General features: G+C 43.3%; 38 protein-coding genes (1 of these 38 running past the window's edge). 18 read left to right on the top strand and 20 right to left on the bottom strand.

What is annotated here, in order from left to right; genetic code table 11:
- Positions 1-422: the 3' portion of a low molecular weight protein-tyrosine-phosphatase gene (locus P5674_RS04755; protein ID WP_014276892.1), read on the top strand. Its footprint begins 61 nt before the window's first position; 422 of the gene's 483 nt are visible here — the last part of the coding sequence; the start codon falls outside the window, past its left edge; the stop codon is at positions 420-422.
- Here P5674_RS04755 and P5674_RS04750 read toward each other — a convergent pair.
- The 7 genes from P5674_RS04750 to P5674_RS04715 all read right to left on the bottom strand — a co-directional run bounded on the left by P5674_RS04750 (position 415) and on the right by P5674_RS04715 (position 10,290).
- A complete protein-coding gene (locus P5674_RS04750; protein WP_014276893.1) occupies positions 415-1,083 on the bottom strand; it encodes a response regulator transcription factor in 669 nt (222 codons plus the stop codon). The genes P5674_RS04755 and P5674_RS04750 overlap by 8 nt on opposite strands.
- Positions 1,084-1,329: 246 nt before the next feature.
- Complete coding sequence (locus P5674_RS04745; protein ID WP_014276894.1) at positions 1,330-3,066, bottom strand: hypothetical protein; 1,737 nt, start codon at positions 3,064-3,066, stop codon at positions 1,330-1,332.
- Between the two features lie 62 nt (positions 3,067-3,128).
- Positions 3,129-3,899, bottom strand: a complete 771-nt coding sequence (locus tag P5674_RS04740) for a pentapeptide repeat-containing protein (RefSeq protein WP_014276895.1) — start codon at positions 3,897-3,899, stop codon at positions 3,129-3,131.
- A gap of 510 nt (positions 3,900-4,409) precedes the next feature.
- A complete protein-coding gene (locus tag P5674_RS04730) occupies positions 4,410-5,258 on the bottom strand; it encodes an amino acid ABC transporter substrate-binding protein (protein ID WP_046319820.1) in 849 nt (282 codons plus the stop codon).
- Between the two features lie 100 nt (positions 5,259-5,358).
- The gene (locus tag P5674_RS04725; RefSeq protein ID WP_014276897.1) at positions 5,359-6,924 is read right to left on the bottom strand and encodes a helicase C-terminal domain-containing protein; all 1,566 of its coding nucleotides are present in this window, start codon (positions 6,922-6,924) and stop codon (positions 5,359-5,361) included.
- A gap of 182 nt (positions 6,925-7,106) precedes the next feature.
- The gene (locus P5674_RS04720) at positions 7,107-8,660 is read right to left on the bottom strand and encodes a pentapeptide repeat-containing protein (RefSeq protein ID WP_014276898.1); all 1,554 of its coding nucleotides are present in this window, start codon (positions 8,658-8,660) and stop codon (positions 7,107-7,109) included.
- Positions 8,661-8,835: 175 nt separating this feature from the next.
- The gene (locus tag P5674_RS04715; protein WP_014276899.1) at positions 8,836-10,290 is read right to left on the bottom strand and encodes a pentapeptide repeat-containing protein; all 1,455 of its coding nucleotides are present in this window, start codon (positions 10,288-10,290) and stop codon (positions 8,836-8,838) included.
- Between the two features lie 237 nt (positions 10,291-10,527).
- Here P5674_RS04715 and P5674_RS04710 point away from each other — a divergent pair, with 237 nt between their 5' ends.
- Complete coding sequence (locus tag P5674_RS04710) at positions 10,528-11,415, top strand: prephenate/arogenate dehydrogenase (protein ID WP_043468623.1); 888 nt, start codon at positions 10,528-10,530, stop codon at positions 11,413-11,415.
- Between the two features lie 43 nt (positions 11,416-11,458).
- Here P5674_RS04710 and P5674_RS04705 read toward each other — a convergent pair whose 3' ends face one another.
- Both P5674_RS04705 and P5674_RS04700 read right to left on the bottom strand, forming a co-directional pair.
- Positions 11,459-11,899, bottom strand: a complete 441-nt coding sequence (locus P5674_RS04705; RefSeq protein ID WP_006620273.1) for a T3SS (YopN, CesT) and YbjN peptide-binding chaperone 1 — start codon at positions 11,897-11,899, stop codon at positions 11,459-11,461.
- A gap of 11 nt (positions 11,900-11,910) precedes the next feature.
- Positions 11,911-12,384, bottom strand: a complete 474-nt coding sequence (locus P5674_RS04700) for a CYTH domain-containing protein (RefSeq protein WP_014276901.1) — start codon at positions 12,382-12,384, stop codon at positions 11,911-11,913.
- 200 nt (positions 12,385-12,584) lie between these two features.
- Between P5674_RS04700 and P5674_RS04695 the strand changes: the two genes are divergently transcribed.
- The gene (locus P5674_RS04695) at positions 12,585-13,544 is read left to right on the top strand and encodes an orange carotenoid-binding protein (protein WP_006620271.1); all 960 of its coding nucleotides are present in this window, start codon (positions 12,585-12,587) and stop codon (positions 13,542-13,544) included.
- A gap of 391 nt (positions 13,545-13,935) precedes the next feature.
- Positions 13,936-14,256, top strand: a complete 321-nt coding sequence (locus tag P5674_RS04690) for a hypothetical protein (protein ID WP_006620270.1) — start codon at positions 13,936-13,938, stop codon at positions 14,254-14,256.
- 88 nt (positions 14,257-14,344) lie between these two features.
- Here P5674_RS04690 and P5674_RS04685 read toward each other — a convergent pair whose 3' ends face one another.
- A complete protein-coding gene (locus tag P5674_RS04685; RefSeq protein WP_006620269.1) occupies positions 14,345-15,319 on the bottom strand; it encodes a carbohydrate kinase family protein in 975 nt (324 codons plus the stop codon).
- 129 nt (positions 15,320-15,448) lie between these two features.
- On the opposite strand from P5674_RS04685, the gene P5674_RS04680 reads away from it, so the two are divergent.
- The 3 genes from P5674_RS04680 to hisS all read left to right on the top strand — a co-directional run bounded on the left by P5674_RS04680 (position 15,449) and on the right by hisS (position 17,476).
- The gene (locus tag P5674_RS04680) at positions 15,449-15,766 is read left to right on the top strand and encodes a helix-turn-helix domain-containing protein (RefSeq protein WP_006620268.1); all 318 of its coding nucleotides are present in this window, start codon (positions 15,449-15,451) and stop codon (positions 15,764-15,766) included.
- Positions 15,767-15,785: 19 nt separating this feature from the next.
- Complete coding sequence (locus P5674_RS04675; RefSeq protein WP_006620267.1) at positions 15,786-16,097, top strand: hypothetical protein; 312 nt, start codon at positions 15,786-15,788, stop codon at positions 16,095-16,097.
- Positions 16,098-16,198: 101 nt separating this feature from the next.
- The gene (gene hisS / locus P5674_RS04670) at positions 16,199-17,476 is read left to right on the top strand and encodes a histidine--tRNA ligase (protein WP_006620266.1); all 1,278 of its coding nucleotides are present in this window, start codon (positions 16,199-16,201) and stop codon (positions 17,474-17,476) included.
- Positions 17,477-17,672: 196 nt separating this feature from the next.
- Here hisS and P5674_RS04665 read toward each other — a convergent pair whose 3' ends face one another.
- From P5674_RS04665 to P5674_RS04655, 3 genes are all read right to left on the bottom strand, one after another.
- Positions 17,673-18,479, bottom strand: coding sequence for a TPM domain-containing protein (locus tag P5674_RS04665; RefSeq protein WP_006620265.1), 807 nt, complete (start codon positions 18,477-18,479; stop codon positions 17,673-17,675).
- A 157-nt stretch (positions 18,480-18,636) separates the two neighbouring features.
- The gene (locus P5674_RS04660; protein ID WP_006620264.1) at positions 18,637-23,823 is read right to left on the bottom strand and encodes an nSTAND1 domain-containing NTPase; all 5,187 of its coding nucleotides are present in this window, start codon (positions 23,821-23,823) and stop codon (positions 18,637-18,639) included.
- 560 nt (positions 23,824-24,383) lie between these two features.
- Positions 24,384-25,736, bottom strand: a complete 1,353-nt coding sequence (locus tag P5674_RS04655) for an AAA family ATPase (RefSeq protein ID WP_006620263.1) — start codon at positions 25,734-25,736, stop codon at positions 24,384-24,386.
- A gap of 147 nt (positions 25,737-25,883) precedes the next feature.
- On the opposite strand from P5674_RS04655, the gene P5674_RS04650 reads away from it, so the two are divergent.
- The 4 genes from P5674_RS04650 to P5674_RS04635 all read left to right on the top strand — a co-directional run bounded on the left by P5674_RS04650 (position 25,884) and on the right by P5674_RS04635 (position 31,723).
- Positions 25,884-26,726 carry a cell division protein FtsQ/DivIB gene (locus tag P5674_RS04650; protein WP_014276904.1) on the top strand — a complete coding sequence of 281 codons (843 nt, stop codon included), beginning with the start codon at positions 25,884-25,886 and terminating at the stop codon, positions 26,724-26,726.
- A gap of 272 nt (positions 26,727-26,998) precedes the next feature.
- Positions 26,999-28,282: a cell division protein FtsZ gene (ftsZ, locus tag P5674_RS04645; RefSeq protein ID WP_006620261.1), complete on the top strand. Its 1,284-nt coding sequence runs from the start codon at positions 26,999-27,001 to the stop codon at positions 28,280-28,282.
- Between the two features lie 187 nt (positions 28,283-28,469).
- Positions 28,470-29,516, top strand: coding sequence for a caspase family protein (locus P5674_RS04640; RefSeq protein WP_006620260.1), 1,047 nt, complete (start codon positions 28,470-28,472; stop codon positions 29,514-29,516).
- Positions 29,517-29,536: 20 nt separating this feature from the next.
- Complete coding sequence (locus P5674_RS04635; RefSeq protein ID WP_315669831.1) at positions 29,537-31,723, top strand: nSTAND1 domain-containing NTPase; 2,187 nt, start codon at positions 29,537-29,539, stop codon at positions 31,721-31,723.
- 14 nt (positions 31,724-31,737) lie between these two features.
- Here P5674_RS04635 and P5674_RS04630 read toward each other — a convergent pair whose 3' ends face one another.
- Positions 31,738-34,107: a S8 family serine peptidase gene (locus tag P5674_RS04630; protein ID WP_315669830.1), complete on the bottom strand. Its 2,370-nt coding sequence runs from the start codon at positions 34,105-34,107 to the stop codon at positions 31,738-31,740.
- A gap of 81 nt (positions 34,108-34,188) precedes the next feature.
- Entirely contained in the window at positions 34,189-37,362 is a 3,174-nt protein-coding gene (locus P5674_RS04625; protein WP_014276908.1) for an ATP-binding protein, read from the bottom strand.
- 355 nt (positions 37,363-37,717) lie between these two features.
- On the opposite strand from P5674_RS04625, the gene P5674_RS04620 reads away from it, so the two are divergent.
- Positions 37,718-38,983: a glycosyltransferase gene (locus tag P5674_RS04620; protein WP_014276909.1), complete on the top strand. Its 1,266-nt coding sequence runs from the start codon at positions 37,718-37,720 to the stop codon at positions 38,981-38,983.
- 91 nt (positions 38,984-39,074) lie between these two features.
- On the top strand, positions 39,075-39,290 hold the full coding sequence (locus tag P5674_RS04615) for a hypothetical protein (protein ID WP_014276910.1): 216 nt from the start codon (positions 39,075-39,077) through the stop codon (positions 39,288-39,290).
- A gap of 9 nt (positions 39,291-39,299) precedes the next feature.
- Here the strand turns inward: P5674_RS04615 and P5674_RS04610 are convergent, their stop codons facing one another.
- Complete coding sequence (locus tag P5674_RS04610; protein WP_315669829.1) at positions 39,300-40,931, bottom strand: serine/threonine-protein kinase; 1,632 nt, start codon at positions 40,929-40,931, stop codon at positions 39,300-39,302.
- A gap of 399 nt (positions 40,932-41,330) precedes the next feature.
- Between P5674_RS04610 and pheT the strand changes: the two genes are divergently transcribed.
- The 4 genes from pheT (at position 41,331) to P5674_RS04590 (ending at position 51,094) form a co-directional block, all read left to right on the top strand.
- Complete coding sequence (gene pheT / locus P5674_RS04605) at positions 41,331-43,784, top strand: phenylalanine--tRNA ligase subunit beta (RefSeq protein ID WP_315669827.1); 2,454 nt, start codon at positions 41,331-41,333, stop codon at positions 43,782-43,784.
- Between the two features lie 173 nt (positions 43,785-43,957).
- Positions 43,958-44,227: a YciI family protein gene (locus tag P5674_RS04600; protein ID WP_006620252.1), complete on the top strand. Its 270-nt coding sequence runs from the start codon at positions 43,958-43,960 to the stop codon at positions 44,225-44,227.
- A gap of 110 nt (positions 44,228-44,337) precedes the next feature.
- Positions 44,338-47,412 carry a hypothetical protein gene (locus tag P5674_RS04595; RefSeq protein WP_315669826.1) on the top strand — a complete coding sequence of 1,025 codons (3,075 nt, stop codon included), beginning with the start codon at positions 44,338-44,340 and terminating at the stop codon, positions 47,410-47,412.
- 34 nt (positions 47,413-47,446) lie between these two features.
- A complete protein-coding gene (locus P5674_RS04590) occupies positions 47,447-51,094 on the top strand; it encodes a helicase-related protein (RefSeq protein WP_315669825.1) in 3,648 nt (1,215 codons plus the stop codon).
- Positions 51,095-51,209: 115 nt separating this feature from the next.
- On the opposite strand, the gene P5674_RS04585 is transcribed toward P5674_RS04590, so the two are convergent.
- The gene (locus P5674_RS04585; protein WP_006625912.1) at positions 51,210-52,544 is read right to left on the bottom strand and encodes a GNAT family N-acetyltransferase; all 1,335 of its coding nucleotides are present in this window, start codon (positions 52,542-52,544) and stop codon (positions 51,210-51,212) included.
- 109 nt (positions 52,545-52,653) lie between these two features.
- Between P5674_RS04585 and P5674_RS04580 the strand changes: the two genes are divergently transcribed.
- Positions 52,654-54,384 (top strand): glycosyltransferase family 39 protein, encoded by a 1,731-nt coding sequence (locus P5674_RS04580; protein ID WP_315669824.1) that lies wholly within the window; start codon positions 52,654-52,656, stop codon positions 54,382-54,384.
- Here the strand turns inward: P5674_RS04580 and P5674_RS04575 are convergent.
- From P5674_RS04575 to P5674_RS04565, 3 genes are all read right to left on the bottom strand, one after another.
- Positions 54,381-54,776, bottom strand: coding sequence for a hypothetical protein (locus tag P5674_RS04575; protein WP_006620247.1), 396 nt, complete (start codon positions 54,774-54,776; stop codon positions 54,381-54,383). The genes P5674_RS04580 and P5674_RS04575 overlap by 4 nt on opposite strands.
- Positions 54,777-55,233: 457 nt before the next feature.
- Entirely contained in the window at positions 55,234-56,049 is an 816-nt protein-coding gene (gene surE, locus P5674_RS04570) for a 5'/3'-nucleotidase SurE (protein ID WP_315669823.1), read from the bottom strand.
- Between the two features lie 173 nt (positions 56,050-56,222).
- Positions 56,223-57,578 (bottom strand): IS200/IS605 family accessory protein TnpB-related protein, encoded by a 1,356-nt coding sequence (locus P5674_RS04565; RefSeq protein WP_035736499.1) that lies wholly within the window; start codon positions 57,576-57,578, stop codon positions 56,223-56,225.
- Positions 57,579-57,671 lie beyond the last annotated feature (93 nt).

Genomic DNA, 57,671 nt, shown 5'->3' with positions numbered 1-57,671 from the left:
ATATTATGAATCATCTGATCGAAGAGGCTAATTTGGGCGATCGTATTGTCTGTGATTCGGCGGGGACATCGAGCTATCATATTGGTTCGGTCCCTGATTCTCGTATGACTATGGCGGCGAAAAAACGGGGCATTGTCCTCAAGGGTTCTGCTCGTCAGTTCACCGCCTCCGATTTTGAGAATTTCGATCTAATTTTGGCGATGGATCGGGACAATTATCAGCAAATTCTGTATCTTGATCGAGGGAAAAAATATGGTGATAAGGTTAAGCTAATGTGCGATTTCTGTCGGCATCATAACCTCAAAGAAGTTCCCGATCCTTACTATGGCGGCCCGGAAGGTTTTAATCAGGTGATTGATTTGCTACTAGATGGCTGTGAAGGCTTACTAGAATTTGTGGTTAATCAACCATCGGTTAGTTAATTAGGTCATTTTCTAAGGCAAACCTTACCAGTTCAGCGCGGTTACTGCTGTCAGTTTTGCGGAGTAAACTGCTAACATACTTTTCGACAGTGCGAGAACTCAGATGCAGAGAATCTCCGATTTTGATATTGGATAATCCTTCTGTAAGTAAGTTCAAAACCTGTTGTTCTCGTTCGGTGAGATGAATGTTAGTGGTTGAGAAACTGTGAAAATGATGGCGTTTATGACTGGAACTGGTATGGTTTGATAGGGGTTCATTAATCCGAGACCTCCATTCGGCTTCAATTAGTTGCGATCGCTCTAAAAGCGATCGAATCACCACACCTAGCTCCTCCAATTCAAAAGGCTTAGGGAGATAATTATCACATCCGAGTTGATAGCCCCGTATCCGCTCTTCCGTACTGGTATGAGCGGTTAAAAAAATCACTGGCAACAAGCGGAAAATAGGCTGGGAACGAACTCGCTTGACTAGCTCAAAACCATCCATTTCTGGCATGGCAATATCTGTTACTATCAGGTGCGGTTGATGCTTTTCTACCAATTCGAGTGCTTCCTGACCATTGGTGGCAGAAATGACCATATATCCTGACATTTCCAGATAATCGCTAATCGAAAGGCGAGTTCCCAAATCATCATCAACGACTAGAAGTGTCAAAGGCATAGGAACTGGAGATAAAAGACTAGAGATTTAGATTCTCTATGGGTTTTAGAGATAGGCTGACTCACAAAAAACACCTCACCAACTAGGAAGTTAATACCAAATGCTGTAGCTATCCTCAAATCGCCACTACTTAAATGATTATTTGGGATTGTTTATTTTAACATTATATGTAGTTGACAAGTGGATAGCTTAAGGGATAAGTATTTATCCCTGTACTGAGCAGTGGCATGGCAGGGGGCTGTATGATTAGGCATACATCTGAGTTTCCAAGGCTTTAATGGTTTGCTGACGAGTTTTCTGATATGTAAATAATTGTCTGACGTTGAATTGAGAAGATAACACTCTTTCCGGCAGCCACTCCCCCGGCTGAGTTATGGCTTGTAAGCCTTGGAGTTCTGTGATCATGTCTCTATAGGCAGGTAAGCCAGATAATTTACTAGATCGAGGGTTGGGTGTGTCTCCAAAGGAACCCACGGCTTGCCAATTTTTACCTGTGGCTGTGGTGGTGCGATCGCTATCATGGCCTATACCTAAAGCCATTTTTTCGGTAGCGGGAAGTAAGGCTACTTGGGCGATCGCTACTTGGGCGGCTGTTTCAATTAATCCTGTTATCCCCTCTAGCATTGGTCTTCCGGACAACAGACCTAAACCACCACGGGAGACACTGTTATAGGCTGACTCGGCTAGAGTTCCAGGTAAAACTTCAATGGGGGGTAAATTGACCGAGGGTTGAGGTTGTGTCTCGTTTATATAGGCTTTCGCAGTAGCGATCGCTTTCCAGGACTGTTCCCAATCCTGTGATAGTAATTCACTGTTCAACAGAAAGCTACCTTCTCGCCATAGGTAAAAAATCACCTGACACACTGGGGGAATTTCGGCTTGTGCTATCCAAGCCTCAAAGCGTTTAAATTGGGGCTGATTCCGAATATTTTTCCCCTGACGAAACTTGGTAAATATAGATAAAAAATCTGGTCGTTCTTCCTGTGCAATCGTCTGGCTGGTATTAATACTATTAACAATTATGGCATCTACAGTCATTGCCCAAGCCATCGCACTACATCTCAGATAATATTGTTTGAGCATCTTAGGGAGGGAGGAATGTAAAATTATGGCATCCAGACGAGTGAGGCTGTCTAAATCAGTAATCATCTCCCCCGCACGCAAATATTGATAAGTGCTGCGGATAGATCGTTGTTCTGTTAGTTCTAATTCCCCGGCATTTAAGGCTAATTCCATACATCTTTCAATAGCCATTAATCGCGAGTTATAACTGGCAATAAGATACCGTTGCATTAACTCTGAATAGGGGGAAGATATAAACAGATAATCAAGCAAATTCAGGGCTGGCGGGTCTTTGATAACCGAGCCTGATTGCAGATGATTATAGGCTTGAAAACATCTAATTTTACTGCGGTCATGAATAGGAGATTGGACAATGAGGTTATTAATTTTACGGTCAATATTATCAGATAGCTGGTTCCAGAAAGTATGCAAAATCAAAAAGGCATCCTCCCCCTGCAATCCACATCCTTTCAGACGCAGATTAGCTCCCTCTGAGCTATGGGCTGGGATTTTAACTTCATATCTTTTACCTGTTTTTACCATCACCATTTGAGTCCCCCCATTGGTAGCAATTTGAGCAGGTACAAAAATATGATAAAGCTCATCTGTACTCCAGTCATATTCGGGATTAGTGGGGATTTCGTCCTCGGCTTCTGGATAAATATTTTCCACCCATCCTTGAGCGTGTTTAACCACAGAAGCGCCGGATTTGGTGGCTTGATGCAGTGCCACTTTCCCCACTTCGGAAGCACGATGAGTAATCGAATCCCCCACCTCAGTCGCTGTTTTTCGAGCTGTTTCTGTAGCCTGATCGCTCATGGATTTACCCAACTCTGATGCTTGTCGACTCAAATTTTTAGGCAGACCGGATACTTTCTGGTTTACCGAATCCCAAAAAGATTGATTTTGGCGATCGCCCATAGTCTACAACTCCATCAAAACTCGCATTAAACCAACAGTAGTGCCTTATCAATTTTTTCTGCTTAGAACAGAAATCTTAACAGTAGGGGAGTCGCACTTTCCAGAAGTTCCATAACCCCGCCATTACGCGCTCTCAGTTCCTGGGGATTTTGACGAAATTCGATAATTTCCATCAACTGAGCAGCAATTTCCTGCCCTTCCTGGCTCCCCAATCTATTATATAGTTCTTGAGCCTGTTTAGCATCTGACATAGCTCTATTTAAATCACCCAAATCGGCCCAAGCCATACTGCGAGCAAAATAAGCCGCCGCCAGGTTAGGATTGAGACTCAGTGCGCGGTTGTAGTGGTCTATGGCATTTCTGTAGTTCCCTTCTAAGGCTTCTTTAACTCCCAGGCGATAGAAGTCCTCCGCATTACCAATATTAGTCGGGAGTCCCACCACTCCAATTAATTGAGCCTCAGTAATATTAGCATCAACGGCGATCGCATTAGCTAAATAAGCCCCCCGCAAATCTGACCCCGCCAGGTTCGCCCCGGTCAGGTTCGCCCCGGTCAGGTTCGCCCCAAATAAACTCGCCCCAGTCAGGTTCGCCCCGGTCAGGTTCGCCCCGGTCAGGTTCGCACGACTGAGGTTCGCCCCGGTCAGGTTCGCCCCGGTCAGGTTCGCCCCGCTGAGATCTGCTAACACCAAACCCGCATTAGTCAGGTTGCAGTTTTCACATTCTTTAGTAGACAGGAGTTGTCGGATATCCTGTAAATTACTGGCTCGCACCGGAGTCATTGGTAGGATAGCAAGCGACAGGGTAATCATCGTCAGAATTGGGAATTTCATGGCAGATATCCGGTAGCGCGAGTAAGCGTTCATGAACCTTTATTCTATACCATTTTCGCTAGGACTTGGGTGGTATATCGGGTCATTGTGATATCAATCAGGTTTGATCTTGATCATAATCACAATTGCTGACGCGATCTATCACTTTCATAATGCCCAAAAGGTAAGATAATAGCAACATAGCGTTATCTGAGTTCCCATGCTGGCGCAATTCTCACCCTCATCTAACAATCTCGATGCTCTAATTGAGCGCATCTTTGTTTCTCGCAAGATCACCCGCGAGGATCAAAAGCAACTTATGTACTTGCTTCTATCAAAGGAATGTCTAAGCGATGAAGAACACGACTGCATTAACGAAGTATTCGATCGCCTACGTCGGGGGTTACTCCACGTTGTTGAGTAAATTATAACTCATGCAGGCAGAATATACGATTGATTTCACCTCCCCAAAACACGAGAAACACCCTCAATATTTCCCGGTTTGTTGATCGGCATATTCTCGGTCAATACTTATTCAAATTTACGATAAGGGAACCTACCTTGGTTGGTATCAAACCATTGATTCCAAAGGGTAGTGTTTTCTGGGCTGGCAATAGTTGAATTAACTACTCGGCTCCACTCCCGGCTGTTCATTGGTAGGATACATCCGTAATTCTCGAAGGTCAGGGGTTGGCTGGGAACCAGTTGAAAGTTCTGGCGGGTTCTCCCATCTTTCCACAATTGTCCAAGCAACAGAATACCATCACTAACAATGCCTTGTAATTCCCCCTCCTGTAAGCGGCGGATACCTTCAGCGCGGCTAGGGACGGCTTCCCATTGGGCTTCTGGGTAAACTGGGCGCAACTCGCTATCAGTGGTGGTAGATTCTAAAAATCCAATGGTAACCCGTTCCAAGCTAACGGTTGAAATGTCTGTTTCGGATAGTTGGGTGGGGTCAAGGCGATCGCGATTTTCAGTTTTGACTAACATCTGAATCCCCGTCACAAAAAAGGGAGTAGAAAAATCCACCCCATTTTCCCGTTCAGCGGTGATGCTAGTAGCTTCGCACACTAGGTCTAGGTTTCCCTGTTGCACCTGGTCAAAGCGATCTTGAAGTGTAACAGTAGTCATCTCCAACCGGATAGGCTGGTTTAGCTTCTCTTGGAGGCGACCATGAATCAACCTAATCAAATCGACAGAATATCCCTCGATATCGCCATTATCGTTTAAATAGCTAAAGGGAACCGCATCAGTCCGTACACCCGCCCGCAGGACTCCGGTTCGTCCAATTTGTTCTAAAACCGTTTCCGCCCCAGCTACACCAGTAAAGCCAACACTCAGGACTAAGCTAAGTAGGGAAATTGCTAATTTTTGATTCATTGTCGCAATTTTTTTAAAAAAAGTTGGTTGAAAACTTTGCCCTAAAGGGCTAACGGAATTTAGCCCATAATAGCACTGTTGGCAAGGACAATCAAGCCCATTAAATATTTAACCAAGTGGTGTCGAGATAATCGATTTGAACGTGGGGACTGAGGGCTGTTAGTACCTGTTTTCCATAGGTGCGACGAGTGACCCGACTATCTAATAGGGCTACGATACCTTGTTTGTGGCGAACGGGAGCGACAGCCCCCTGTAACTCTGTTAATGCGGCGGGGAGTAAATATAGCCGAAACCAGTCCTGGCGTTGCTGTTTGTAGTAGGCGACCCTCCCAGCTACTAGGGGATTTTCTAGGGAGGGTAACGGTAAAGTGGCGATCGCTAATAAATGGGGAGAAATGAACTGATGCTGATGGTTTCGCCAAAATTGCCAACCGGTCACTAAAACCCCTGTTTCGCTGATAGCTGTGGTTTCCACCTGAACTAGGGACCCAAACTCTGAAGCTAACACCGCCGCCACTTTTCCTTTGAGGGGAATATCCTCAACTAATAAAACTTTCAAACCACTAATATTGATACTCATACATAGCAAGGTCCGCAATTGCTCAATTAATGCCTTCTCAAACTGGGGTGTATTTGGCATCGGTATCCCAGAAGGTAGATAAAGTTGGATTAATTGGCTTTGGCGATCGGGTGTAAATTTAACACAGGTTAAATCCCCTAATCCCATGATCTGACGATAAATGGGAGCGTTTTTATCCAAGTCTAAAGCGCCGCCAATCAATACTACGGGTTGTTGTTCCCAAATGGGACTCAAAGCTGAAGCCACTTCTAGGGGACTGCAATATAATTTGAATGAACCCTGGGCGCGGTCAACTTCTACCCACTTTAGTTGATTGTCAGATAACCATTGATGGTAAAACTCATGCCACCGAGAGTCTAAGCGTTGACTAGAGGTTTCGGCTGAGGTAGTAGTTGATTCTGTGGGTTGTGTAAGAGTCAAAAACAGATTTTGGAGAATATCCTGTTCTTCCTCATCGAGGAGATGACAACCATAAAGATTAGCTGGGTGGGCGAAAATTGAGCGAATTAGACGCACTTGGGTTAACTCGAGGGTGTCTCGCCATTCTGGTCGCTTCTGGGTTAATAGGGTCCAATCTGACCATTCTAGGGCGGCGGTGAGGCGATCGCGACTCCACTGTTCTAAATTATCGGCATCATCAATAATGGTGGGAATATGTGGGGGAAAGTGCTGGTTATCGCCTAATCTATCTGCTAACCATATTTGAGGGGTGGTCAGTAGCAAACCCTGAAAATCTCTACTTGGCCAGCGATCGCCCTTTTGAATCGGCATCAGGGGTAATTTCTGATCATCTGCATCTGTAATACCCTGAATTTTGGGAATTTCCACCGTCAAAAGTTGCTCAATTACCGCTTCGGAGGCAACGATCACACTAGCTTTTCCCCAAACTAAAACCGGAATTAGATAACTAAACCGATAGGGATGCTCCCGGATTTGTGGCCTCACCCCAGTTTGAATTAATGCACTACGTCCCAAACGCAACGCGCGCGCCACTAATCTTGTCATTGTCAAATAGTGGGGCCAGTCCATGTTACCAACGGACTGCACCAAACGACGAACCAGATTATGTGCTTCTACTTCAATCACAGGGTTATCAAGCCAAATATTTAGTAATGTCCCAGAGGTTAAGATGGTTCTCAACTTCAGCCCATTGACTTCTAGTTTAGCTTGTGGCGAGCAGAACACCGAACCAGTGACTGGATCGAACCTGGCCCAATTAATGATTACAATTAATGATTAATGGTTAACCTGGAGATTTGATGATACTTTTAGGGTAGATCATTAAAACTGTTAATAAAAGCCATCACCTGGTCAAAATTCGGGGCATAACCCACCTCGGCACTACTATGGGGAGAGGGATTTAGTTTGCTGATTTGGGAATTTTCATGAACCATAATCATTTTCTGGCTGCAATTAGTTAATTGGGTGCGGGTGGGTTTACTAAAAAATAGCGGATTGAATTCTGAGCGAATGGTGCGGGCTATTTTTTTCATCTCATTAATTTTGGTAATCACTTGACCCATAGCGCTTAATAATTGCGATCGCCGCTCTTTTTCAAGGGTAGAATCTTGAATCTGACGCAGTAAATTAACGATATTTTTCTGGGTTTGGGAAGCATCATCAAAGGGCAAAATAGCCAGACAGCTAATGGCAAATAATTCTTGTTCTTGGTTAGCAATAAATGTGAGTTTTGTAGTGCGATCGTCTATTTCTATGCTGGGGGGACTTTCCATAATTGGAAACTCTTGAGCAATTTTGTAGTAAATAGTAGCTAAGGCTATATTCCCATCTTGATCTAAGGGAGAATTAACCATAATCTCAACTCTGGGTCGAGTTTGATTAAAAAACTTTCGGAGAGTTTCCCGATCCAAATGATAAACCTGACTATGATCACCATTAGCACTCAAATCTACCCATTCACAGGTAATCTCATCAGCTTTTAGATTAAACCTAGAAACTTGATAAAGTTTAGCGCCAGTTAATGTCGCTCCTGACAAGTCTGCGCCACTCCAATTCGCTCTAATTAAGTTAGCTTGGCTCAAGTCAGCGTGAACTAAACTAGCCTTTACTAACACCGCGCTGCTTAAATTAGCACCGGATAAATTAGCACCACTGAGGTTAGCCTCTGTCAAATTTGCACCACTCAGGTCTGCACCTTGTAGGTCAGTCCAGCGCAGATTTGCACCACTAAAATCAGCATTACTCAAGTTCGCATAGGTCAGATTTGCTTGTCTTAATTCCGCATTAGTAAAATCAGCTTTAGGTAAATTCGCTTTAAGTAAATCCGCTCCTCGTAGGTCGGTTTTCGTAAATTTAGTTAAAGCTCCAGAAACACCTCGCAGGTTCGCACCACTTAAATTAGCACCATTAAAGTTAGTCTGCTGAAGTTTGCTTTCTCGCAGATCAGCCCCATTTAAGTTGGCTTGGGTGAAGTTAGCTTTACTGAGTTTCGCCCTAACTAATTCTGCTCTAATTAATAGGGTGTTAATTAACTGTGCTTCCGTTAAATCTGCTCTCACCAAATTAGCTACATTAATGGTGGCTTGATTTAAAATAGCTTTGGTGAGATTAGCATTACTTAATCGAGCTACATTCAGATTAGCACGAGTCAAATTAACTTCCCTTAAATCCGAGGCGCTTAAATTAGCTACACTCAAGGATGCACCACTTAAATTAGCTCCGGCTAGGTTAATTCGACTCAAATTAATTTCGTTTAAATTTATGTCCTCAAAATCTCGTTCTCCATCTCGATATTTTTTGACAATTTCATAAACTTTAAGAACGTCACTCTCAGAATTTTGATGGTTGTTAGTATCTGTCATTCTGTGGAAAATTCACTGTTGATGTACAAATAATTAAGAGAGCAATTAACGAGGGAGATAGAGTATTTGTGATGACTTTATTTGGCATCAAAGCTGGCTACAAAACTGGTGAAAATATCTGGGGTTGCCATCGCCATTTCCCGATATTTTTCGGGTGTGATTTTGGATAAATCCATCAAGGAATATGACTAAACTTCCTCCCAAATTCGGGATGGCTATGAATAGCTAAATATTCCCCGACTAAGTTACTTAAAATGGTTTGAGTAGGATGGTTAAAAAATGGATGATTCCCGTCAATTTCTTCCTGTAACTTTTCCGATAACAAATGGTCTTCTAAACGGCTGATTTTTTTAATTATATCGATGCCAAACTGAATCACTTGGTTAGATAATCTGACTCCCATTTGAGAACTATTTTCCAAGGTGAGCATCCGCAATGATTCCAGAATACACTCTCTGGTTTTGGCGACATCTGCAAAGGGTAGAATCACTACATAAGCTGTCATAAATAGCTGTTCCTCATCTATTCTAAACGATAAGAGGGTTCGGCGCGAACCTATATCAATGCTAGGGGGAGATTTTATAAAGGGATAGTGTTGGATAATTTGCCGATATATGGAAGCTAAAATGCAGTGGGTATCTGGGTCTAGGGGGGCATTAATACGGATTTGAACTGTGGGAGATTCAACGTTAAAAAATTGATGAGCTTGTTGGGAACTAAAACGCTGTATTTTGCTACCATCACCGTTAGGACTCAGATCAATCCAATCGCAGGTGATCTCATCTGCAATTAAACTAAATCTGGAAACTCCATAAAGTTTAGTTCCTGTCAATGCGGAACTTCGCAGGTTAGCATCTGTCCAGTCACAGTCTATCAAATTAGCTTGGGTTAAATCAGCATGAATGGCGCTACAATTGAGTAAACTTGCGCCACTAAGATTAGCACCGCGTAAACTTGCGCCACTTAATTGGGTGGCTTCTAAGTTGGCGCCACTCAGGTTAGCACCACTTAAATTCGCCCAGCGGAGATTTGCGCCACTCAGGTTAGCACCACGAAGATCTGCGCCATTTAGTTCAGCTTGTCGCAGTTCAGCGTTACGGAGATTAACCCCCCTGAGATCGGCTCGTGTAAGATCAGCACGGGTTAGGTTGGATCTTTCTAGGTTACTGAGAATTAAACAGGCTTCTGATAGGTTAGCGCCGGATAAATTGGTTTGTTGGAGGTCGGCGTGTCTGAGGGTGGCTTCTCTTAAATCTGCTTCGGTTAAATTCGCCCCATTGACTACGGCTTCGCTGAGTTCGGCTCGCATTAGTTCGGCCCGAATTAAGGACGCATCGACGAGGTTGGCTTGACTGAGATCAGCTCTGATCAGGTTGGCGACGTTGAGAACTGCTTCATTGAGGTTGGCTCCCTGGAGAATAGCGCCGCTAAGTTTGGAAACGTTCAGTTTGGCTCGAGTTAGGTTAACGCCTGTTAGGTTGGCTCCGCTAAAGTTGGTAACGCTCAAAACGGCTTCGGTAAAATTAGCCTGACTAAGATTGACCCGGCTCAGATTGGCTTCACATAGCAGAATGGCACTAAAATCACGGTTCCCGGATTGGTATTCTAGCAGCAGTTCTTCGGCATCCATGCCTTTTTGGCTCCCGTTTAATATCGGCAAATTAAACTGTTATTCTATCAAAATTTGGGGGGGATCTGTCAATTCGTTGAGTTGATGTCACAAATCTCTATGGGGTTTTGGGTTGACAATTTTCCCAAAATTTGCTTGATTGGGAATTAATTAAAGTTATTTGGTTGTGCATTTGGGCTGCCAGTTTCACAGGTAAACTCAGGGCAGCGATCGCCGATTAAAGATGAATGGTAAGTGATGAACATTGGTATTGTCGGATTGGGTTTAATTGGCGGTTCCCTAGGCTTGGATTTGCGTTCTTTGTGGGAGGGGAAGGGATTAACTGAACCTCTGGAAGAATCAGTGCTACAGGGGGGGCGGGTGTTGGGGGTTTCTCGCCGCCAGTCTACCTGCAGCCGGGCGATCGCTATGGGGGCGGTTGATGAAGCCTCTTGTAGTTTGTCGTTGATGGCTAGGGCGGATATTGTGTTTATTTGTACCCCCATTGGGGCGATCGCTTCTACGGTTCAACAACTATTGGAACACCTGAATCCTCACGCCATTTTAACAGATGTCGGTTCGGTAAAAACTCCTATTGTTGATATGATATCACCCCTCTGGCGGAACTTTGTGGGAGGACATCCCATGGCGGGAACAGCTTATAGTGGTATTGATGCGGCACAGTTCAAGTTATTTGTAGGGCGACCCTATGTGATTACTCCCACGGAAACAACCCCCCCAGAAGCGACGGAGGTAGTGGTGGCGATCGCTAATTTACTAGGCGCGAGGGTTTATCAATCTTCCCCCATGGACCATGATCGGGCGGTAGCTTGGATCTCTCATCTCCCGGTCATGGTTAGCGCTAGTCTCATTGCTGCGACGGCTACTGAGGACAATCAGGAGATCCTGGCTCTGGCTTATCAACTAGCAAGTTCTGGGTTTCGAGACACCAGCCGCGTGGGTGGTGGGAACCCTGAGTTAGGGGTGATGATGGCTAAGTATAATCGGGAAGCTGTGTTAAAGTCTTTGTCTAATTATCGCGAAAGTTTAGATAAAATTACACTCGCCATTCAACAGGAAGACTGGGAGACTTTAGAACAGTATTTAACGGCAACTCAACAAGGGCGATCGCGGTTTAATTGTTAAGATTCGGGATAATGCCCTAGTTTTATGGTTGGTAGCCAAACGATTATGGTACAATGTCTAAAGCCCTTTTTCCGCCCCACTTCTGGATGATTTGATCATCAAAATCATCGGCTGTTTCTAAGACAGATAAAACTGAGGACTCTAATTCTCCTGGGTCACAGGTTGAACCGACTATGGTATGGCTAAGGTAAATATGATCATGGTCATCGATCGCAAAACCACCAAAGCGCATTTGAGAATTTTTCAATAATAAAAATTGCATCAATTCCGGGGTAATTTCTGCCCCTTGAACTACGAGCGATCGCGTTTCAATGACAGCATCTTCGTGCCAGGGGTAAATTCGCACTTCTACCCAGGCGGAACCCAGAAATAAACCAAAGCCAGGATCGTCTAATTTTTCCCAAGGATACTGAGTGAACATCTCCTCCATCCAGATAGCGACCTGTTCATAACATTCTCGTTGAACTTGGGTCTGAAATTCCATGATTGTTGTCCTCACTTGATAGGCCACTGAGTATAGGGAAACTTGGTTAAATTAGCGTTATAATAGCGGTAATCGTGACTAACTTCTTCCCCGATCCATTCTGGTAACTCGAAAGCCTGATCGGGGCTGTTTAATTCCACTTCCGCTAAAATTAACCCCTGATTATCCCCGAAAAATTCGTCAACTTCCCAGATCAGATCACCGATGGGAATTTTATAGCGTTTCTTTTCAATGAGAGGGCCAACGCATAAACTAGATAACATCTGTTCGGCATCCTCAATGGGAATCAGATATTCAAACTCGGCGCGCTGATAGCCCTCAGAAGCGCCCTTAATGGTCAAATAGCCCTGATTTCCGGCGATGCGGACTCGGACGGTTTTTTCTGGGGTGGTGGTGATATAGCCCTGACGGTAAACCATTCCCACAGAAAGCGATCGCCACTGGTCGCCGCGCACTAAAAATTTACGTTCGATCTCAACTGCCATATTTTAGTCAATTTGCCCAATTTACCAAGCTGTGCGCCTATTGTATCCCTGATCCGGGTGAAAGGGTGAACAGTTAAGCCCTCCCCTGACTAAATCGGTGGTATAAAAAAAAATTCTGCATTCTCAGATACCTAAACTTGTAAATTTTTGTTAAGTATGGTAAAGTTGCTTTAACAGAAATTGAAGTAGAGGTACACATAATGCCATTCACCATTGACTCGGCTCGTAGCATTTTTCCAGAAACCCTAGCGGCTGACGTAGTTCCGGCGACGATCGCTCGGTTCAAGCAGCTTAGTGCCGAAGATCAACTGGCTCTCATTTGGTTTGCGTATCTGGAAATGGGTAAAACCATCACCATTGCTGCTCCTGGGGCTGCGAATATGCAGTTTGCTGAAAACACCCTACAGGAAATTCGGCAGATGACCCCCCTACAGCAAACCCAGGCTATGTGTGACCTGGCGAACCGGACAGATACTCCCATTTGTCGTACCTATGCTAGTTGGTCTCCTAATATCAAGCTGGGTTTCTGGTATGAACTAGGGCGTTTCATGGATCAAGGACTTGTTGCGCCCATTCCCGAAGGCTACAAACTCTCAGCTAACGCCAACGCTATCCTAGTGACTATTCAAGGTATTGATCCAGGTCAACAAATCACGGTGCTGCGTAATTGTGTTGTTGATATGGGGTTCGATACCAGCAAATTAGGCAGCTATCAACGGGTAGCAGAACCTGTTGTACCTCCTCAAGAGATGTCCCAACGGACTAAAGTTCAAATCGAAGGTGTGACCAATTCCACAGTCCTGCAATACATGGACAACTTGAATGCTAACGATTTTGATAACTTAATTAGTCTGTTTGCAGAAGATGGAGCTTTACAACCTCCTTTCCAAAAACCAATTGTTGGTAAAGAGAATGTGCTGCGGTTCTTCCGGGAAGAATGCCAGAACCTGAAGTTAATCCCAGAACGAGGTGTTTCTGAACCGACGGAAGATGGCTATACTCAGATTAAGGTTACTGGTAAAGTGCAAACTCCCTGGTTTGGTGGTAATGTGGGGATGAATATTGCTTGGCGCTTCTTGCTGAACCCAGAAAATAAGGTTTTCTTTGTGGCGATCGATTTGTTAGCATCTCCCAAAGAGTTGTTGAACTTGGTGCGCTAGAATAGAGTTCACCTAGAAATTATATAGGCGAGCGTTTTCTAAGCAAAAGCGCTCCCTTTTCTGCTGGGGATAAAGTCGATTCCCCATCGATTGAATGTGGCGATCATTGTAGTGCTACGGGCAGTAAAAAGTTACTTGAGGGTAAGTTAAGTAGGTAGGTAGGTAAAGACAGTGTTTAATATAGCATTATGAAATGATTTGTGAACAACCAGCGGTTCAGATAAAATTACAACCACAGGATAGAAAGTTCATAATGATTTATCGGATATTTATGATGGCTATATTATGATGATTAATAGCACCTATTTATTGCCTAGATATATTCTACGGTACTCGCGCACTAATATCGAGCAAATATCGGCTGTGGTAATGCTCAATTAGGTAATGATAAGTGAGTGAAATTAATTGGTCTGAACAGGATAAAAACGCGGCTGTAGATGCCTTACATAACGCTTATGAGCGGGAGGTTAAGATTCTGATTGATGAGGTTAAACAAAAAGCGTTTAATCTCACAGAAATTGACGAGGTGTGGAAATTGCATGATTTTTTGAGTGCCAGAAGACACGAGATTGATGGTAAGTATGACTATAGAGATGCTGCCAGTGTGTTTGTGTTAGCCACATTAGTTAAACAGGGATGGTTAAGCCTGGAAGAATTACAGGTTTTGGGTCAAGATAAATTAGCGAAAATCTCGGCTTTGACTAGGCTCTAATTCTCGCACCTATTGAATAAGGGCGGGTTGAGTAGTTGGACTGTTGAGAATCAAAACTGATTACTGAACCCGCCCCCAATTTGAGTGGCTATGGCTGCTGTTTGAGAAAATCGTCAACTTCGGCGGCGGTGGGTTGGGCTGCGATCGCCCCTAATTCAGTAGTAACCAAGGCTCCCACTGCACTAGCATAGGTAACGATCGCCCTAGGGGTTTCTGGGTTCTGGAGGCTAGGGATACCCAACTGCAAAACTTGGTGAATAAAGCCAGCCACAAAGCCATCACCTGCGCCAGTGGTATCTTTCACTGGGACAGAAAATCCGGGAAAATAACCCTCATGATCTCCGATACAGTAAGCACAACCGCGATCGCCTTTAGTAACTAACACCCCTTCCACGGAGTTTAGGCGATAGTTAATGGTACCAGGATCAGTGGTATCAAATAGCCAGATACTTTCAGACTCTGATAATTTGACAAAATCAACCTGTTTGAGCAAATCCATAATTAGGGGTTTGGCTGCTTCCGGGTCTGGCCAAAAATTCGGTCGCCAGTTAATATCTACTAAAATCTTGAGATTATAGCGATCGGCTAACTTCAAAGCATGAGTGATAGCGTGGCGGGTTTCCTGATAGGCGAGTTCCAATGTACCCAACACCAAAAAGTCAGCATTTACAAACAAAGACTCTGGTATGGCTTGGGCTTGCAAATAGGCATCAGCGAAATCAATAGTATTGAGATTGCCAAATCCGGCAAACTCTCGCTCACCAGTGCTTGAACGCAACACATAAACCCGTCGTGTGGGTGCTGATGGATGTCTTTGAATGCCGGTGGTATCAACGCCAACCAATTGAAGAAACCCCAGGAGGCGATCGCCGCCTTCATCGGAACCGACCGCGCCAATAAAGCCGGCAGAGGTTCCCAATTTCACCAAAGCACAAGCGACATTAGCGGGAGCCCCTCCCGGGTGAGCGGTCCAAGATTTAACTTCTCCCCAGGACTGGTTAGGCTCGTCTGCCAAGCAATCAAATAAAATTTCACCGAGGCAAATAACGCGAGAATGATTCATCTTGACTGTCAAAAATAGAGTTCACAGAATCTGCGCTGGGGCAGAAGCATCTGAGGTTAGAAGACGCAAATGGATTGTACAGTTTAAAATGGTGATAGCTAAGTAAATATGCAGAGATAGGATACCCTTATGTCCGACAGTAAATTCAAATCCCCTGTCTCCCTCTCGGAAAGAGAATTACAGGTTGTGGAACTGGTGGCGATCGGTTTGACTAACCAGGAAATCGCGGAAAAGCTGGAAATCAGCAAACGTACAGTAGATAACCACATAAGTAACATCCTGACTAAAACCTCGACAGGTAATCGGGTGGAGTTGGTCCGCTGGTCTTTGCAATGGGGTAAAGTTTGCATTGATAATATCAATTGCTGCACCCTACCAGAACCAGAATCATCAGTAGAATTAACTGATAGTGTTGATGAAACTGTATCCTCTCCTGTAGTTGAGTAAATATAGATCACTGATCATCATGGCAAGTATGGACTCAAGAATCCGTTATCAGTTTTGCTGTCCTCGATTACCTTTAGCGGTTTATCGAGAAGTGGCTGCTCACCTGCGACAGGTGGAGGGTGTACAGACGGGTTTAGTGCCTATGTCTAAAGATGTCGAGGGTTGGGAATCGTCAAAATTTGACCCTAGGTCGAGTCAAGTCGCGGCCCTATCGATTGAATATTCCGAATCGCCTGACGGGGACATTCCCTCGCAAGTTGAACGGATTTTAGCTTATTATGGCGATCGCTATGGTTCTTGGCAATCTTTAGATACGATAAACACCAATTGATCAGCAGGAAATTGGTCAGTACAGAAGGCTCACGGCTTCCCTGAGTGTGGGGATCATGCTCCTGGCGGTGAGTCCTATTTTTGCACGGATTATATATAGAGATGGAATCAATTCAAAGTTTACGAGGAACCCGTGACATCCTTCCGGAGGAAGTCGGTTATTGGCAGTGGGTGGCTTCTGTGGCTGAGGAGACTTTGGCGCGAGGGAATTATCAAGAAATCAGGACACCGATTTTTGAGCCAACTGCCTTGTTTGAAAGGGGTATCGGTGAGGCTACGGATGTGGTGGGAAAGGAGATGTACACTTTCTGCGATCGCGGCGATCGCTCTATTACTCTGCGTCCTGAAGGTACGGCTGGGGTGGTGCGAGCTTATATTGAGCGGAAACTACACGCTAATCCTGGTGTACAACGACTATGGTATATGGGGCCGATGTTTCGCTACGAACGTCCTCAAGCGGGACGACAACGACAATTTCATCAACTTGGGGTGGAGGTTCTCGGTAGTGATGACCCCCGCGCTGATGTGGAGGTGATCGCGGTGGCGGTGGATATCCTCAAGAGTTTGGGAATTACCAATCTGCATTTGAATCTTAATTCAGTAGGCGATCGCACCGATCGCCAAAATTATCGTCAAGCGTTGGTTGATTATCTGACACCATTTAGCGGGGAACTTGATCAAGACTCTCGCGATCGCCTTACCCGTAACCCGATGCGGATTTTGGATAGTAAGGATGAACGCACCCAGGAAATTACCCGCAACGCTCCGAGTATTTTGGACTATCTGGGAGAGCGATCGCAATCTCATTTTGAACGGGTGCAGTATCTGATTAAGGAATTGGGGATTTCTTACACGCTAAATCCTCGACTGGTTCGCGGTTTGGACTATTACACCCACACTGCTTTTGAGATTATTTCTGATGACCTTGGCGCTCAGGCTACGGTTTGCGGCGGTGGTCGCTATGATGGTTTGGTCCAGGAACTTGGGGGCCCGTCAGTTCCGGCGGTGGGTTGGGCGATCGGTTTGGAACGTTTAATTATTCTGCTTCAGCAATTGCACCAACCTCCACAAGTTACCCCACAATTATATTTGGTGTCTCGCGGAGAAAAGGCTGAGGCTAATGGTCTGATTTTGGCTCAAAAACTGCGTCAAGCGGGCTTGAGGGTTGAATTAGACCTGAGTGGTAGTGCTTTTAGTAAACAGTTTAAACGAGCCGATCGCAGTGGTGCTGGGGCTTGTTTGGTGTTGGGAGATGCTGAGGCGATCGCCGGAACTGTGAACCTCAAATGGTTGAAAAGTGGCGAGCAAACTGTGTTAAACCAAGTTGATCTGATTGGTAACGTTGAGGATATCAAACAACAGTTAATTACCAACAGCTAATTATTAGTGAGTTGGGCGGATTTTGCTGACGAAAAATGAGGTGGTTAATTGCTAAAACAACTGGTGGGAGCGATTAAAGTGCCATAATTATTGTTGCTAAAAAGGGTGATTTTTTTTAGATAGGGGCGGGTCGCAAAATGACGGTTAATTGGCAGCTTAACAAGGCTCAACCCGCCCTAATTGATAGGTCAAAGGTTTAAGTTTCCGAGGTGGAAGAGTGGTTAAATGCGGGGGTTAAATAAGCCGCAAAAACAGCGATTAAGAAAGCGGAGACATTGCGAATTACGGGAACCCAATCGGAGGTGCGACTAATTACCGGACCGAGACCGAAGGCTATAAATAAAATGCCCCACAGGGGAGAAAAGATTAAGGCCCATTGCCAAGCCACAATTTGTCCGGGTTTACGGGGAATAGCTGCAATACCACAAATTACGCCACCCAAGGCGGAGGTGATTAAGGTGAGAATCCATTGTTCTCTGGGAAGACCGGGAACTACTCGACAACCACCGTCTTTGAGTAAACAGGTTTGAATGGTTTCGATAGATTGCAATATTGATTGATCTTCGCCATTATCGCGGACAAAGTATTGATTACCGTAGCGGGTCTGAAGTTCGACCCAAAAGGTTCGGGTCAGCAGGTCGTATAGATCCCGACCGACACTAAAGTTAAGGATATTACCGCCACGTTGATCAGCTACCAATAGGACACTGTGTTCATCAAGTCCCCAATATTCCTTGACGGCGCGACCGGGAGTGCGATCGAACTGAGTTAGCACCCTGAGTTTCCAGCCAGTTTGGGATTCAAACTGTTTCAGGTCTTCGGCTAACAGGTCTTCTTGAACGTCTGTCAGCAGTTCGGCTAAATCTATGATCGGGGTTTGGACTTCGGGTAGAAGTTCGGGGTTGTTGTAAGCGCCGGCTACTGGTGCGATCGCCCAGGTGGAAAGCAGGAGACAGAATACAGCAATGAATCGGAAGAGTTTGTGCGACCAGATTTGTTGCATAGATATTTTATACCAAATAATCAAATGTGAACGACGGGAGATGTTTCTTAACCCAGAGATAATGCCAACTCATATTCGTTACAATTGTTAACCTTACCACAGAATCGGAGAAATTTAGGCAGTGGCTGGGGAGTGTCGATATAAGATACGGAGGCTGTTAACTCCTCTGGTAGGTGTTCTCGCACAATTGGCGATCGCTATCCCTAACATTAGGATTATGGTCAAGATAGTTGCGAACCCACTCACAAGCCTTGTCTATGAGACTATCGAGATCCAAATTCCACATAATCACGCTGTGGTCACGACTAGCGGAGGCTAATGTTCGGCCATCTGGACTAAAACCGAGAGACATAACGCTATCACTATGTCCCATTAAAGTTTTCAACAAAGTTCCGTCCTTAGCGCTCCAAATGCGAACATGACTATCATAACTGGCGGAAGCTAGTAAAGACCCATCAGGACTAAACACTACACGAGTGACACTATCGCTAGTCCCCTTTAATAGGGTATTGAGCAAAACTCCGTCCTGAGTCCATAATTTAACTGTATTGTCGTATCCAGCAGAAGCTATAACTTTACCATTGGGACTAAAGTTGACCCCCAAGACATAACTCTCATGAGCCTGGATAGTTTTGAGGCGAGAAAGCATAGTATTGGCTGGGTCCCACTTCCACAGAATTAAAGTCCCATCATCACTGGCGGAAACAACTGTCCGACTATCGGGACTAAAACTCACCTGATTAACCCATTCCTGATGTCCTGTGATGGTGCGTAGGAATTGACCGTCAGCAGTCCAGATTTTAATGGTTCCATCCTTGCTTCCGCTGAGGATATACTGACCATCTGGACTATATGTAACAGTCATGACGCTATCTGTGTGACCGACTAAGGTGGCGACTGGAGAGGGTACAAACAGAGATTTTGGTATGACACCAATACCGTTAAACTTGGAAACTCGCAGTTTCATGGGCCAATTATCGTACCAGTTGGACTGGGAGTTAAGGCGTTTCCAGATTTTGACTGTGTGATCATAGGATGCTGTGGCTAACCATTCTCCGTTAGGACTAAAACTCACGGAAGAAACGCGATCGCTATGACCTGATAGAGTTTGCAGGAGTTTACCCGAACTACTCCATAATTTCACGGTTGTATCTTGGGACGCAGAAGCTAAGATTTGACCATCAGGACTAAAGGTAACATCGAGAACTCGATCATTATGGGCTTTTAAGGTGGCTCTGGGGTTACTGTGAAGGTTCCATAACTTCACGGTTTTGTCATAACTTGATGAGGCTAGGGTGCGACCGTCCGGGGAAAAACGTACCCGTGTTACTTTATCTCCATGACCGCGAAAGGTTTTGAGTAATTCCCCTTCCCAACTCCAGACTTTCACAGTTTTATCATATCCGGCTGTGGCTAAACTTCGACCATCTGCAGAAAATGAAACGCAGAAAACAATATTTTCATCTACTTGTAAAGTCCTGAGTAATTCTCCTTGGCGAGTCCAGAGTTTGACTGTGCCATCTGTACCGCTGGTGGCTATGAATTGACCATTGGGGGAAAAATTAACTGAATAAATTACTGAGTCCCGTTTTTTCGTGTGGCTGATACTCATTAATCTTCTACCCTGTTGGTTGAAAAATTGCACGTCTCCTTGATTGGCTGCGGCGGCTAATATTTCACCGTCAGGACTAAAGTTAATCCAGGTCAGTGCGGTATGGCGGAAACGAATAGTGCGGATGATTTCTCCCTGTAAATTCCACAGGATGATGGTGCGATCGCTCCCCGCAGAGGCTATCATTTGACTATCAGGAGAAAAACGAACCGCTTTGACTTTATCTGTATGTCCGATCAATGTTTGTAATAGTTTACCGTCCCGACTCCAGAGTTTAACTGTATGGTCATCAGAAGCGGAAACTAACATTTGACCACAGTGGCTAAAATCCAGGCTAGTTACATTATGATTATGTCCTGTTAAAGTGGCGATCGCCTTCCCTTCAGGAGTCCATAATCTGATAGTATTATCCGTACTAGCAGAGGCTAATATATCCCCGCTGGGACTATACACAACATCCCACACTATATCCGCGTGTCCCTCTAGGCGGTTCTGTTCATGAATGCCATAAACTCCCTGTCCTAGGGTAGTCGCTACCCGAATTTCCGCATCCTGGAAACTGTTAGCAGTTACAGATAAGGACTTGATTTTTTGGAGTTGTTGGGCGGCTTTTAAACTTTCCAGCAAAGCATCAAAACGATAATTAGAGAAAAATAACGCCTCGGAAGATGCTGTTAATGAGGTGATATAAGCTAGGCGTTTTTGTTGGTAAGCAATTGTGGTTGATACCCCTAATCCTATAGTGGCGACAATCGACACACAAAGCAGTTGTTTTAAGAGTCGATTCCGGTGTATCAGTTGTTGTTCGCTTTGGCTTTGAGCCGCTTCGGCTTGGGTTTTGGCTTTCAGACTTTGTTGCAGTTTCTTTTCAATGGCTGTCTGACGCTTTTGGGCTAAAATTCCATAGCTTTCTCGGATGGGAAATACTAGATAATTATACATTAGTTGATAGCGGTCTTCTGGTTGCTCATGTTGACGCAGCAGCAATCCTGATTCTAAGATAATATCAATGAAAGCATGATGATTATGGCTGGGTTCATTATCGGAAAATTTGCCCTGATTTACCATAGATGGATCGGGTCTAATGGCGGCGATTAATTGCGATCGCGTTTTCAACGGACGAGCTAGTTTTTCATCCGTCAGAGCAAATAAAATATCCCAGGCTGCATTAGCATTTGGGGGGCCGCAGTCTTCAATAATACCATTAATAAAATGCTCGATTAGTTGGTTTTTGGGATGGTCTCCCAGTCTTTCATATTCCGCTAAGGTGGTGATTCCTCGGAGTTGTTCTTCCTGGAGTTGGGAACCAACAAGCTGTAACTCAATTGGTCTGACCAACGAGCGTTCATCGGCTAAATCTTCCACTAATTTATCAATTAAAGCTGGCTCTAAATTAAAGTTAGCACGTTTGCTTAAAGACTGAATCACTCGGTGGGCTTCCGCTTTACTAAAATCTCGTAAATGGTAGCGGATATGTTTATCTAAAATGTTGTTATTTATGGCATCTAATGGAGATAAATATTCCGATTCTAATAACCAGGCTAGACATTCTTCTCGCAGGGAAATGATTACCTTAACAAAAGGGACATTTAGACAGAGATTTAAAAACTCATAAAATGTCTGGCGCTGGGAGCGATCGCGACAGAGAAAAAAGAATTCCTCAAATTGGTCAAAAATGATAACAGTCAGGAGATTTTGGTCGGCATTTTTCTGGAGACGACTGTTAATAAATGAATCGGGATGCAGAATATATGAGGTGCGATCGCGATTATTCAAAGATTCAATACCCGTGCTATTACATATAACATTACCTTGGGAAGCCTTGATAATTTTCCGATACCAAAGTCGTTTTAAATTCTGGCTTTTAATATTCAGATTATCTTGATTAATTAAGGCTTCCGCTAAAGCCGCTTCCAGTTCTCGTACCCAGTCTGTATAACTATTAATTACCACGGGTAGAACATTACGAGCCCCTAAACTAATTTCCGCCATCGCTGGTACTAAACCCGCATTAATTAAGGAACTTTTCCCGACTCCAGAACTACCATGTAGCACAATTAATTTATGATCATCTCGCCCTAACCTGTGAATCAGATTATTAATATCTTGATCCCGACTATTATTAGTCATATCAAAGCCGGGACTAATAGCCGATTTTGAGATATTGTTTTTGTGGTTAATAACAGAATTTAATGCCTGTTTAGAAGGCTGCAATTGATGAACTCCAATAAAAGCCCTAAAACCGTATTGATGCTCAACTTCTCGTTGTCTTTGTTTAATCCGAAATGCTTTTAAATATTGACCTTTTTCGTAGTAAATATGGCGCAATTCAGCCAGAATATCAATATACAACTGTGGATCATAACTGGGGGAGGTTTCTAAGCGGGCGGTTTCTAGTTCCTTAATTGCTTGTTCCCATTCATTCAAATGTTTGTAACTGCGAGCTAATAGCAGCAGATAAGTTCCCCGTTCATTGGGGCGCTTTTCCGAGTCAATAATTGCTAGGGCTAGTTTAGTTAGTTCTAAGGCTTTATGCCATTTTTTCTGCTGAAGGGCTACTTCAGCCAGAAATCCATAATCTTGGGCTAATTGCCGATCGCAACCATACGCTAAATGGATTTTAATGCCGGTTTCCGCTAGGTTCTGTAAATCATCCCATTGGTATAAACCCTTCAGAACATCCCCTAAATAACAGAGGATTCCAGCTACTAAATCTGGTCTTCCTGCTGTTTCAAAAGCCTGACGGGATTCTTCTAGGTGGGTTTTGGCTGAATGCAGAAATTTGACCTTATTACCCGGCGATTTGACCTGGGGAATGTGTCGCGATCGCACCGCTTTTAGGCGATCGTTTAAAGCAATATGAAATAAGATAATCCCCCGGATGACTTGGTAGGAAATGGGATAAATAAATTGATAGGGGTCGCGACTGGTTGCGCTGGTAGATATCCAATTGTCCAGATCGGCTAAACTTTGTTGATAATGAACACGCGCCTTATCTCCTCGGTCTTCAGCATCTTCATCTAAGCCCAAAATAAATTGTTTAGTGGCTTGGAGAAATAGGTTAATTTCCACTTCCCTTTGTTGTAAATCTTTCCAAGCTAATTCTAATTCCCGGCGACGAATGGAACCAATACTTAGGTCATATTTAGGCGCTTTTGACCGGCTATAAAACTGGCGGCTGTGCAATTCTCCTGACCTAATTCGTAATTCGGCTAAGGAAAACAGCGTGTTACCTTGGAGGGTCAGTGATTTAATCAAGTCCGGGGTCGCCATTTCAAATTTAATCGTAGCCGCCGCCCAACTTTTAAAGTCTGGTGCTAGTCGGATTAGTTTTTTGGCTAGGATATCTGTTATCCACAATACTAAAGGACAGGAAAAATTCTTGCGAAATTCATCCCGGACTTGGTTGGTGGAACTTAACAGGGTTTCTAAGGCTTCCACCCTGTCTAAACCCATAACCATGATGGCGCTAGGGGTAGGGGTGGCTATGCGCTCTAATAATGTCGTGTAGAGGGTGGTAACTTCCGGCGCTAGGGTGATGTTTTGAATGGTCTCTGCTTCCGGTAATTTTTGCTGTAATTGCTTGATAACTTTGGTTTGTAGATAGGAGTAGTTACAACTTACTAAAATTAGAGAAAATTGACCTTGTGAAAAGGAAATAGCACGGGCTAATCTCTGTAGCGATCGCTGATTTTGGCTCTCGAATTGCTGAGGCGTTAATTGATTAGTCATGGCTGAATTTAACCCGGTGAGTTGAGGGTGGCTATTTAATCAGTATTCGTTAGGTGAGGATTGATAATTTTGGAGTTTCCCCGGCTCCAATTGTGGCTGATTCCCTGAGATTATAGATGCCTATCCAGTCGGTGGCTTAGACATCATTAAATATTCACAATTAATTGAAAATTACCATCCAGTACAGATAGCAATACTCAATCAATTTTTCATTAGTCAAAATACTATAGCGTGATTTCTGTGGTTGATTAACACTGGTGGCTGTGGCCCCCCAATGCTCAACGCTCTCACTACAATCTGACTTATAGTATGCTGGCATTGTGACTAAACTACACCCTGACTCCTACTTATTATACATGATAATGATAAATTTTAAAAAAAAAATAAAAATTTAACACTTCCCGTAATTTTTGTGCGAGAAAACCTGAAAAACTAGTCGCTATCTTGGCCGAAATTTCCGGTAAAATTGGCAGCAAAAAATAACCGATATGTCTGACCATAATATCGGCTGGTAGATGGTCTTAATTAGGACTTATTGGCAGATATTGAGCAGATACTAATTAATTCATGGCTGCTGGTGGATGAGTGGGAGATTTATTAAGTTGCCAATTTTGATATTTGGGTGTATCTATCAAAGCTGGGTTAATGCCAAACCAACGACCAGAGCGATCGCGATATTCAAAGACAAACATACTCCGCAAGAGGGTTTGACATTCATCTTCCCCGCGCACGCTTTGATTGGCGACTACTTGCAAAAGTAAATCCCACTCGTCATCGGTAATAGCTCCTAATAGGTCATCGCGATACTCCCGAATTACCGTTTCTAAACAATCAGCCGAAAAAGGTGGATCATCCTGCTGTAGACAACTGTACATTAACATTAGTAATCGTCTCATGTGACCGCCACTAACCCGACAGAGGCGATCGAGAACTTGGGGGGTCTCAAACAATTCGGGAATATAAGAAATCCGTTCTTCGGGTGGTAAAGTCGGGAAAGCACGCGCTAAAACCATCTGTTGCAATAAAGCCATACCTTGGGGATTATCTGAACCATCTCGATTGCATACTGGAACCATCGGCAAGACTTTTGGTTTCACCCCAAATCGACTAGAAAGCCGACCATAATCATTAGAAAACATTAAAGTTAAAGGAATTGTATAGACCACATGACAATGTAGCCGTCTGAGTTGCTCACCCCGATCAACAAATAAATATTCTGGCTGAGTACGTCCCCAGGATTTGGGGGAATTATCTACCCGATCTAAATTATCAACAATCACCACTAACCCGTTTTTGCCTCTCTTTTTGAGAGTCTCGTTAGCGGGTTTCAGGAGTTCCTCATTAATGGCTTCTAAAATAGTGCTAACCCTCGGTTCGAGGTATTGTCGCAGTTGAGATCTCAATTTAGGGGAATCTTTGGTGCGAGCCGTAATTCTGGCAATACCAACGGAAATTTCGGCCTCACCAGATAATTCAATGGGGGTTTGCAAAAAATCGCCAATCTCCGTAAACAGGCGGCCGAAGTATCCGGGTTTTAACTGGACTGCGGCAGTTTGAATGCTTTCGCTCACTTGACGGGCGATCGCCAGTACAATATCACTGATGTCAACATCAGCCATATCCAGGTCCTGGGATGACTCAAAGTAAACTACATGGTATCCTTGTTGCTCCAGGCTGTCTTTGAGTCTAAACAGTTCTGTAGATTTCCCGCAGCCAATGTGTCCAGAGAATAACTGACAGGTGGGTTCATCACCGGAAAGCAATGTGATAGTGCGGCTTAACTCGCGAACAATATTGCTGCCGCGAACTGACGAAAAATCGATATAATACTGCTGATCTTCCAGATTCGCCATGTCAATGGTTTTACTGGGATTGCAGGCTTTGTAAAATTGGTTCAGGTTAAGTTCAACCATAATTGACTCAGTTATGTTACGATGCCTCGTTTTGAGTGTAGGATGATGCTGATACGCTAGGGATGTGGTTTGTCCCCCCACTAGGGGAATAGCAGTCAAGGGGGATAGTCTTTTAGATAAGGGAATTAGAAGGGACAAAAATTAGGAATGGCCAATATTGTGTTTACTTCTCGCAATCAATTAGGAACTCGCCGACGACAACTGCGCCGTCAGCGACGTTTGAAATTGGTTCGGGTGATGTGGCAGGTTCTGGCGGTCGGAGGTATTTCTGGGGGAGTATTTTGGGGAATTAGTCAGCCGATTTGGTTAATTAAAGAAGCTGAACAGGTCGAGATTAAGGGTAATCAGTTACTTTCTCAGCACAATATTCGCTCACACCTGCCTTTGTCCTATCCTCAATCAGTGTGGCAAATTCAACCAGCAGCCATTCAACAAGCCTTGCTCGATAATGCTCCTATATCAGAAGCGATCGTGATTCGGCAGGTATTTCCTCCCCGCCTTACTATAGAGGTGACTGAACGAGAACCTGTGGCGATCGCTCAACCAAGCATAGGAAACACTACCCCAGGAACTGAGCCCACCGTCGGCTGGTTGGATGCTGAAGGTAGTTGGATGCCATTATCAAGTTATACTGAGCTAGAACAAACAGGTCAACTGCCAAATCTGAGAGTAATCGGTAACTTTGAACAATATCTACCCCATTGGCAGCAGATGTATAGCGATCTGAGTCGCTCCCCGGTTGACATCTATGAAATTGACTGGCAGAATCCGGCTAATATTATTTTAATGACTGAGGTCGGCGAGGTGCATATTGGCTCATACAGTACACACTTTTGGGAACAATTGCAGGTTATCGATCGCATGAGAAAATTGCCGGAACAACTTGATGTTAGTCAAGTGGACTACATTGATCTCAGAAATCCTAACTCTCCCTTGGTGTTGATGATCTCAGATAAATCATCACTATCCGAGGCTTCCTTCTCCAAGTGAACCCTTGACTATATCTCTGGGTGGTTTAAATCATCATTAAACTAACCAGGACTGGGGAGAGGTTCCCAAGGTCAGTATTCATAGCCAGGAACAGCTTAAACTGGAACCAAGAGAAAAATACTTGACCATCTAGGTGTCACTAACTATCTGAGTCCTACTGTCCTGATCACTGCTATATTAGCGTTCTGGGTTGTTAGTTCAACTTAAACAAACTTAGTTGACTCGGACTTGTTTAAATATTAAAACTGATTCATCTACCCCAAATACTTAAAATGATGCTTGATAAGAGCAATCTGGGTTCTACCCCAAATAACAACCAACCTGAAGGAAAAGCCAGCCTGTGGACGGCAGCAGAATCGGCTAACCCCTTTCGCCAAAATGAAGGATTAAACAATCTTAATAATGATGGTAACGCCGTCCCTAACGAACAGTCCTGGAGTAGTGATATTGTGCCTAGCAACGCTGCCAAAATTAAAGTTATTGGTGTAGGGGGAAGTGGCGGAAATGCCATTAACCGGATGATTGATAGCGAGGTCTCCGGTGTTGAGTTTTGGGCCGTCAATACCGATGCCCAAGCCCTTACTCAGTCTAAAGCATCTAAACGCCTTCAGGTTGGTCAAAAACTGACCAGAGGTTTGGGAGCTGGCGGAAATCCGGCGATCGGTCAAAAAGCCGCTGAAGAGTCCCGCGATGAAATCGCCCAAGCCTTAGACGGTGCCGATTTGGTATTTATTACCGCTGGTCTAGGTGGCGGCACTGGTACCGGTGGCGCTCCTATTGTCGCCGAAATAGCCAAAGAAGTTGGAGCCTTAACTATTGGCGTAGTTACCCGTCCTTTCACCTTTGAGGGACGGCGACGCATTTCTCAGGCTGATGAGGGAATTGCCGCCCTTCAAACTCGCGTTGATACCCTCATTGTGATTCCTAACAATAAGCTCCTGTCCGTTATTAATGAGCAAACCCCTGTACAGGAAGCCTTCCGCTATGCTGATGATGTATTGCGCCAGGGGGTTCAGGGTATTTCTGATATTATTACCATTCCCGGATTGGTGAATGTGGACTTTGCTGATGTCCGCGCCGTTATGGCTGATGCCGGTTCCGCTTTATTGGGTATTGGCATTGGTTCTGGTAAGTCACGAGCGCGCGAAGCTGCCTTAACTGCTATTTCTTCCCCCTTATTAGAGTCCTCCATTGAGGGAGCGCGGGGAGTTGTATTTAATATTACTGGAGGTTGTGACCTGACCTTGCATGAGGTCAATGCTGCCGCCGAGACCATTTATGAGGTCGTCGATCCTAATGCTAATATTATTTTTGGAGCCGTCATTGATGAACGGATGCAGGGTGAAGTCAAAATTACCGTCATTGCCACCGGGTTCACCGGTGAGGCTAAATCTACTGTTCCCCAATCCGGCAGAGAGGTTCCTTTGTCTCGACCCATAACTTCTATTCCTCAGCAGCGTACTATACCCACTCCCGCTCCTGAGCCACCACCTCAACCCCAGGAACTTGATATTCCTGATTTTCTCCGCCGCCGCCGTCCGCCTCCTGGTCGCTAGAGCATCAAAAATTCCCATCCCCCCTCAACCCCTCTGATTATCGGGGGTGGAGGGTTATTTGTGGGAATTTGGCGCTCAGGGTCATCAGTACACCAAAAGTTAAGCAATAATTAAACTCTGAGCCGCTTTCCGGATCTGAGGTTAGCTTGTAGGTATCAGAAGGGAAATTTATAGTTGCCATTTAATTATGTCTAGCACTTATAAAAACGGACACGCTTTGGTAATTGGGGTTGGTCAAGATTTACCCAACACGGTTAATGATGCTAAGGGTTTAGCTGCCATTCTCACCGACCCTTCCAGATGCGCCTATCCACCAGAACAGGTGACATTATTAGTTAATGAAAAAGCCGATCGCCTTCAAGTATTAGAAGCCTTAGATAACCTAGCTAAAACCACCAATTCCGAGTCAACTGTAGTGATCTATTTTTCCGGTCATGGTTATCAAGTCGCCTCACCTACCGGAGAGTTTTATTATCTCATGCCCTATGGTTACAGTATTAATAAACTCTATCAAACCGCCATTAGTGGTCAGGAATTTGCCGAAAAACTTAAAGCTATTACCTCCCAAAAACTGTTAATTTTATTGGACTGTTGCCATGCGGGAGGGGTGGGAGAAGCCAAAGTACCAGGACTAGAAATCGCTGCCTCTCCTTTACCACCAGAAGCCATCAAGTTATTACAAGAAGGCAGAGGAAAAGCCTTGATTGCTTCCTGTCAGGAAGACCAATTATCCTATGTTTATAAACACAAACAATACAGCGAATTTACCCTAGCTTTAATGGAAGCCTTCTGTGGTTCTGGGGTGGCTAAAAAAGATGGTTCCGTGAGAGTCGCCGATTTAGCTTTACATACTCGCCAGGTCGTCCCCACCCGCACCCAAGACCGACAACACCCGGTTTTGCACTATGAAAAGGCTGATAATTTTGTGGTGGCTTATTACGCCGGGGGAAGCATAGAACCCAAAGGGTTGCCATTTCCCCAAGCCACAGAAGAAGCGGAAACGGAAACGGCGGCTAAGTCTCAACCTTCGGTGGTGTTTGACCAAAAAGACCAAACCGTTGACAATCAAACTAATATTGCTGGAAATGTGGGAGAAATTGGTAAACAGGAAACCCATATTTCTGGGGGGTTTAATCAACCCGGTTGGAAGGTTAGCGGTGATGTGATTCAATCACAGCGAGATGTGGTTATCGGTGCGAAAAAACGGCAAACAAATGACTCGGAAGATGAATAGTAATTGGCTGGTAAATAGTCATGGTAGAATCATCAGAGCTTAATCACACTCCCCTTGAAGATGACACTAATATTACTGGAGGTTTTAATCAACGTACCTGGGAGGTTAATGGTAATGTTATTCAAGGAAGTTCGGTAACTGTTTATTTATCTCCTTCTGCTTATACAATACCCACGGAGAAGGAAACTAAGCCGACTCCATTGGGTGATAATCCTTATCGAGGATTAGATGTATTTAGAGAAGAACATTCTATGTACTTTTTTGGGAGAGAAAAGCAAATTGACCGACTGTGGGAAAAATTCCGCGATTTAAATGAAGATGAATCGGCTTGTCGATTTTTGCCAATTTATGGAACTTCTGGTTCCGGGAAATCATCATTGACGCGATCGGGTTTAATTCCTGAATTGGATAAAAAACCTTTATTCGCTTATCAAAAAGCTAAAATTGCCGTATTATTTCCGACTACTCATCCCCTGGAATCTTTGGCGACTGTTTTGGCGCGAATTGTGACTAATGACCCCTCGCCAGTGGAAAAAACGGCAGAATTTGAACGGGTGTTAAAAAATCGCAGCGATAGGGGAGAGTATGAAGGTTTACGACGCATTGCTAATCAAATCCCCAATATTCATGACTCGCTTCTGGTGGTGGTGGTTGATCAATTTGAGGAAATTTTTACTCTCTGTAAAGACCCTGAAGAAAGGGAGGCTTTTATTAATAATTTACTCTGTGCGGCGAAGGATGCAGATCGACAGACTTCGGTTATTGTCACCATGCGGAGTGATTTCTTGCGGGAAACTCAACAATATCCGGGGTTAGATGGGTTATTTTCTACTAATGGCTTTTTGGTGCCGAGTATGCAGCCAGAAGAGCTAGAAATGGCGATCGCCAAACCCGCAGAACTCGCCGGACATAGCCTCGAGCCTGCAATCATTAAACTATTAATTGAACAAACCCAAGGAAGGGAAGGCGCTCTCCCATTGCTTCAGTTTGCATTACAACGCATTTGGGAGGGCTTAGAAGATGGTAGAGAACCCGCAGAAACCTTAGAAAAAATTGGAGGGGTGGGGGGTGCTTTAGCGGGAGAAGTACAACGTTTATATGAGTCCCTAACTCCAGAAGACCAAATATTAGCGCGTCGCATTTTTATAGCTTTAGTCAACCTAGACGAGTCCGAAAAAACCACCCGCCGCCGCGCTCCAGTCTCCGAATTAATTACCAATAAACAGGAAGAACCCGCCATAAAATCAATTATTAGGCGTTTTTCCGCCAGAGGTGTCCGTTTCCTGTCTACCTCCCAAGACCCCCAGCGAGGTGAAACTCTGGAAGTCACCCACGAAGCGTTAATTCACAATTGGGATAAGCTACAAGGTTGGTTAAGTGAACGTCGCGAACAATTGCACCAAAAGCAGAAATTCGAGCGATATGCAGAGGAGTGGCGTTCTCAAAATAAATCCCCAGATTATTTGTTACAAAGTCGCATTCTTAGGGATGCTCAGGAGTTTAGCAAAACGGCTGCTCAGGAAGTGGCATTATCTGAGTTAGCCACGGAATTTATTAAGGCTAGTCAGCGACAAAAATATCTGAGGATATCACTGCTATTTGTGTTTCCATCCATAGCAGTCTTGTTTATCATTCATTTATCTTTGATCTATTTGACAGAAAGACTTTTAGCTGAGGAAAATTGTCAGCCTACTCCCATATTAAAACATTTATTATGGTATCGGCTCAAAACTGGTGAAAATAATTTGGAAAGAATTTCTCTCTGTGGTAAGTATCTCAATGGGATTAATTTTGAAGGAGCCGAACTTTCAGGAGCTAACTTTCAAGAAGCTAGGCTAAATGGTGCTAATTTGCGTGAAGCAGTGTTGCTGGATGCTAATTTACAGGGAGCAAGACTTTACAAAGCAGATTTATATAATGCTTTTCTTATTAGTGCTAACCTAATAGGTGCTAACTTAGAATCAGCTAATTTAGAATCTGCAATAATGCACAATGCTAAATTACAGGGTGCTGATTTACGAAATGCCGATTTACAGAATGCTGATTTACAGAATGTCGATTTACGAGAAGTAGACTTAACACAAACTACAGGTCTTAGCCAACATCAAATAGAGTCAGCTATCCTGTGTAATACAAAATTACCTGATTATTTGTTGTCAGTAGAATCAAAACATCTGGAAAATAGAGATTGTCATAGATTCAATTAACCATAAAAAATTAGTTAATTATGAATATATTTAGCATAGCGTTGAGAACTACCAGAAAATTTTGTGTTTCGTATTTCAATTTTTCTACCATCTCTAAGTTGATATATACCATCAGGCATTTTTTCAAGAAAATCAGAACTTTCTATCTCGATATCTTCAGATGATTGTGTGGTGTGAAACTCTCCTAATGCTTCGGCTGCTAAGGCTGCTACTTTTTCGTCTGCTTCTTGTATAGCCTTGATTAAAATGCGTGTGGCTAACTTTTGATATTTCTGAATCCTAAGCAGGCTTTTGGCGGCGGAAACGTGCTTTTTCAAAATGGGTTGAGGCTCAACACTGGCTAGGTTGTTGATATATGATGATTTGATTTGCTCAATAATCTCCTGATTCCTTAAATTAAAACCAGCTTTTTCTAAGGTGGTTTTGGCGGATTTTACTATGTCATTGACAAGGGATTCCTTAACTGTTTCTGGGTCGTCCCAACTTTTTTCGAGTTCCTGTAAACAAGCCACCAGAGCTAGTATGCCTTCGGTTCTGGGGGAGCGATCGCTAAAATTTTGCCGGCTGATATTTAGCTCAACGGCTTCGATTTCTCCGGCGGCGATTTTGCCCTTTAAAATATTGTCGAAATCATTTAAAATTTCATCGAATTTATTGTTGAGTTTGGGATAATTGTTAGACATAGTGGCTTGACTCCTAGGTGCTGAAATTGTCGGTAAAGTTGATTGATATGTTTCTGGTTCTATGCTGTGACTGTGCCAAGTATTTGATAAGCCATGATCTGAGGCTTTATCCGGTACATAACTGGCTGCTGATGGACTGTCACAATCACAATTGAGAGCGGCTGATAAAGCGGGATTAAAAGTATCATCAGCCTGGGAATAATCGATGATTTGAGAGTGGGATGCTACCTGATTACTAACCTGTCTGAGGGTAGCAATGGCGTTCCCAGCATCAACTAAGCCGTAACCTGTGGCTAGGTCGCGACCGGGACCGGCTGTTGGTTGGCTGAAATGGTAATTAGCAAAACCCTTGACTACATCGATCGCACTTTTCTCTAAAATCCTTTTAGCCAACGCCGGAGATAAACCGGGATCCAACTGTTTTAATAACGCACAAACCCCCGCCACTTGGGGCGCAGCCGCTGATGTACCACTAAAAGCCGCCCAGCCATCATTGGCTTCGGTTCCATCCTCAAATTCAGCACAGGCGATATCAGTCCAAGAGCCAGGCGGCACAGGTAGCATAATATAGGCGGCGTGGGGGCGCTGTCCCACCAACCCACAGACATCGGGAACCTGTCGCCCTCGATAAACTGGACTGTAGAATGCACTGGAATAGTTACTCGCTTCTAACTCTCCCTTTGTGGGTCCGTTAAGATGCTTATAAACTCCCCCAGCAGCGATCGCATCTGGGTGTTGAGCCGGAAAAGACCAGTGACCATTTCCCGCCGAAAAAATCACAGTTATTCCCCGCCGCACCGCATCGGCTACTAAGGTGGCTAAGACCTTATTATAAGGTGAAAGTTCCGAACTTCTCTGATTTGAACCCCAGCTACAGGAGATAATATCAGGTCGTTGAGCGATCGCCGTCCTGAAAGCAGCAATAGAATTAACATTGCGGGATTTACCAGCGATCGCCACATCAGCTTTAACCATGATAAAATCAACTCCCGGAGCCACTGCAAATAAATTAGCAGATTCTCCAGTTCCGTGACCGTTTGCATCAATATCTTTATCCGTCGAACCCGGGGCGAGAATCACCTGACCCTGATAGTTATGGTGAGTAAAAAACGGGTGATTATACCACCCAGAATCCACCATTACTACTTTCACACCCCGACCGTCAATTCCCCCATCATGAGTCTGGTTGGCATTTAGAGCCTTGGCTAAACAATCGGGTACAGATAAATATTGCGAGACTGCTGGCGGCGGAAAAGCAGAGGGAACATTCGACCCCAAATAAGAAACAGGCTCATTAATGGCTACCCCTACCAGTTCTGTATTCCAACTGCTTTGAGAAATATCAATTTCCCCAGAGGGTTTATCATCAACCGAATCAATAAAATGAGCCGTGCTAGGCTGATAAAACTCTTTAATTACCTGATATTCAACATGGGCGAGAGTCGTCTGGAAAGACTGCTCATAAAGCTCAGGAGAGCCGGAAATACTGATAGATGCGCGACCAATGGAGAGGACATTAAATCCGGTACTCTGGAGCCTTTCTGCTGTGTATTCAATCAGCCGCGGATCAGCATCAAATTGGGTGACATTTTCACTGGTAACTAAGGTGGGCGTAGAAAGCAGAGACTCTCCCGATGCCGATCGCACTACAGCTTCAGCATAGACCAGATCTGGGAGTTCCCGCTTAACTTGCCCATCCATATTTTTGGGATGCTAAAATTACTACCCAACACTCCCATTATCCCACATTTAATCAGCCATCAGTAATGATGTTAAAAAACTTTACATTAACTCTCGAATCTGATCCAATAGTTCAGTCATGGAAATCCGACCCGATAGAAATTTGAGGGTGAGATTTTGAGTCAACCCCTGTAAGTCTGTGGGGATATGTTGAATTGGGTAACTGTTGGCGTTGGTGTCACTAGAACTATTAAATAAACCCGAATTATCTAAAACAAGAATCGGCGGAATAGTTAAATCATCGCGCTGAGAATTACCCAGGTTAACTAAAGCCTCTAAAGCGTTTCGGAGAATGGGAAAAGTTTGCTGGCGGACACAAAACAGCAATAAATCCACACTTTCAAACTGTAATTGTTGCATAATTTCTTCCCAGGTTCTCCCCATAGTTCCCCGAAATCCTGCTTTTTGTAGATACTGAATCAACGCTTGCTCAATTTTGCTGGTTCGGTCAGCCGGGGGATAAAAATTAGCAGTTTGATTATTCCCCTGAGAATCGACGTTTACTAAGTCTGGTAATGTCAACAAATCCACCACCAAAATATGAGATTTCCAACTGATCCCCGCCGCCACTTGAATCACCTGTAAAAGACCTGGGTCAGCTTGTCGCCTCCTAGACCCCATAGAAGTCTGGCTAATTTGAGGTAATAGACAGGGGAAAACGGATAATCCTTTAATTTGATTAGCTGCTTGAGTTGTGGGTGTGTCTAGGGTGACTATGGGAAGATTAGCTAGATGTTTTTCATCTTTCAATTCCAGCAAAAATGCCATGGGGTCATCAAGGTGATTAATAGACTCTAAAACCATAACATTAGGATGCCAAATTCTCGCCAGTAGTTCCGCCTGACCTAAATCATCAGCTTCCAAAATACGACAATGGGAAGTTTGAGAAGTGTCGTGAGTTGTTGGAGGGTGGAAATTCTCTGCTAAACCCTGGTTTAATTCGTGGTCAACTGGATTTAACCACAGCACTGTTAATGTCTTGAGTGGGACGGTCGAGGGGGTTTTTTCCAGTTTATTAATGACTAACTGTAAATCGGACTTCTGCACAGGTAAACTCAGAAAACCATCAGAGGCAGTTTTTAGCGATCGCTTTTTGTCTCCTAAAGTGGCTGTAATAAATACAGGAATTTCGCTAGTATCTACATCAGTTTTCAGCAAGGTTAGTACATCCCAACCTGATAAAAGTGGCAGTAAAGGATTGAGAAAAATCATCCGAGGTTGCAGCCTTCTGGCTTTTTCTAAGGCCTCGGTTCCAGTCCTGGCTACAATGGCTCGATACCCTAATTTGGTGAGTTTATCACTCAAATCATCAATATATTTGGGGACGGCTTCGACAATCAAAATTAACCGAGATTGTCCCTGGGTAGTGGGACGAGATAAATTGGTTTTAGGGTATGGAGAGGATGGATAAACGTCGGCTTTTTCCCAGTCTAATTTATCTGATTTCCAGCCGTTTACGGGAGGGACGGGAGGCAAAAGTAAGGTAAACTCAGTACCTTTTCTTTGGTGGGAAATAAAGCTAATATCTCCACCATGAAGCCGGGCTAATCTTTGACAGAGAACTAATCCTAAACCTGTGCCTTCAAATTGACGATTTAGGGGACTTTCTAGCTGTTGGAACTTTTCAAAAATCAGATGTTGTTTTTGCTCGGGAATGCCAATACCTGTATCCCAAACTGTAAACACGACCCAATCCTCCCAACGGTTAACCCGTAAACCCATATAACCACCATCAGGAGTAAATTTAAAGGCATTAGAAATTAGGTTAATTAGCATCTGGCGTAGACGCAATTCGTCGGCTTCAATAGTTTCTAGTCCGGGTTCGATTTCGATGCTAAATTTTTGGCTACCTAAGCTAGATTGACTATCCTTAATATCACCCTGCTGGTGCAGGTGCAGGACGGCTTCTAAAGCGCGATCGCAGACGGTTTTAATGTTTACACCTTCGGGAGTTAGTTCTAACTGTCCAGTCTCAATGCGGGTTAAATCTAAGATATCATTAACCACCATCATCAGATGTCTTCCGCTTTGGTGGATCAGTTTGGCATATTTAGCTTGGCGATCGCTTAATTCTCCCAAGGCTTTATCTTTCAGCAAACTAGACAACCCCAAAACCGCCGTTAAGGGAGTTTTCAGTTCATGGCTAATACAGGCTAAAAACTCATCTTTGAGTCGATTTAGTTGAATTAAATCGGCATTTTTAGCGGTCAATTCTTGAGCCACTCGATATTGTTCGGTGATATCCTGAGCAATAATTAACCACCATTTATCAAAGCATTCCGTTAGACTTGGCTGCACCAAAGTTCGGCGAGTAAATTGCCACACTCGCTGCTGTTTCGATTGTGGACAAATACAGATATATGTTTCCCCATTTGATCCGCTATCGCACCAGTTAGGGATATCGGGGGTACACTCACCAAACTGGGTAGTGTTGAGGTTAACCGCTGTAGTTTGGGAGATGGAGGACTCTGGTGGCGAGGAAGCCATGGTAGAATGATTAGACTGGCTGCTGATACCGACATCGGTTGTAGTGGGGGTAGTAACCCATTGATTGACTGTTTCGGCGGCTTGTTGTAAGACTTCTGGCTCATTTCCGACCTGTTGCACCCAAGCCCTATTTTGACCCAAGATTTCCCCATTTTGGGTTTGAATCATCATGGGTAGTGGCAATTGGTCTAGGAGTTGCAACAGAGAACCCAGAAACGAATCAAACCCCCCTTTCTGCACTGATGACTGATATTTCGGAAATTGGACCGGTTGACTAACTATATATGGCAGCAGTTTGGCTAAATCAATCAGCCCTAAAAATTCCTGATTTTGATTAATGATAGCCAGAGCGGGCAGACCCTCTATTTTATGATCATTACTGGAATGATGGGGATGCCATCCTAAATCATAACCAATTTGCTGCAAAGAAGCCAAAAATTCTGGCCAATCTAAATAAGCCGGGATTAGAAGTAAGGGTTTAATTAGGCGATCGCTTAGATCTGCTAGGATGACTTTTGTTAATGGCTGTTTTTTATTTTTCGGGGAAAATAAATAGGTAGTTAAACTATGCAGATACACTACCCCAATCGGATATTGGTCTTGGTTAACAACCACAACACAATCATGATCGCCTTCTGAGAATACCGACCACAACTCATCAACTGTAATGTCCTGGCAACAAACAGGCACTCTCCTGATGATTGTGGGAAGAGAGATTAGAGAAGACATGAAAAAACTTGAACCCCAAACTGGTTTGGTCGTAGATACCTATGAAATAATTTTCAGAGGAACTACTCCCGCTAATTTATTTTAACCATGAACAATGGCTAACTTAAAATTTAAGTATTTTCTTAATGTTTCCTAGCTGACATCCTCAATCATTGAGTAGTCATAAGTTCATAGAGAAATTCTTAAATTTAATGATAGGCGCGGGAGATTTTTCTATGAATCGTGACAGGGGGCTCAAGCCGTTAGTGACTATGGTTCCGTTGATCCCTTGTTGGTGTCTACTGGGTGCAAGCCGCCTTGACCGTTGTACTGGGGTGGTATACTGACCTCAGTTCAATCAGCTATAACTTAAATTATGGGACAGGGAGATTATAGTCGTCAACAACCATATTTCCATGATCCTCGGGTGCATAAACCCATTGAGGATATCTATGCTGATTTGGATAGCTGGACTTATGAAATTGATAAAAGCCAACCATCAAGATTTAATACTGTCAGCTTTTATGTAGTGTTACCCCCAGTTTTTTATCAAGGCAGATTTATCAAAGGATTTTATTATAGTGAATCTGTGGATTTGCTTAATCATGTATTGCCGAATTTATCCCGTTATTTCTTCTCGTTGGCTTACTCTATGTGGTGTTCCTATCCTTGGTCACAAACTGCTGATGCTTATTCCTGTTTGTATAATAACCCCGATCGCGCCCGGTGGTTTTTCCGAAATAATGCGGTTGATAAAGTCTTGATAACTTGCTACAATTCCGATTTTATTAATGAGTATATTATCGCCCCGAAACCCATAGAAAAAAAAGATATTGATTTGCTCTGTGTATCTCGGATTGCTCCCGAAAAAAATTTGCCGATGATTGCTAAGGCTTTAAAAGTTTATCGCCACAAATATCAACACCAAATTAAACTATCTTTAATTGCTGGAGACCGTAATATAGATTTTGCCAACTTTGATAATAATGATGATATTACCCGGAATATTTTGGCAGAAATTAAATCGATATTAGGGAATCCCTGGGATTATATTAACTTTATTAATTATGGGAATCCTTATCAAGAAATGCCTCAATATTACTCGCGGTCAAAGGCTTATATTTTGGGGTCATTATTGGAGGGAAAAAATCGCAGCCTGAGTGAGGCGATGAGTTGTAATATTCCGGTGATTTGTTTTCAGGAGTTTAATCAATATGCAAGGGGAGGCGATCGCCTTTTTCCAGAAGCAGCGGGTTTATGCGCCCAATTTGACCCGGAATCCCTAGCGGATACCATTTATCAAGTATTAGCCAATCCGGGAAGATTTCAGCCCCGATTAAGCTATTTAAAATATCGAGGGAGAAAGAACTTTTTTAATACCTGTCTGACCGCCTTTCCCTATTATCAACAATCCATTCCCGACTACCACCATAACTCACCCTTTCATAGTCTGTGGTTAGATTTAGCCATTCAGGACAACTATCAAATGAGTCTATATGATTTTCTATATGGACGATCTGAATATTCCCATCTCAGAGGTCTGGTGAATATTTATAAACATCTCAATCAGTGGTTAGGCTGGCTACAGGGTCAAATCAATCGAAAATACCCGGGAATTGTGACGAATAACCAACCCGGTTGATTTGGTCAAATCCCCCATGGGTGGCACTTGCCAAATGTCTCCGATTGTGATATAATATGCTGGCTTGACCCAAAGGATATGATTGGATAAGATGACTAACGAAGCAGCCCAGGTTTGTCCGATTTGTGGGGTAAAAATTGTCAAAGCCCCCGGAGGCGATCGCGTTTTATTTTCAGTAGGAGCCCCCGGAACTAGAGCCAGATTATGGGCGCGGGTGTGTCAATTTGTGAAAAAACCAGGCTGCATCAATTCCGACCCAGCATTAATTGGAGAAACCAAACCCACAGACCCCTATCAACCCAAATAAATCCCCCTTTTACCACCAACAAAATTTACGTTTTCCATTAGGTAAAATAGTCCGCCAGTTAGTGCGTGCTAAAGCCAACTGTTCATCCCCCACCGTACAACCTCTAAGATTCGCACCGCATAAATTAGCACCTCGCAAATTAGCGCGAGTCAGATATGCACCCTGCAAATTAGCACCTCTCAAATCCGCCTTTTCCAGATTAGCGGTACTCAGATAAGCATTTTCCAAATTAGCATTTTTAAAGTTAGCCTCAGTCAATCGTGCGCGGCCAAAATTGGCATCTTTCAAATCAGCATTTTGAAAATTAGCACTACTCAGTCGCGACTGATAAAAATTAGCACCTCTCCATTTTCCCCCCGACAAATTTAAGCCACTCAATTCACAATCGCCAAAATCTCGGTGTCCCTTACTAAAAGCACTCCGAAAATTCTTCTCATTCCAATTGCTAGGAATATAAGTTCCCTGAGTCGATGGGGTATCACTATTGAGCATAGTTATAGGCGCTCCCTGAGTAGCACTCAATCCCCCTCCCATAGGTCGTTTATGTACAGAAATTTCGGTAACTTCCCGTCGTTTTTTGCGTTCTCGGCGTTCCCGAATCAATTTCGCTTCCCTTTGGGGAGCAGTCATCATGATCGAGGTTTGATCATCCTTATAAATAGTTGGTTCTTCGGGTGGGTCTGGTGTAAATTCTGTGGCTATAGGCTGAACGGACATATTACCAGATAAATCATCCTCTACATCATCCTGATGATCAAGAGCATATAAAACATCTTTGGCGGACTGATAACGCTGATAAACCGACACCGCCAACATTTTTTCTAAGACCAAAGCAAAAGCATTACTGACATGGGTATGTTCTCGCCAGTAAACCTCTCCGGTGGTCGGGTTATGTTCCAAAGCATTAGGAGATTTACCCGTCAGTAAATAAATACAAGTCATCCCCACCGCATAAATATCACTAGCATAAACAGGTCTTAAAGACATCTGTTCCATGGGAGCAAATCCCGAAGTTCCAATGGCAAAATTAGTAAAAGCAGTTTCTCCGGTTCCCATCATGGTCGCCTGACTTACCTTATCCTTAACCGCGCCAAAGTCAATCAGCACTAAACGATTATCCTGACGGCGACGAATAATATTAGCTGGCTTAATATCCCGGTGAATCACCTCTTGAGAATGGATATAATCCAGCAGCGGTAAAATATCCCGCAGAAACTCCTGAGTTTGTTGTTCGTTATAAGCTCCATTGGCTCGCACTTCCTGTTTTAGGGTAAAACCATCAACAAATTCTTGGACTAAATAAAACTGTTGTTTCCCGACAAAGTAATCTAAAAGACGGGGAATTTGGGGATGATCACCAATTTTTCCGAGAGTTTTCGCCTCCCGCTGAAAAAGCTGTTGTGCCATTTCCAGAACTTTTTTAGAAGTGGCAGAAGGTCGCAATTGCTTAACTACACAAGCAGGATAACCGGGAAGGGATAAATCTCGGGCTAAAAATGTAGCTCCAAAACCTCCCTTACCAATAGGTTTAACGACTAGGTAGCGATTTCGTAACCGTAGCCGGGAACCACAAGCCTGACACTTGACAGCCTCGTTAGGGTTTTCGGGATTAGGACAACTGGGATTAGTACAGTAACTCATGGCGGTTGGAGATAACTCAATTTAAGATTAACGTCAGACCGCGAATTCGTGTAAGTAGCTATCTATATAGCAAGGCACGGGGAACTCTTAACAGCAGGTCAAAGGATTTGATCTTAGAGATTTCAGGAATAATATTCGATATCCTAACTCTGTAGACCTAACTACCATTCTAGGACAATTAACATGGTGGGTCTGCTCTATCTGCTATCTATACCCAATTATTACCTAACTTTCTCAGGGAACCTCTAACCACGGGAATTAAACACTATTATCAGCGATCGCAACCCCAAAATCCAGTAATTGCTACCATCATCGGCTAACAGGTCCCCAGAAAAAAGTTTCGCCACTAGGCTAGTTGACTCCTTAGAATGGAGAATCGGACAAAAAAATTGAAGTGATATGCGGATCTCATTAAACTGGTTACGAGAACTGGTAGACATCAGTATCAGTCCCGAACAATTAGCGGAAACCCTGACGGTAGCGGGATTTGAAGTAGAAGATATCGAAGATCGCCGCACTTGGGCCGATGGTGTGGTATTAGGGAAAATCGCGGAAATTGCACCCCACCCTAATGCGGATAAACTGCGAGTCTGTCAGGTAGACATAGGACAAAGCGATCGCCTAAATATCGTTTGTGGGGCTCCTAATGCAGCAGCAGATATGATTGTGGCTGTAGCGACTATTGGCACTTATCTCCCCGCCATTGACCTGAAGCTCAAAAAAACTAAGCTGCGGGGTGTTCCCTCCATGGGAATGATTTGTTCCCTATCAGAATTGGGTTTAGAAAAAGAATCACCAGGTATCCATAGCTTTGATTTAGACGAGCCTGTGCTGGGAAGTGATGTCCGACCCCTAATCGGACTCGATGACGTGATCCTGGATGTCACAGCTACCGCTAATCGCGCGGACGGGTTGAGTATGGTAGGAATTGCTAGAGAAGTGGCGGCTTTGACTGGCGGGAGTTTGAAAATTCCTGACGCGGCGGGGGTATTAATTGGCGACCAAGACCCAGCAGGTGGGTTGGAAATTGACATTATGGAATCCCAAGCCTGTCCTACCTATATCGGAGGTGCGATCGCCAATGTAAAAATTGCCCCCTCTCCTGATTGGCTAAAACGACGGCTACAGGCGGCGGGAATTCGTCCCATTAACAATGTCGTCGATGTCACCAACTACATTTTACTAGAATGGGGGCAGCCTCTCCACGCTTTCGATCGCGATCGGCTCACTAACCTGACTGGATCTCAAAACCTGACTATCGGGGTGCGTTTTGCTAAGGCTTCTGAGTCTCTCAAAACTCTTGATGGTCAAACCCGCCAGCTACAAGACCAAAATCTGGTGATTACCGCTAATGATCAACCGGTTGCTTTAGCGGGGGTTATGGGAGGCGAGGATACGGAAGTTCACGAGGGGACGACTAATTTAATCCTAGAGGCGGCGGTGTTTTCTCCGGTGGCTATTAGGCGATCGGCGCGTGTTCAGGGTATCCGCACGGAATCGTCTACCCGTTATGAACGCGGCATAAATCAAGCTGAACTGGCTCTGGCTTGCCGTCGTGCTATATTATTAATCTCGGAACTAGCTGGGGGAACTGCTACGGTTCAGAAATCCGCCAGCGGTGCTACCCAAATGCGGATGACTCAGGAAGTTTCCCTGAGTCTCGATCGCCTTAATGCTATTTTAGGACCCCTCAAGCGGGGAGAAGATACGGAGGTGGAGTCCTATTTACAACCCCCAGAGGTTGAAAGTATTTTAACTGCTTTGGGATGTGGTACTAGCCGCCAAGAGGGGGAATCGGTAGTCTGGACGGTGACAGTTCCCCCCTATCGTCAACGGGACTTAGAAAGGGAAATTGACCTGATTGAAGAGGTGGCGCGATTATATGGATATGACCGCTTTTCTGATACTCTTCCGACTCAGAGTGTCCCCGGTTATTTACCACCAGAAGAAGCGGCTAAAAGAGACTTGCGATCGGCTTTTCGCGCTGCTGGTTTGACTGAGTTGATGCACTATTCCCTAGTTAAACAACAAGGGGATAATCAGGTGGTAATTGCTAATCCTCTGTTCGTGGAGTATTCGGCTTTACGAACTGAGATGTTATCTGGGTTAATTGATGCTTTTGTGTTTAACCTGGAAAATGGTAACGGTCCGTTAAATGGGTTGGAAATTGGCCGGATTTTTCGGCGTGATGGAGAAGTTTACCAGGAAGAAGATGCGATCGCTGGGGTGATTGGTGGCGACCCGTCTCAGGGTCGTTGGGTCAACAGTGGCAAGGATAATCCCATGAGTTGGTTTGAGGCTAAAGGTGTGTTAGAATCCGTGTGGGAGCGGTTGTCTTTGTCTGTGGAATATCGCCAAGAATCTGATGTAAAAATGCTTCATCCTGGACGGACGGCTACGTTATGGTTAAATGGCGATCGGCTGGGAATTTTTGGTCAACTACACCCCCAAATTCAACGGGAAAAAGAACTTCCTGAAGCTGTCTATTTATTCGAGTTTCGTCTCCCGGTACTCACGGCTGCTATTACGGCTAAGGATTACTTAAAGCGACCTTTTCAGTCCTATTCTACTTTCCCCGCTAGTGACCGCGACCTGGCCTTTTTTGTGGCGGATTCGGTGTCGGTGGCTGATTTGCAAAAAACCATGATTAAAAATGGTGGTAAAATCCTGGAATCGGTGGAGTTATTCGACGAATACCGTGGCAAAAATGTTCCCGAAAATCAGCGAAGTTTGGCTTTTCGTTTGGTTTATCGGGTTGGCGATCGCACCCTTACTGATGAGGACATAGAACCCTTACAGCAAAAAATTAGGGATGCTTTGGTTAAGGAGTTTCAGGTCAGTTTGAGAAGTTAGTTAGTCTCCCTTTATCCCCCCTCCTTCCCTTCTTGGGGGGAGGTTGACTCCTCTTGTCGATAACCACCCACTTCTGAGAATTTCCTCAAAATCACATAGACACCTATTACCATGGCTCTGGTATAATGTGATAATATCTATGGTGGTGATTAGTTGACGACATTGAGAAGGTTATGGCAAAATATATCATGTTGGGTAGCTACTGTGAAGACGTTTTGGCGAAACGGGAACCCTACCGACCAGAACATTTACAGGGTTTAAAGGAACAAAAAGAATCGGGGGTTTTAATTACTATTGGACCCACCAAAGATCTAACTCAGGTTTTGGGGATTTATGAGGCTGAATCAGAGGCGATCGTTCGCGGCTTGGTGGAAGCTGACCCCTACTGGAAAAATGGGATCTGGACTGAGTACAACGTGAAAGAGTGGATTCAAGCATTCTAGTCTATTATCACACATCAATATAGGTGAAGGCAAGCCTCAGTCATCACCTATTTAATCACCCCGATAATTACTAAGGCGATCGCTGCTATTATTTATCATCAGGAGTCAACATGAACATTTTAGGAATAGCTGACAGCAACTTAGAACCCGTAGACTACAGCGATATATTAAATAAAATTATCCAGCAAATTACCCAACAACAACCATTCAAAATTTCCCAAAATAAAAATCATCTGATTATCGACCTAGAGACTATTACTGAGCAACTAATTAAACAAAATATTGCTAACCCCATTAGTTCCAAGGGTATCATCAAATCAGCCACAGTTAATTTTAATAGTAATACTCAAAATATATTTAACCAACAAATCAGACAAATTCGGGATTTATTAAAAGACAAGTTACAGGAATTAGCCAGAGATAATAATCACCCAGATATCAACTCTTTAACTCATAGCTTTATCCGAACTTTACAGCAAATCAACAATCAGAAATTCGATTTATATTATAATTTTCCTGCTATCCAAAACGTCAAAACTTCAGAGTTAGAAACACGGGTTAATGAGAATGTGGGTAGTCATTCTATCCTCAAGTTTCATAAACTGACAATTTCCGTAAGAAACATCAATCAATTTACCCAAGATTTAAAACAGGGACTCCGTAACTATATTGAGGAAAAACTGGACCAAGAATCCAGCGAGGATGTAGAAGATACTCTGGAAATCCTAGATAATTTAACTAATGATAAATCTTCTGATTTTTATAAATTACAGAAAGTAGTCGATAGCGAATCCCTAGGGAAACTCAAAAAACACGCTAAAATCTGCTATTTAGAATATTTAGCCGCCAATTTAGCCACTAATAATAATCGCGATTTAGTTTATTTACAGGATTTAATTCGGCGACTAAAAGATATGGTGGCTTATATTTATGACCATGACAAACAGGATGGAGATTATCGAGTTAGTTATGGTGGAGAAACCATTAATTATCGGGATTGGTTTTCCCGGTCAGAGGTGTTTGACTCTCTCCCCATTATTCCGATAATTAGCGAGAGTTTAGGGGAAACCACCAGTCCAGACGGAAGCGAGAGAACCTTTACTTTTGGCTTAAAACTTAAATTTAACAACCCGGTTCAAGCTAGGGGAGGTAAACCAGCATTTGACTATCATCTTGATACGATTAATCCTGATAAAGCCGAAGCAAAAAAACCAGAATTTTATCAGGAATCTCTGTATTATCAAAAGGTCTTGAAATTAGCTTTTGTCTACTATTTTGCATTTGCGACTCACAGTAATCCTGACCAAGAAGATTATGATCCACAATCGGAACTAACTTATAATGTTCGCGAGAGTTTTGAGACCTATTTTTTGCCAATTTTTCAGGGTACAGATGAAGATAAAAAGTCTAATTTTTTGCAGCGTGTCATTAAAGGATTTTACAAATATAAAGTATTAAAAAAAATTAATATACTCAAATCGCTACTTCATCATTGTCTTAAACAATCCACTATTTTAGAACCCCAAAATTTTCCGATTAAAATTGGCATATATAAGGGTATATTAGAATCAGATATTGATAAAATTAGCAATGGTTTGTTTTTTAATCATCTAGTAGAAAGCAATACCAAAGAGTGTCTTCAGTACATTACTATTGGCGATTCTAGTCCCGACACGGGAATATTTTGTCAACTTCCGGGTAATCTGAAAATCGAAGATATCCGCTATTATCAGACATCAGAAAATCAGCAATTTACCATCAATTATCATGGGATTGATAAAATTCAAAAATGTCTTCCGGTTTTCTTCCTTCCTAAAAGTAACCCAAATAGCCAACAAACAGAACAAATTTTTAGCAATATTCCAGGAATTATTTTTCACTACAATAAAGAATCCTTAAATAAGGAGCATGATAATTCTTCGGTACAGAGTTTTATTTATCGGTTTACCATGTCTCTGCTGATTTATATCATTTTGCTGATAATTCTGGAAGGTTGGGGACTGGTATTTTTACCAATTTTTCGACTTCATGAAGGTAGCGAAAATAAACCTTTTGAATCAGAGAAGTTTATGGCTAATTTATCGAAAGTAATTAGTCATTTATTGAATAATAAATATCGCGCCAATTCTCAAGGGTTGCGGATTAAAAATCTGACCCAAAGTTTTACCAAGGGAAATGCTTTGGGTTCGTTATATTCGGTATTACCGCGCAAGTTTATCCTAGATCAATCTGCTAATCGTCCCAGTTTCTCCCTGGATAAATTGGCTTTAATTGTGGTTTCTAGTGTTGAAAGTGATGGTTTATTCAAAGGCGATCGCCAAGACCGGATTTCTACTGTATTCGGTGAAGCGATCGGAATTAGGAAGCAGTCAGAGAATCAAATTGTCGTACAGTTATTAAAAACCTTTTCGGAAAATTATCTCTCTCGCAATTTATATACAGAACCCTCAATTTTAATTGATGTGGTAGATTATCTTTACAAGAAATTAGGATATCGTCACTTTTTGTATATAGCCAAAGCGCCATTTACTGATAATTTAAACCTAACCAAACAAGTGGATAATGAAGATGAGTTTTATTTCATGTCACCCACTTTAATTAAATCTCTCCAATCAGGATTACCAGATATTAAAATATATCCGGTTTTCTTTAATAAGTATTATGTCAAAAAAATGAAAACCTTAGACCAGGTTTCCTATAGTCTCAAGGATACTGCTAAATTATTAAACTTGGTAGAAGACCCTAGTAAAAACGTGGTGGTATTTTTTAATCTCTTTAATGGTTTATCTGTGACAACCACAAACAAGGACGATCGCTTTTATAATGGGGTGATGTCCTACGCAACTTTATTAAATATCTATCAAGGAGTCCTGGACGATCAGCATATTCGGGAGGGATTGATTCATAATAACTCTCTGAAACAAGACATTCTGCAATATTTGACTTTTTTCCACTTTTACAGATTAGAAAAAAAATTAGTTAGAAACAAGATCCAGATTAAACTAGATCCCTACGATCGCGTTATTGGTGATGATTCTTTACGAAAAAAATCTGTTTTTAATCATATTAATGGAAAAGCCAATTTTAATAGTTTGGCTTTTTTGAGTGAGGTTAACTCGATTTTGTATCCCCAGAATCGACGGAGACCCCAATCGGATTCCACCAATAACCTGGTTGATCAATAAGTTGAATAATCACGATAATGATTGAGGTTGACAGATGAAAGTCGCAGAAAATTTCGGAAGATTATTTGAGGTAGGTTTCAATATTGGGATTTTATCAGCGATATCGGAAGCTAAAATTGACAATAATTTCGCTGATTTGTATAGTCGGGATTTGCAAAAATTGCGATTCTCAGAAATGCTACGGAAAATTATCAAAGATGCCAACATAACCGACGAGGAAGCCATTAGGAATAACCTGCAAAAATGGGGATTATTTTTGATTCAGAAAGGTTGGTTATCGGGGTTGAACTTTTTTCGAGAATATCTGAAATCCTTGGGAAAAAATTACCATAAGTATCATATTATTTATAATCAGTGTAGCTTTTCTGATGATAACAGTATCAACCTATTTCCCAAAGATAAACGGCTACAGATTGAGGAGTGGTCGTCGCAGTTAAAAGATGAATTTTCACCTAGACAACCGAATATCAATTGGGAAAAATACAGCCAGAAAGGTGAGTTTTTGAAAGCTGACACTTTGATGTTACTGAGAAACCGAAATGACCTGAGAATATTAGTGGTAGATTTATCCATATTTTCGGTGAAAGCGATTGAAGATTTAATGGATTTAACCGATAAAAACCTAGACAACCAACGTCGGTTACTCAAACGAGAGATTAATTATCTGAAATCGAAAAGTGTTTTCGTAAAATTGCGGCTGGATACGGGAGATCCGCAAAATCTTGATGTGGAATTTTCGGAGGATATCAAACGATACTTTACCGCATTTAAGCGACAAGATAAGGAATGTGTTAAATTAATTCAAGCTGCTAGTTATGCTTATAGCTTTTATGGTTTTTTAAAACAATTCGGAATAGTCAAACCTGAAAACTCTACGATGATTAATGTAGTCGGATATAGCGATCGCAGTCTTAGCAACCTATCCCTAAATCCCCAAAGTCAACACCATTGGGATTTACTCGCTACCTGTGCGAATATTTATCAAAATGAACCCAAAGATGCAGAAATTACCGCAGCGAGAAAACAGGTAATGGATCTAATTCGCCGCAATGTCGCCAAAAGTTTTAAAAATGGTAAATCCTTCCTGAAAAATCTATCTAATATTAGTCGCGATCGCATTAATATCATCCCCCCCCACACAGAAATTATTGATAATTTTAGTTGTACCCTAGACCTGAGACAACCCCACGCGGAAGCCGTCAAAAAATCCCTAAACTCAGTCCATACTTATATCTTTCTGACCGGAAATCCCGGAATTGGAAAAACTACGGCGATCGTGGATTTTTTGAAATCTCATATTGATGAGGGTTTTCTCTTCTTTTATGTCAGTCCTCGCAAACAAGTTAACCTAGATATTATCGAAAAATTCAAAAACTCAGAAACTGATCATCTTAGCGACGATCGCCTATTTTGTGTTACCACTAACTTTATCCTTCTCCAAAATAACGCACCCTCTTCAACGGTTAATTATCTCGCCACCAAACATCAAGATGAGTTTATCCTTCACTCAGTTAAATTTATCCCGATTAACCAAAGAGAAAAACCGCATTCATATCCCGGTTATAAATCAGTTGAACGCATCGCCGATAATCGCCTAAAACCATCTCCACATAAGGTTAATGGGGTATTATCAACCCTGTGTGAAGCCATATCTAATTTAATTAATGATGATTTCTCTAATCATATTGTGGCTACAGCTTGTATACAATCTTTACGCATTACTAATACTGGTAAGAATACTTTAGAAAACTTCGAGAAAATTTTTGAGACAGCATACAGCAAAAGAACTAATAAAGTTGATATTAAAAAAATGCAGTCTCTCTCCCAACGCATCAAAAATATATTTATTATGATTGATGAAATTACCGGAGATAATAGCGGGGTTGAATTTCTCGACGGGATTCGCAAAATTATTAATAAATACCAATTAACTAATCGTGAATATGGATTCAATACTAAGGTAATTGTCGCAGATGCTTCCATTGTTGACCCGGAAGTGATTACACAACACCTATCAGAAACGTCTCCCGAACCTGATAAAATTTTCTTCCGTCGGGTATCTCAACCAGATATTGATTCTATCTCGTCTAAGGAATTTGAATTTAACAAAAAGTCGGCGATCGCTATTAACGCTAACTCCTATCCCGCGAAAGATCTGACTATCACCTATAAACCCTTTATTGAATCTGTCCAATTTAATCAAGACCAACTATCGGAAACCAAAGTCCAACTTCCCAAAACTGTATTATCTAAGATTTTCACCGATATTAATCAACTCATTCAGGAACCAAATACGGGTCAGATTTTAGTTTATATCCAAGACAAAACCAGACTACAACGGCTAATTGAAGAGATCCAAAAACAGCAAACCTTTGTCAAAAATCAAGACTACTTAGAAGTTCACGCTAACCTCAGCGATACGGAAAGACAAGAAATCCATCAATATCAAAACCAGGTCAAAGTGGTATTTATGACTTCCTCCGCTAGTCGGGGTTTATCCTTCCCGAAATCTACTCATATTTTAGTGGAAGTTCCTCGGTTTCAAGTCGAAACTAACTTAATGGAAATTATCCAAGTTATTTATCGCTGTCGCGGACAGTTTTGGGAAGAAGGAAAATTGCAGACTTTTGATGATCACCAGAAATTCTTGACTTTTTACTTATGCGATCGCGCTATTTACTACGGAGATGATAGCGACCCTAATCTCTCCATTCAAGAAAGTCTGATCAGTATGTTAAACTTGCTAGTTATTCTCAAAACTGCGATCATGACCAGAATACAAGGATATGGTCAAGTGGGAAGGGGTAACTTTTTGATGATTCCCATTGGAGGAAAATCTGTTTCTGCTTCTGGTCAAAGTTTCACGGGTCAGTTATCTACCTTAATTAAGCAATTAGACAAAGAATACAAAAGAAATCCTAAAAACACTACCTTAAACACTGTCTCTACACATATCCAAGAATTGCTGAATCGGTGTGAGTTTTTGCTCAATGGTAGTGATGAATCTAAATATAGCCGCGATAATTCCAGCATCTCCTATTTAACACTTATCCGAGAATTTAATGCTGAGTTTGCTAAATATTGTGACCCCTTGACAGGTTTGCTAGAACTGAAAAAACCAGAACTTGGTCATATATGTGGTAGCTTAATCTTGGTTAATATTAACTCTGGTTTAAAAGAGTCTTACCAAATGAGATTAAGGGAAATTGCGGAATATGCGAATACGGAACTTTTAAAAAAAATGATTGCGATTCGTGAGAGTTCCCAATATCCTCCTAGTCTCACCGCTAGTATTAAAGGTGCGATCGATTTAATTGATCAACTCCAAGAACACCACTATCGGACTCAAATACTTGAACAACACAACTCCTGGGATTGTCAATATTACGCGATTCCTTTATTTACCTTTATTGTCGGAGAACAAATCCGCCATTATTTTCAGTCCCAAATACATGAAACGGACAATAACAGTTTCCGTCATATCCTCAGTCAATATATTAATCTACTCTACCCATGTGAACAAGTCCTACCTATTGGCGATCGCTATCAAGAATTCCCTTTTGTCATCTTTAGAAGTTATAGTCTTGAACAAATGCGATCTAAGGTTTTTAGCGATCGCTATCTGCTTACCTCCACAGAATTAAATATCCTCAATCTCATTCTCTCTCAAAATCACCATTGATCAGAAATTCTCTGAATTGGGGGTTGACAACTGAAAATTTCTTGGTTATAATTGGACTGGAAGGCGGAGTATGTCTATACACTTGACTATAAAATCAATGCCGATAAAGTTCCCCTTAAAAATAGTCAGAGAAAAACGGTTCATTACGAGGGATAATCATTTCCAGCAAATCCACCACTTGAGGGTCAGCGCGCAACCTTTCCACCTTATAGAAATAGCTAGGACGGCGATAATTCATCAACAAAGAAACCAGAGTTTGAATACTCATTCTCGCCTCATGACAGCTTTTTTTACGGGTAATGTTAGTGGTCCCATCATCCAGCCATTCCACCGTAAACACACCATTATTATCATTCAACAAATCATCGCGCACAATGAAAGAGAGAGAAGTCGCATTAACCGGAGGCTGAAAAGGATAGAACTTGAGCAAATTTTCGACATCAATAATGCGCGCCATATAGTAAGGTGAAATTTCCTCAGTAATCTCGGAATCATCCAGTAGAAAAGCCAAGGGGTCATTAGTATACCGCCAACCTATGACCTTTTCCACCATAGATTGATGTGCGCTAATATAGTTCCATAGACCCCGGCGACCATCTTCATCCAGATAAATCATATCCTTAATTTGAAAGATATCATTAGCAATGTAATAAAGCACATAACCCGCCGGTTGATCATTCTGATCATAATATACAGCAGCACGCAAATCATCTTGATCCCAGCGCCAATATTCCTGCCATTCTAGGGACCCACGAATCAATGCGCCATGCTGTTGTTCAGCAAATTTTTGATAAACAGCTTTGATAATATCTCCCTCGGCGTGGTCACGCCGCACATAACCAGAAACGTCAGTAATGCGCGGCAATTTATGGTCAGGAATAGTATATTTAATCTGGTCATTAATAATTTCCCAACCCTTTTTTCGATAATAGGGGATAGAATAGGGGTACAAATAAGAAATAGTTTGACCCCTAGCTTTCATCTCAAGTAATCCTTGCATAATCAGAGACTTAGCCAGACCATGTTGTGCATACTCAGGATAAGTTCCCACGCCAGTCAAACCACCCATATTATAAATCACCCCATGAATATTAACCTTCATAGGATATATAGCAATTTGGGATATTAACTTATCATGATCAAACCATCCCAAAACATGAGCAGCCTCAAGTATAGGTCGTTTTTCGCGCTCAATTTCCTCTTCATTCCAACCAATCTTATGCAAATCATGATTAGTAACTTGAAACACATAGCGCAATAATTCATTAAAGGCTTTGAGATCATCAATAGTTAATGTTCTCATCTGAAAGCCATGGTTTTTTTTCGGACTACCCATATCGAGACTCTTCCCAGTCATCAAAGTTTCCCAATAATTCCTGAATCCTATATTAATATAGCGATCGCCCCCCGCCGCCTCCCCAAGTAAGATAGAATCGCGACAGAGTGCCAAAATCTGAGTTATTGTGTTAAAATCAGCACCAACTCAGCTAGTTAAGGAAGATTTCCAACTAGAAAGAACTCTACAAATACCGTCAAACTGAGCGATCGCATGGGGGACTATGTTTCATCGAATTTCCGCACACCGAACACCAAAAAGCCCAATATTCACTACCTACCAAAAAGCCGATCGCCTATGGGGATGGGGATTATGGCTCACCGCCTTACTATTATTTACCATAGATTTAGGGGGAGTGGCCATCAGAGACTGGGACGAAGGAATTGTCGCCCAAGTAGCGCGGGAGTTAATCACAGGGGATGCTAACTGGTTACACCCGACCCTAAACGGAGACCCTTACTTAAACAAACCCCCCCTAATTCATTGGTTCATCGCCCTATTTTACCAGATAGGGGGTGTAAACGAATGGACAGCCCGTCTACCAGGAGCCTTCTTAACAGCCACATCCGTACCCTTATTATACAGTTTAGGGCGGGAAATTTTCCACCGTCGCAGCCAGGCGATTTTTTCAGCCTTAGTTTATTTAACCCTAATTCCAATAGTCCGTCATGGCCGTTTAGCCATGTTAGATGGGGCGGTATTATTTTTTCTAGTCCTAATGATGGTCTGCGTATTGCGTGCGCGGCGAGATTTGCGCTACGCCTTGGGGTCTGGGTTAGCATTTGGGTTATTGTGTCTCACCAAAGGAGTGCTATTAGGGGTATTATTAGGAGCGATCGCCTTCGGATTTTTGCTGTGGGATACCCCCCGACTGTTGACCTCAAAATTCCTGTGGTGGGGCTTAGGGCTAGGCTTAGTACCCGTAGCGTTTTGGTATGCTTCCCAATGGCAATATTATGGCTTTGACTTCATAATCGCCAACCTAGTAGATCAGTCCCTAGTTAGAATTTGGGAGTCCGTAGAAAACCACAAAGGACCCCCCTGGTATTATTTGCTGGAAATCATTAAATTTAGCGCCCCCTGGCTATTATTCTGGTTAGGAGGATTAAGATTAGCTTGGCGCGATCGCAATTTAAGTTGGGCGCGGTTAACATTAGTGTGGACAGGAGTTTATCTAATCGCCGTATCTGCGATGAATACCAAACTCCCCTGGTATATTATGCCCATTTATCCAGCCTTCGCCCTAGCAGTAGGAAGTTATCTAGCCCTAGTTTGGGAAGAAGGAGATCATCAAATTGGTAGATGGCGAAAAACAAAGCCTTCCCCCAGCGTCCCCCCAGACCAATTGTTAACCCCAGATTATCCCTGTCCCCGTCCCGATAGCCTATGGCCTATATTTAGTCTCTTAGCCTTTGTAGCTTGGCTAGGAGGCCTATATTTAGGGGGAATGCTAACCCTAACTGATAGTCAATCTTTAGACATTAACCTTCAGTTAACCTTTGCTTCCGTAGCATTAACCATGGCTGTTAGCACCCTATTATTAGTCGAATGCGATCGGCAATTTTTAGTCATTCTCTGCTGGGGGATGTACCTATCCCTGCTGCTATTTGTTTCCTCACATCACTGGGTTTGGGAATTGGGCGAGTCCTACCCCGTCAAACCCGTTGCTAGTCTCATCCAACAACATACTCCCGCAGAGGCAAAGATTTACACATCTTACCCCCACTCGCGACCTTCCCTAGATTTTTATAGCGCCAGGCGAATACAGCCTCTAGTAAACGACAGCCTACAGCATTACTGGCACAATTCACCCTCAGCCTATTTTCTGGTTGATCAGCAAACCCTCAATAACCTGCAACTACCAGATACCAGAGTTTTGGGGACTGTAGAAGGGTGGACTCTAATTATGCCTTCTGAAAGTCCCAAACCCATCAAAGGATTAAAGCCAGTTTAGGGAAAAGGGTAATCGGCTGCATCTTGTTCCAATTCCGTAATACTAGGGTCAAGCATTTGGTTGTGATAATTTAGGCGATCGGTTGCTACCACTGCCAAACTTAACAGTAGCAGACTACTAACGATCGCCACTAAGGGAAACGGTTTAGTTGAACAAACATCACGACCAATTCTAGCCAACGGATGACTCTGTCGCCTTAGCATTCTACCGATCGCCCAATGTTGCCAAGAAAAAGGATCTCGCACATAATGACCACTGTTGCTAATTACCAGATGAGTATGGCAGTTAGGACAGGTAAACAGTCCGCCAAACACCCCTACTGAAGGCAAAACGCTAGTGTGGTGGCAAATGGGACAATTAACTGAATGAGAGTTAAAAGTATCAGCATTCATAGATGACTGTGTGTGAGTGAACGAACTTATCACCAGGGGGTGTCAACCCTTGGGCTTTAACCAACCCCCATGCTCCGACTTGCTATGATTAACATTCTATCTACTATTCTAGTCTACCGTTACATAAGACTTACGCAAAGTAACCCACAACTAGACTTTTCTATCTCCGATAACTGCTACTAGGGGCAGTTGGCGCTTCCGAACCTGCTTGATACAGAACTGTCGGCAGCACTCTGTCTACAGGCTAACATCGTCTCTTCCCCGTGCGTTGCCAATACGCTCTTTGGCTAGTTTTCCCGAAAGTTGATCGATGCAACGTACCCTACCCGGGGCGGGTTCAGTAATAGGGCGGGTGAGAATGATGACTGACTGTAGAACCCGCCCCTACCCTGCCTACAGAATTCGTGAAGTACCCTAACCTACTACCTTGAGGCAGGGGTATTTCACCCCGATTTAACTAGGTCTGCTGTCTCCAGTTTCTCACGGCGGCCACCAAATCCGCAAGGGGTTCTAAGGCTTTAAATTGGGTAAGGTTGTACTGAAGGGGGGTAATGGTAATATAGTTACTGCGGACGGCACTTACATCTGTGGGTGCATCATCAAAATTTTGATGGTCGATAACTTCTTCCACGTCTTCGAGAAGTTCTCCGGCAAGCCAGTAGTAGGTTTTGCCACGCGGATCGACCCGTTTCTCAAAAATATCCACATAGCGGCGAATACCTTGGCGGGCGATCGCCACTCCCGAAATTTCATGTTCCCCAACAGCAGGAATATTAACATTAAGCAAAAATGCTTCCGACAATCCCTGATTTTCTAAAGCGTTAACCAGGGTGGTCGCAAAACCGGCCGCTACATCAAATTCAACAGACGAATAACTCGCTAGACTAAATGCAATACTAGGGATACCCTCAATCAAGCCTTCCATGGCGGCTGATACCGTTCCCGAATACAGGATATCCGTTCCTAGGTTGGGGCCGTGGTTGATACCTGACAAAACCATATCTGGCATACTGTCAAGTAAAGCAAACAACCCCAATTTTACGCAATCAGCCGGGGTTCCTGAACAAGACCAGGCGGTTACAGTGGGGTGAAAGACTGATGAACACTCTTCCGCACGAATGGGCTGATGTAGGGTCAATCCGTGACCAGTGGCTGAACGTTCGCGATCGGGACAGACAACAGTAACATCATGTCCCGCTTCCCCTAAACTATTAGCTAGGGAACGAATACCCAGGGCAAAAACCCCATCATCATTGCTGATTAACAGTTTCATCGACCACCATTTCCGCGCATTACAATTTGAACTTTTTTGAATTTAACGGCCGAGAAGCCCCGCCCTCTCCCCGTAGGGTTAGCGTCAGGATTAGTCCCGTTTCCATTCAGGGCTACTGCTTTGCTTAGTACGGCATGAAGCTCTCCCACCTGGCGTAGCCAGGTGGGAGTGTCCTATGCTAATCTTGAACTATCCAGAGTCCAAAGATCACACAGGCAAGCCCAGCTTCGGGGCGAGCGTCCAGAACGTTGGCTGGATAGGTCCTCACTGTCCTTTCGGCGAGTGAGCTGAAGAATACCTCTAGCCGCTATATTCTGAGAAGCATTGAGATCGCAGTTATAGCGCTTACCCGAGGCCAATGTTGCCAGCGCGTAGTTTTTTGCATCGCGCTTAACAATACCAGAACCATCGTAAGCCAGTTTAGAGGTATAGGCGGCAACAACATCAATCACTTCGCCACCTAACTCCTGCCACTTCATCTCTGTGTAGTCCCGGATCTTGGCTTTGAGCCACCCATGGAAGCGCTGGCGCAGGTTGGAGCGTCGTCGCCCACCTTTTGCCCTCCAACCTTTCAGGTTCTCAAAGACAATAGCAGCGGCATTGAACTTAGTCGCTATCTGCACAATCCGCTTAGACACAATGTGGCTAATCTGGTTGTTGATGTTCTGGCATTTTCGATAAGTGTTGGAGCAGAATCCCTTGTGGAGCTTTCCCCCCTTGCCCATCGTCTTGGATGCCCGCTTAGAAACGGACTTGAGCCGTTTATCTCGACGGTCTATGTCTCTTCCATGGTGAATGAATTCACGATGGATTACAGTACCGTCGAAGGTAACGACTGTCACAGTTGCTGTAGTGTTGATACCTAAGTCAACCGCGACTACATTCTGATCAGCTATCCGCTTCGCTGGCATACAGTGAAACGGAACTGATAGATAACAGGTTTGAGCGTCGAAAATCAACGAGGGCGACAATAGCTTATTGTCCGGGATCTCATGGCGGTTACATAGTCCCGTGATTTGAACTGTTGTCCAAACCCAGTCAGATCCCGTAAACACCTTGATTTCAATCTGCTCATAGCCATGTAGCTTATAGCATCCGCCCTTATAGAGCGTTGGATAACAGCCGGTTTTTGCCTGGAGTTGAGGCGGTTTAGCATCTTTGCGCTTCCGAGACATCCCACTTTGCCATTCCCGATACCGAGTCATATAGCTACTAACTTGTCCTACTGCCAACATGATGGCAGCACGGCGATAGTAGCTAGGGAATTTGTGGAACGTTATATCAATCAGCCCGTACTTGGGATGAGGGTTTTTCCCTGTTCGATGAATGAGTCGTTCAACAGCAGAAATCACATTATTTCCAGGCAAACTCCCTAACTCTGACCAGTGAGTGAAAACAATGCCTACCAAGTACCGACAGAACCGACGATAGACTTTCACCGTCTCGCCAAACAGAACACGTTGTTCTGCTGTTGGGTTCAACGTCCACTTGTCAGTACGGATAATTTGGGTGGGCTTCTTTGTTCTCATAGTCTCATTGTTCGTTATGGTCGAAAGGGAGGTCACCCTCCCCAACTCCAATTCCAAACCGTACTTGAGACTTTCACCTCATACGGCTCCTGA

Origin of the sequence: Limnospira sp. PMC 289.06 (assembly GCF_032350395.1) — a bacterium.
Lineage (GTDB): Bacteria > Cyanobacteriota > Cyanobacteriia > Cyanobacteriales > Microcoleaceae > Limnospira > Limnospira platensis.
Note: the sequence above shows the minus strand (reverse complement) of the source record. Positions and strands in the feature narration are given on the sequence as shown.

What these genes read in the sequence shown, in the direction of transcription:
- P5674_RS04590 (WP_315669825.1), top strand. Translation starts at nt 47,447, where the DNA reads ATGAAAGTCGCAGAAAATTTCGGAAGATTATTTGAGGTAGGTTTCAAT.
- P5674_RS04720 (WP_014276898.1), bottom strand. Translation starts at nt 8,660, where the DNA reads ATGACAGATACTAACAACCATCAAAATTCTGAGAGTGACGTTCTTAAA.
- pheT (WP_315669827.1), top strand. Translation starts at nt 41,331, where the DNA reads ATGCGGATCTCATTAAACTGGTTACGAGAACTGGTAGACATCAGTATC.
- surE (WP_315669823.1), bottom strand. Translation starts at nt 56,049, where the DNA reads ATGAAACTGTTAATCAGCAATGATGATGGGGTTTTTGCCCTGGGTATT.
- P5674_RS04675 (WP_006620267.1), top strand. Translation starts at nt 15,786, where the DNA reads ATGGCAAGTATGGACTCAAGAATCCGTTATCAGTTTTGCTGTCCTCGA.
- P5674_RS04610 (WP_315669829.1), bottom strand. Translation starts at nt 40,931, where the DNA reads ATGAGTTACTGTACTAATCCCAGTTGTCCTAATCCCGAAAACCCTAAC.
- P5674_RS04650 (WP_014276904.1), top strand. Translation starts at nt 25,884, where the DNA reads ATGGCCAATATTGTGTTTACTTCTCGCAATCAATTAGGAACTCGCCGA.
- P5674_RS04615 (WP_014276910.1), top strand. Translation starts at nt 39,075, where the DNA reads ATGACTAACGAAGCAGCCCAGGTTTGTCCGATTTGTGGGGTAAAAATT.
- P5674_RS04740 (WP_014276895.1), bottom strand. Translation starts at nt 3,899, where the DNA reads ATGAAATTCCCAATTCTGACGATGATTACCCTGTCGCTTGCTATCCTA.
- P5674_RS04750 (WP_014276893.1), bottom strand. Translation starts at nt 1,083, where the DNA reads ATGCCTTTGACACTTCTAGTCGTTGATGATGATTTGGGAACTCGCCTT.
- P5674_RS04665 (WP_006620265.1), bottom strand. Translation starts at nt 18,479, where the DNA reads ATGCAACAAATCTGGTCGCACAAACTCTTCCGATTCATTGCTGTATTC.
- P5674_RS04630 (WP_315669830.1), bottom strand. Translation starts at nt 34,107, where the DNA reads ATGGATGGGCAAGTTAAGCGGGAACTCCCAGATCTGGTCTATGCTGAA.
- ftsZ (WP_006620261.1), top strand. Translation starts at nt 26,999, where the DNA reads ATGATGCTTGATAAGAGCAATCTGGGTTCTACCCCAAATAACAACCAA.
- P5674_RS04685 (WP_006620269.1), bottom strand. Translation starts at nt 15,319, where the DNA reads ATGAATCATTCTCGCGTTATTTGCCTCGGTGAAATTTTATTTGATTGC.
- P5674_RS04575 (WP_006620247.1), bottom strand. Translation starts at nt 54,776, where the DNA reads ATGAATGCTGATACTTTTAACTCTCATTCAGTTAATTGTCCCATTTGC.
- P5674_RS04565 (WP_035736499.1), bottom strand. Translation starts at nt 57,578, where the DNA reads ATGAGAACAAAGAAGCCCACCCAAATTATCCGTACTGACAAGTGGACG.
- hisS (WP_006620266.1), top strand. Translation starts at nt 16,199, where the DNA reads ATGGAATCAATTCAAAGTTTACGAGGAACCCGTGACATCCTTCCGGAG.
- P5674_RS04640 (WP_006620260.1), top strand. Translation starts at nt 28,470, where the DNA reads ATGTCTAGCACTTATAAAAACGGACACGCTTTGGTAATTGGGGTTGGT.
- P5674_RS04580 (WP_315669824.1), top strand. Translation starts at nt 52,654, where the DNA reads ATGTTTCATCGAATTTCCGCACACCGAACACCAAAAAGCCCAATATTC.
- P5674_RS04715 (WP_014276899.1), bottom strand. Translation starts at nt 10,290, where the DNA reads ATGGATGCCGAAGAACTGCTGCTAGAATACCAATCCGGGAACCGTGAT.
- P5674_RS04635 (WP_315669831.1), top strand. Translation starts at nt 29,537, where the DNA reads ATGGTAGAATCATCAGAGCTTAATCACACTCCCCTTGAAGATGACACT.
- P5674_RS04730 (WP_046319820.1), bottom strand. Translation starts at nt 5,258, where the DNA reads ATGAATCAAAAATTAGCAATTTCCCTACTTAGCTTAGTCCTGAGTGTT.
- P5674_RS04595 (WP_315669826.1), top strand. Translation starts at nt 44,338, where the DNA reads ATGAACATTTTAGGAATAGCTGACAGCAACTTAGAACCCGTAGACTAC.
- P5674_RS04620 (WP_014276909.1), top strand. Translation starts at nt 37,718, where the DNA reads ATGGGACAGGGAGATTATAGTCGTCAACAACCATATTTCCATGATCCT.
- P5674_RS04745 (WP_014276894.1), bottom strand. Translation starts at nt 3,066, where the DNA reads ATGGGCGATCGCCAAAATCAATCTTTTTGGGATTCGGTAAACCAGAAA.
- P5674_RS04625 (WP_014276908.1), bottom strand. Translation starts at nt 37,362, where the DNA reads ATGTCTTCTCTAATCTCTCTTCCCACAATCATCAGGAGAGTGCCTGTT.
- P5674_RS04600 (WP_006620252.1), top strand. Translation starts at nt 43,958, where the DNA reads ATGGCAAAATATATCATGTTGGGTAGCTACTGTGAAGACGTTTTGGCG.
- P5674_RS04660 (WP_006620264.1), bottom strand. Translation starts at nt 23,823, where the DNA reads ATGACTAATCAATTAACGCCTCAGCAATTCGAGAGCCAAAATCAGCGA.
- P5674_RS04700 (WP_014276901.1), bottom strand. Translation starts at nt 12,384, where the DNA reads ATGGCAGTTGAGATCGAACGTAAATTTTTAGTGCGCGGCGACCAGTGG.
- P5674_RS04695 (WP_006620271.1), top strand. Translation starts at nt 12,585, where the DNA reads ATGCCATTCACCATTGACTCGGCTCGTAGCATTTTTCCAGAAACCCTA.
- P5674_RS04705 (WP_006620273.1), bottom strand. Translation starts at nt 11,899, where the DNA reads ATGGAATTTCAGACCCAAGTTCAACGAGAATGTTATGAACAGGTCGCT.
- P5674_RS04655 (WP_006620263.1), bottom strand. Translation starts at nt 25,736, where the DNA reads ATGGTTGAACTTAACCTGAACCAATTTTACAAAGCCTGCAATCCCAGT.
- P5674_RS04680 (WP_006620268.1), top strand. Translation starts at nt 15,449, where the DNA reads ATGTCCGACAGTAAATTCAAATCCCCTGTCTCCCTCTCGGAAAGAGAA.
- P5674_RS04710 (WP_043468623.1), top strand. Translation starts at nt 10,528, where the DNA reads ATGAACATTGGTATTGTCGGATTGGGTTTAATTGGCGGTTCCCTAGGC.